The organism is Sphingomonas sp., from assembly GCF_004799495.1.
Classification (GTDB): Bacteria; Pseudomonadota; Alphaproteobacteria; order Sphingomonadales; family Sphingomonadaceae; genus Sphingomonas.
Window position 1 is genome coordinate 1 of sequence record NZ_SSMY01000009.1, and the last position, 53,028, is coordinate 53,028.

Genomic DNA, 53,028 nt, shown 5'->3' on the forward strand with positions numbered 1-53,028 from the left:
GGGGCATTTTTATGGGCTCGGGAACCGCGACGCGGTATGATGGGATATGTCCGAATTTCGCCAGTGCCCAAGCTACCCCGAGTTCCGCGTTACCCGTGAAGGCCTCGTTGAACGCGAACGCGTCTTGGCGACTACCGGTGAGATCAAAATCACCCGTTTCAAACCCGGCATGGGGTTCTTCACCTTCAAGAGCAAATCGCTTCTACTGAGCGAGTTGATGCGAGACGCGTGGGGTATGAAGCTTCCACCACCAAGGGTTCGCATGGCCGATGAGTTCTGCCCGGCGATTGGGCGCATCGTCACAATTCACGAGCGCATCGCTGAGCTTCATTCAAATAATGAAAATCCCGTTCAGCCGTGATAGAAGAATGAGGCTTGAGATCGCCGCAGCTTGGGAGTGCATGGTGCACTGGCGACGTAGGGCACTGACTGAGAGAAGGGGCAGCCGCAACGCTGCCCCTTCAACGTTTTAGATGGCGTTCGGCGTGGCGGCTTTCTTGGCCGCTCGTGCGTCCGACACGACCTTGAGCAAACGCGTGTCGGTCATGATGATGGCCATGTCATCGATCTTCGAGAAGCGCGATTGCGCCGTGATCGATGACAACGGGTTAGACCAAACCGATGTGGACTGATCGAAGCTCGCGCCCATTTTATTCTGCACCGTGCCAGCCACAGTGACGGGCTTGCCCCATTTGCCCGTGAGGGCTTCAACCACGTCTTCGAATACCGCGACGTTCGACCGCCCTTCGAACTCATAAAGGCGCATCACGCCGTCCTTGGGGTCCTTGATGAAGCTGAACGAATATTCGTTGCTCGCATAGTTGGTCGCCGCCAGTTTGAGTCCGGCTGTCAGGCCATTCATGTATTGGCTATTCGTCGTCACCCAAACGCATTTGACGACGCCAAGGCTCTTCTCAATCGAGTCGAAAATCATTACGTCCACTGGCTCTTGATCGTAGCGATCATTTCCGACCTTCTCGCCAGTGCAAACGGTCTTGGCTGAGGTGCCGTCCGGGTGCGGCATCCGTCGGAAATCTTCGAGCGATGTTTCGAGCGCGACGCCCTTGAAGTCATAGAGACGTGGCGGGGCAGATGGTGCGGGAGCGGGCTTAGGAGCGGCTGGCGCTGCCTTGGGCGCGGGGCGTGCCGGTGCACGTCGTGTCTGAGCGATAGCGGGCGTCGCCATGATGGCGAAGACAGACGCAATGGTGATGAAGCGCTTCATGGTTCCTCCCTATTCAATGGCGCGAATAAGACGGACGTTCGCGAGCACGTCAAGTTTCGGTTTCTTTTCACTCGAACGTTTGTGTTGTCGGACCGACTTCAACGCCCGCTTCGAGCCGGGAAAGCACGTCTTGTTGCGCCGGAATCCATTGAAGCTCGCCATTCGAATAAAGCTTCACGTCCGGGTTCTCGATTGCTCGGCGAAGCTCGGCACGTTGGGCCGCATTCAACATCGCATAGGCCTGAGACAACGACGTTCGTTCGTGCACCTGCCGGTCAAACCTAATGACAGCGATCTCATCAATCTCACTGCCGCCATTATGAATGTAAATTTCTCGGATCGCGTGCTTCACAGCTTCGCGCGCCCATATCTCGGTTGAGAGTAGATGTTTGAGCATAAAGTCTACCAGATGTGCCATGGGATCGGCGGTCATACCATAAATACAGGCATGGTGGATCGCAGAAAGCTCAAGTCTCGCATAGAACGCTCAAAACCGGTTGTGCCGGACGCCGACGGAACGCGCTCGCTCGCCGAGATCGCCGACGCTGCCGATGGCGTGACGAACCCAATTCAAATGGTGGCGCTCGGCAAGCAAGCCATTCGAGATATCGGCAAGCGTCTTGCCCAAATTCAGGGATTGAAGCCGGGCGGCACGTCAATTCGCACCGCTGAGATCGTTGAAGAGATCATTGAACGGCTTAAAACGGGTGAAACACTCACATCGATCACATGCGATCCGCGAATGCCTTCTCAATCGGCGTTGTGGAATTGGCGAGACGCCGATGAAGAGCTTGAAGATCGCATCGTGAGAGCGCAGGCGAAGGGGCAGCACACACTTGCTGACGCTCGTCTCGACATTGCTCTTGGCGGTCCGACCTCAACGGGTGATCGCCTTCGTGACAAGCTCGTGATCGACACCATCAACGCTAATATCGCACAGCGTAACCGCGCGGAGTTCGGCGAGAAGATCGCGGTCACGGCTCAACACACGTTGATGCCGTATTCGGTGCCGATGACGCTCATTCCGAGCGACGTTGTGAAGCCTGAAAACGACCCCGAATAAGGGCATTTGTGCCCGGCTTGTGCCCGGCAAGCCGAACGCTCCCGAATGACCGTTTGAATTACAATCACTTAGTTTGCCCGACACACGGTTTAACGATGCTCTACCCCATGCTAAGGCGCATTGCGGACAAGGGGGCGGTATGCGGACTATCGGTCTACGGTTGAGCGAGCCAACGGTGCGGTTCGTTGCTGACGCCAAAGATGCCCCCGATTGGACGGTGCGCTTCGAAGCGAAGCGGGCCGGTTTCGACTACATCGGCCTCACCAAAGGCGGTGACTTGCTCGCGCTGCCCGGCCAACTGTGGCTCAAGGCTGGCGATCCGGACAAGGATGCCGTGGGCACGATGCACTATTGGCAGCCCCCTGAGGGTGTCGAGCGCGACAGCGACTTTGACAACACCTTCAACGTCTCGTGCTTCGTTCCTGCCGAGCACTTCCGCCAAATCATCGACTCTATCGAGCGCGGACGCCCGCCGTTGAGCGTGGCGATCACGATCCCGACCCTCATCGATCTCGGCAAATGGGAGATCGGCGCGAGGGACGATTTCGGCGACACGTGGCACGCGATCTCGCGGGTGTCGTTCACCTTCGACCATCATCCCGAGCCCGAGCCCGAGCCGGATGAACCCGAGCCGCTACCGATCCCGACCGACAAACTCATCGCCTCAGCGCTCGGCTACCTGAGGCTCGACCTCGCCAAGTATGCCACGATTGGCGGGGCGTTGCTCGTGGTGCTCATCCTCGTGGTGCTGTGGCGTCGCTGAGGGCGCATAGGGGGTTGAAATGGCCGATGGGGACACGAGCGCTTGGATCGGGCTTGCGGGCGTTGCCCTTGGCGGCACGATCAGCACCATTGCGAGCTTCGCGCTGGCCTTCACGGAGCGGAAGAAGTTCGCCCGAGATCGCATCTGGGATATCCGCCGTGGGGTCTACACGAAGATCATCGCCGTGATGGGCGATATCGAGCGCCGCGCGGAAGATCACCGGTTCAACTTCACGGACGACGCCGGGGGCGAGAACTACTTCGACAGTCCGGCCTATCGGCAGATGGAAGGCGAGATCGTCAATCTCGAAGCCCGGCTCGACCGCATCATCACGCTCAATCTCGTCATCATGAGCAAGGCGATGGTGAAATGGCACCGGGACATGATCGGCGAGCTTGGTGAGTTGGTCGAGCACCCTGAGGCTTATGAGCCGTTCGATGTCGCTGACGTGCGGCACAAGATATTCAAGGCTCAGTTGGATCGCGTGACGGATATCGCGCAGCGCGAGTTGGGCGTGCCCGGTTAGGGCCTTTGGACGAGATCGGTTCAAAACGGTTGGATTCCCGCTTTTTCGCGCTTTTCGCCCTGAAATCGGCCTTTTTGACGCGAAAATGATGCCAAAACGGGCATTCGCGGTTCGGGGCGGCGGCGTCGGGTGTGCATCTGAGCTATCGGAAGCGTGGCAACCGGTTCGGGTAAGCAAGACACCGCTCGGCAGCGAAGGTGCGTTCACGCCGCCCCATAGTCGTGATGCTCACGTAGACGCGCGGCAGATGCAGCACGCGCACGATCCACGGGGCTTTGTCCGCGAGATCGGACGCCGCGTCGTGGTCGAGCACGAGCACTCCGCGCTCGTGAGGCTTAATCTGGAGCGGCAGGGGAAAATATTCGGGATCGTCATAGCCGAACGCATACTTCGCGGTCTTCCGTCGAAGAGCATCGCGGTAGCGCACGCGGGTGACATTGAGCGCCCGGTCGGTGACGTTTTGAATGTAGAGCGTGGGGTATTCGTCCGGCCCCATCTGCCCGACGTGAGTCTCCCAATCGATGTGCACTTGGTAGCGGTCGCGTCCGTTCCACCATTGCAGGAACGCCCACGCACCCGCGCCGACAATGAGCGTGCCGATGTAGCTGCCCACGCTCTTGATATTCTCTGGCGTTAAGAGGCTCGCGATCCCGGTCAACTGATCCCCCGTCGATTACTCGACCGGCACCGTAGAGGGTTAGTTTCAACTACGGAACCGACTGATCGCCCGCTTCCAGTCCGCCGCGCTCGGCATGGGCAAGCTCGTGTTCGCTTCCTTCGACCGGCTCCACGTCAGGAAGGCACCGGCACCGCACTTGGTGCACTTGAACCGATGCGTCGCGCTCTTGAGGTTGCCGTCCCAATGCTTGCGTTCGAAGAGCCACCACAGGGCGTGCGGATCGAAGATCGTCTCGCGGGCGCACCGTCGGCAGATGGCTACGACGCTGTAATGCCAAGCCGCGCATTCAAAGATCGATGACGGGATGCGCATCCCGTCCCGGTCGAAGCGAGCCACGTCACAGGGCTAAGCGAAGCTGATCTCGTTCGACCTTCAGCCGCTCAACAATCTCATGGGCGAGATCGTCGGCGGCACGTTGGCGCGCTTGTTCAGATGGGCAGGCGAGCCCGAGCCGCGTCACGGCACTGGCGTTGAGGATAGCGGCAGCGATCACCGCCGGGGCGGGCAAGGGGTTCGAATCGTGCATCCCGGCATTGTGGACAAAAGGGGAACATTCGCCAAGCCCCGCGACGAAAAATCGCGTTTTCGGGCCTTAAAGATACCGATGAGAACAACTTTGCTAAATATGAGATGGAAAACATCTCAGCACCCGGCACCAAGCACCGGACCTACACAATTCTCAAGGGTATGAAGCAACGTTGCAGCGATCCGAACCATCGATCCTACCATCGCTACGGCGGTAGAGGCATTCAGGTTTGCGACGAATGGCGAAAAGACTTTAGGGCCTTTCAATCTTGGGCGATCAACAATGGCTATGCCGACGATTTGACTATCGACCGCATTGACAACGACAAGGGATATTCACCCGAAAACTGTCAATGGGTTTCTCAGCGCGCCCAATCTCATAACCGGCACGACAACGTGCTCACGATGATCGATGCGAACGCGATCCGTGCCGCCTACGCGGCTGGCGGCGTCAGCATGAGGAAGCTCGGGGCTCGTTACGGCGTGATGGTCTCTACGATCCACGGCATCGTGCACGGCACCCGCTGGGTTGAGTGACGGGCGGCTAAATAGGTGCATGAGCCCTGAGCAGCTTCACTTGCTCATGAACATGCCGCTTGCCGACGAAGGCGAGCTTATCGACCGCGTGTCAGTGCTCGAACACGAGATAATCGAACTTCAAGGCATGTTGTTCGCCCTCATCGCCGCAATGGCGGAAGGGATGCCGAGCAAACGCTAAATAGGGAGGTAATACATGAGGACGCAAAAGACCAACTTTGCCGGGCGCGGTCTTTTGCGTTTCACCACACTATTACGACGTTCAGCGAACAATTCGAAAGAACTAAATATGCGATGGCTACTCAGATATCGCAGCACTTCACTCTCGAAGAACTCACGTCATCCGACACTGCCCGTCGCCTCGGCGATCCCAACCAGCCCGGCGCGGCTGAGATCGCGGCGCTCAAGGTGCTTTGCGAAAAGGTGCTCGAACCGATCCGTGCGCATTATGGCCGACCGATCCGTATCAACTCAGGCTATCGCTCAGCCCGCGTCAACCAAGCCGTGGGATCGTCGCCGTCATCGCAGCATCGGCTTGGTGAGGCTGCCGATATCGAAATCAGCGGAGTCGCCAACCGCGATCTCGCTATTTGGATTCGCGACAACATCCTCTTCGATCAACTCATTCTCGAAGCCTATCATCCCGGCAACCCAACGTCGGGATGGGTTCACGTCAGCTATCGCACCGGACGATTGCGCAAGAGCGTGTTGACGATGGCGCTTGGCACGCACGGGCCGGTCTACACGCCGGGCATCGCATGACCCGCTATCGCGTCCGCAGGGCTGCCCCGCGTTTGTGTGGCGAATGGTATGACGCACCGCTCATTCCCAATCTCATCGTGAGCGATCACGAGCCGATTTTCACTGGCCTCTTGGACGGCGAAGGAAACGAAATTTGGCGCGATCCCGAACCAATCGGTTTTCATAATCCGCTTGACTCATAAACGGTTCTTCAATCGATAGAGCGCACCGATTTTCGTGCACCGATTGGAGATCACAAAATGGCATTGAAAGACGTGCTCGCACTCGCGGACGACAAGCTTCGTGAGACTTTTCACCTCAAGCCGCACGACCCGGTGAAGGCACGCAAGCCGCACCTAACTTGGCTCGACAAGCGCAAAGCAGCGTGGGCAGATATCGGCAACAAGCGTGACCGCTTCATCAAGGTAAACAATGGCGTGGTCGAGTTCCACTTGCCGTTCGAACTCGGCGGCAAGAGCGTCTTCTACGTGCCGAGCGAGCGTTTCGCTGACTTCCTTGAGAAGCTTCACATCGCGGTCAACACTGGCGAAGCCGACGAAGCCATTGCGGCGCTGAATAAGGGCGCGCGCACGCCCGGTCCGGCTCGCGGCAAGCGCGGCCCGCTCAGCCCGGAAGCACTCGAAGCACGCCGTGCGAAGATGGCGGCTAAGAAGAAGTAATCCCGCAAGGGTGAATGTCCGAAAGGGCGGTTCGGGTCATCCTGAGCCGCCCTTTTTCATGCGCTGACTAAATACGCGCATGAAGACTGTTGACCTTCCCGCGCTCGACAATTCGGGCAACCTCACACCGCTTGTCGTTGAAGCTCTCTCGAAGGGCGCAACGAGCCGTCATCACCCGACCGACGCCGACCGCATTCAGCTTTGCTTTGACAAGGTGGCGGATGCTGCCGCGTTCGCAAAGCTCGTGGGCGCTCAGCCCGACGAAGAGCCCGCACCGGCTGCCGACCACTCCGACGCTGAGTAACGCCAACCCGGCTAAATAGCCGGTGACGGCACAGCAACCCGGCCTAAGGCTCGACACATTCAAGCCACGGCACATCGAACTCTTCCGACTGAGCGAAACGCCAGCGGTCAAATATCTCATGGCAGCCGGGGGCATCCGTTCCGGCAAGTCTGTCACATTGGCGACGATCATCATCGCGCGCGCAATGCAAGCGCCGGGATCGCGGCACGGCATTTTCCACGCTTACGGCAACGCCTGCTATCGTAACCTATTCAATCTCACGATCCCTGAGACGTTCGAGATCATCGCGCCGGGTTGGTATCCGGCAATGCGGTCGGACAAGACCAATAATCCGATCAACAAGAGCGACCACACCATTACGTTGCCGAACGGCAGCATGATCTTGTTCGGCGGCCTTGACGATCCCGACAAGCATCGCGGCACCAAGTTCAGCACGGTTTGGATCAACGAAGCCAACTTCGTGAATTACGACGCCGTGATGACGCTTCAAGGGCGTTTGAGCGAAGCGGTTCCGACCGTTCACGGCACCATTCTTCCGACCCTTATGCTTTTCGACCTCAACCCGACGGTCAAATCGTCATGGGAGCACAAGGTCTTCGTTGAAGGCGTCGTTCCCGGCGACGAAAAGCCGCTCGCCAACGCTCACCGCTATCGTTGGCTTCACGTGAACCCGGCTGACAACCGCGACAATCTGCCCGACGATTACTTCGAACTCTTCGACGGCATGACGGAAGAGCAACGCCGTCGCGACGAACTCGGGCTTTGGGCTGAAGACAACCCGAACGCGCTCTTCGATCTCAACAAAATTGGGCGTCGCCGCTGCCACAAGGACGATCTCGCCGAGATCATCGTCGCGGTCGATCCCGCCACATCCTCGCACGACAAATCCGACATGACCGGCATCATCGTTGTCGGTCGCAATGAAGCCGGGCACTACTTCGTGCTCGAAGACGCAACGATGAAAGCCAAACCTGAGGTTTGGGCACAAAAGGCTATCGACCTCTATCACGCATATGAAGCCGACTGCATCGTTGCGGAGAAAAATCAGGGCGGCGATATGGTCGAAACCGTGATTGCGCGAGCGACCGTTGGCGGTAGCAACGTCCCGGTTCGATTAGTCCACGCGTCGCGTGGCAAACGCATTCGCGCCGAGCCTGTGGCGGTGCTTTATGAAAAGGAACTCGTCAATCACGTGTCGGTGTTTCGCGAACTTGAGCAACAGATGATTGAGTTCGACGCGCCGGGTTTCAAGGGATCGCCCGACCGCGTTGACGCCCTCGTTTGGGGGCTGACGTATCTGTCGCAATCGAATGGTGTCACACCCGCTCGCTTCAGTTCGTTCAAACCACGGGGGTTGTGGGGCTCTGCCTAAATAGCAGATGCCCGATAACATCAACGAACCCGATCAGTGCATCGCCTCTTATTATCCGATTTGGCTTCGGAACCGCCACGTCATTGATGGCGAACGCGCCATTCGCCAGAATTGTGAAGCCTACCTTCCGCGTCATCCGCATATGACCGTGGGCGAGTATCGCTCATTCATTCATCGGGTGCCGTTCTTTCCGGCAGCGTCGCGGACCCTCGCGGGCCTCATCGGGCTCATGTTCCGCAAGGCACCAACTATTCAGGCTCCGGAAAATCTGTTGCCGATCCTGAACACGATTACGCGTCGCGGCGATCCGATTGGGAAGCTCGGCGAGATGGTCGCGCGAGAATTGCTCATCACGAATTTCATCGGTCTCTTGGTCGATTATCCCCCGTCACCGGTAGGGCTGAGCCTTAGCCAAGCACAGGCAACCGGCCATCGCCCGTCGATCAATCTTTACCGCGCGGAGTCCATCCTGAAAGCGACGCCGGGCATTGTCGGCAACCGCCAAGTGCTCGTGCGAGTATGCCTCAAGGAAGAAGACGGTTCGGTCCGCGAACTCGTGCTCATCGATGGCGTCTACACGGTCATCATGCATCGCGACGATGGCACCGGTTCACTTGTGCCGGAAGAGCCCGTCATTCCACTGGCCAACGGCAAGCCGCTTGACCGCATCCCCTTCGTCATCGGCAACACGGAAGGATCGTGGGAGCCGACCATTCCGCCCATGTCGGACATGTGCGCCCACAATATCCAGTATTTCCTTGCGCAAGCGAACCTTGCTCAGACGCACCACTTCTCTTCGACGCCGATCTATGTCGTCACCGGGGCGGACGTGAAGCCGGAAGACTTGCCCGTCTATCCGGGGGCGGCGTGGACCTTCGACAAGGAAACGGCGAAAGCCGAAATTCTTGAATACAAGGGCACCTCGGTTGAGGCGCTTCGCCAGTCGATCCAAGACATCAAGGAAGAGATGGCCGCTATCGGCTCGCGCATCCTCGCGAGCGAGAAGGCTGCAAAGGAAGCCGCCGACGCACTGGCGATCCGACGCGCATCTGAGAATGCCGTTTTGGCCTCAACTGCGCGCATCGTCAGCCGCATCGTGAATGATGCGCTCCACCTCATCGAATATTGGATGGGCCTCGGCGAAGGCACGCTTGAGTTCGAAGTCAACACCGACTTCAATCCGTCGGCTCTAAGCTCGCTCGATCTCACCGCGCGTCTCGCGCTCGTTCAAGCCAACGTCATTTCGAAGGAAGCCTTCATTGAGATGATGATTGACTCGGGCGATCTCCCCGAGACGTTCGATTACGATCTCGACCAATCCAAGATTGCTGAGGAAGACGCGTCGCTTCCGCCGACTGACACCGGGCCGGTTATTCCACCGATCCAGTGAGGCGTTAGATGAACGCCGACAAGCTCGCCTCAATCGTCATTCGGCACGCCACGGCAAGTCAGCGTCTCAGCAAGCGGGACGCTGACGAAATCGTTCGCCTGTTGAATTCGGTCGATAAGGATATCGCCGCTCAGATTGCGTCCCGCGTAGCGGCAATGAAGGTCGCGGGCTTCGATAAAGGTCCGGCGACGAGTGCCCGCCTTCGCGACCTCTTGGAAGCCGTGCGGGCACTGAACGATCAGGTCTATTCGAAGATCGGCGACAAGGTAACCGGCGATCTCACCGACCTTGTGCAGCATGAGTTCGACTTCACCGGCAAGACTGTCGCCACGGTAGGCGTGGACGTAGATACGCGTCCGCCAAGCGCCGACTTCATTCGCACGCTTGTGACGACAACGCCGATCAACGGCGTGCTACTCGCCGATTGGGTTGAAGGCCTTTCGACCGCTCGAATGAAGCGGATCGAGCAAGAGCTTCGCATGGGCATTTTCCAAGGGGAGACGACAGACCAAATCGTTCGCCGTATCATCGGCACCAAGGCAGCAAAATATACCGACGGTGTTATGAATCTGAGCCGCAAATCGGCTCAGTCGTTTGTCATCACGGCGAATGCGACCGTTCAAAACGCGGCGCGTCTCGAAGTCTATCAACGCTCGGGCGCAATCCCGTTCGTTGAGTGGTCTTCCATTCTCGATAGCCGCACGTCGCAAATCTGCCAAAGCCTGAGCGGGCGCATCTTTGCTATCGACCAACCACACCCGACACCACCCGCTCACATTCGTTGCCGGTCACTATTGCTGCCGCGCTTCAACAACACCGATCCTCCACTTCACCGCACCTACGGTGATTGGTTGAGGGGGCAAAGCGCAAAGGCTCAGGACGAGATTCTTGGGAAGGAGCGCGCACGCATCTTCCGTGACAATCCCAAGATGGATTTCGGCGACTTCTTCCGCAAAGATAACACCTACATGACGCTCAACGAGTTGAAGGCTCATGACGCGAGCCTGTTGAGCGAGAGCGCGCCCGCGAAAGCGACGATCAACACCGCCGCGCTTGATGAGCGAGATCGCGCTTACGTGCTCGAAAAGGGACTTGCGACGGGCAAAGAGCATCTTGTCGGTTACGACCGGCTAACGGGTGAGGAAGTCATTCGGAAATCGGGCGGCAAGGATTATGTCGAGTTCACCGACTCGCTCGTTAAGCGCCTTGATGATCCCGCGAGTGAGATCGTGTTGCATCACAATCACCCGCAATCTTCGAGCCTCAGTCACGTTGACGTGAAGATTGTAGAACGACCCGGATCAGCCGGTGTGTGGGCGCATGGACACAATGAATCATCGTTCTTCGTTGAACGCGGATCGACTCCCTTGAACGACTCCACGGTGAAGAGCATAGGAGATTATTTCAGGCGGAATCTGCAAACTGAAATCAACGCGGGGAGGATTACAATCGAGGAAGCCTCATTGCTACACAATCACCTCATTTGGTTGGCTGTGAACGATCTTGGCCAAGTCGCATATCGTGCCGAACTCAAGGGCACGAGCCTCGCGGCGTGGTTGAAGCATGAAGCGCTCTTCAAAAGGCTATTGGAAGGTTTGAAATGATGCTGATCGACCCGCCGTCGGACTTCGCGCCGTTGGCAGAGTGGAAGGAGTTCAAGACTCGAATGGAAGCGTTGGCGGTCAAGCACCCCGACGATGAAAGCGTTCGTGAATGTCTCGCGCTCGCTAAAGACCGTGTTGATGAACTCTCCGCCTAAATAGACGGCGAGAGACCTGTGGCCTTTCGCGGTGTCCCTGTGGGGCATCCTCTCAAGTCTGTGACGCGAAAGGACATATGGAAATTACACCTGAAATTCAGGCGGCGATTGATGCCGCTGTGGCGGAAGCCACGAAGAAGCTGAACGACAAGAACGCTCAGCTACTCAGTGAGAAGAAGAAGCTCGCTCAAGAGAAAACCGACGCCGAAGCGGCGCTCGAACAGGCCACGACGGAAGCCGCAGAAAAGAGCGGTAATATCGACACCGTGAAGGCCAATCTCAGCAAACAGCATGAAGCCGAACTCACGAAGCTACGCAACGAACTCGCGACCACGAGCGAACGCCTCAGTTCGATGACCCGCGAAACCACGCTGAATGAAGCGCTCACTGCCGCGAATGTGCTCCCGAGCGCGATGCCGTTGGTGAAAGCCTTCCTCGCCAGCAATGCCAAGTTCGAGAATGGCGAATGGTCGGTGGAGGGGGTCAGCCTTCGCGATCACGCCGACACTTGGCTCAAGAGCGCGGACGCCGCGCACTACGTCGCCGCGCCCGCAAACTCCGGTGCCGGTGCCACGGGCTCGACCGCAAAGGCCGGGGCTCAACCGATCAAGTCACTCGATGAAGTGATGAAGCTCGCAAAGGAAAACCCCTCAGCACTCGCGAGCGCCAATCTCGCGCCCGAACTTGAATATATCAGGAAAGGTCTCAATCCCTAATCCGTAATCAGACTGAGTGCTCTGAATAAATACCGGGACCGTCTCGGCGGTCCCGGCAGCAATGAAGGTTGTCGGTTCAAACCTTTGTTGTTGGAGACACGTCAGTAATGGCATCAACTAATCTTTCGAACATCATCGAACCGATGGTTTTCTCGGCCTACGTTAATCAGGCCAGCGTTGTGAACAACGCTTTCATTCAGTCGGGTGTTCTCGTTCGTTCGAACGAGTTCGACATTCGCGCCGGTCAGGCTGGCGCGGTCGGCGAGATGCCGCACTTCAACCCGTTCCCTTGGGCGGAATCGAACATCATGAGCGACGATCCGTCTGCTCTTTCGACCCCGGCCAATCTGACGACCGGCGCGCAGATTTATCGCAAGGAATACCGTGAGAAGGATTGGGGTCAGATGGACCTCACTTCGCGCGTTTCCGGCGAAGACATTGGCGCTCAGATCGCGACCTACGTTGCCAAGTATTGGCAGACGGAAGTTCAGAACCACGTTCTGAAGCGTCTCGTCTCCATCGCCGCTGACAACGCCGATATGGTCAACACCATCGGCAACGACGCGACCGGCACCGCTGGCGCTGCTCAGTGCGCGAGCCTTGGTGCGATCCTCGACACCGTTCAGACCATGGGCGATGCCCGTGACAGCCTGTCGGCAATTGTCATGCACTCGCAGGTCTACACGAACCTCATGAAGCTCGATCAGACTTCGTTCGCGGTTCCGTCGGCAGTTCAGAACTTCGTCACCTTCAACGGCAAGCGCGTCATCCTCGACGACAACGTGACCGTGACTCAGGGCACGAACCGCAAGATGTATAACACCTACATTGTCGGTCCGGCTTTCGCTTATGGCGAAGCTTCGATCCCCAACGCGACTGAGATTTGGCGCAACCCGGCTGCCGGTAACGGTGGCGGCGAAGAGCGTCTTTACAGCCGTAAGCAGTTCCTCGTTCACCCGGTTGGCTTCTCGCTCAACACCAGTGTCACCCCGGCCTCGGGTCAGAAGTCGCTGTCGCTGACGCAGTATGCCACGAGCGGCACCTACAACCGCGTCTTCGACCGCAAGAACGTGCCGATTGCGATTCTTCGTTCGAACGGCTGATCTCAACCACTCCAAGAGCTTGAACGCCCCGGCCAAACACCGGGGCGTTTTTGCGTTCGGGCTAAATATGACATGATTGTCGAAACCGGCTCGGGCGTCGCGAACGCCGACGCATACACTTCACTCGCTGACTTCCGCGCCTACCATGCGGCTCGCGGCAACGCTGCCGTAGAGGCGGCCACGGACGACGCGTGCAACGCGGCCATCGTGCTCGCCACGGACTATCTCGAAATCACCTATGAGGCTCGCGCACGGCGTAAGGTCGCCACACAGGGCCTACAGTGGCCTACCGGGGACGCTGAGGGCCTTGAGCCCCTGATTGTCCGAGCGGTGATGCTTCTCGCCGCTGAGGCGCTGAGCAACGATCTCACGCCGCGTATCGAGCGCGGCACCGCTCGCCAACTCGACAAGCTCGACGGCGTGGGCATGACCGAAACCTACTTCGACGCCGCCCCGGTGCTCGACCACTATCCACAAGTCACCGCTATGCTTTCTCCGGTGGCTCGTCACCGCTCGGCATCGGGTAAGTTTGGCCGCGTCTCGCGCGATCTTCCGCAAGACCCTCGTTGGTGCGACTACAGCAACGGCATTCCCGGCAACGGCTTGGGCGGCTTGTTCGGCTATTGGGGGCGCGAATGAGCGCGTTCGTTGACCGGATGCGCGGCGTCGCCACGGGACTATTCGACAAATTCGAAGCCGCACCCGCCACGATTTCGCGCCGGGTCACCGGCACGATGCCGAGCCCGACCGATCCCGATTATGTCGCCAAACGTGCGGCTGGCGACTACGCGGCCACCAGCACGCAAACGATCTCGACCCGGTGCTTCCTCACGACGGTGCGCCACACTGACGAAGCGGGCGTTGCTCGCTATCGGACGGGCGCGAAGTTCGTCGGGTTCGTGCCCGAGATCAACGACACGCTCACCTTTGGTGGTCGCGATTATCTCGTTGAAGAAGTGATGACAGTCGATCCCGACGGCACGGGGGCGGTCGCTTCGACCGCGATCCTCGCGTGATCGGGATCGATAATTCCGCGCTCGGCAGCTTCGTCATCGAACTCGAAGGCGCGCTTGCCGACGAAGCGCTTCGCGTCATGTCCGGCATCTTCACCGATCTCACGGCACCGCCACCTGTTGGCACGCCAGTTGACACGGGCGTTGCGCGCAACGGCTGGCAACTCGACTTGAGCCAACCGCTCGCGCCGGAAGTCTACAACGATGTCGTTTACATCAACGCGCTCAACAACGGCCATTCGCAACAAGCGCCCGCCGGGTTCATCGAAGCCGCTATTGATAAGAACGTCCGATAAATATCGTCATGACGATTGGCGCGGATCGCATAGCGATTGAAACACGGTTCTTGAGTGAGTGGGATTCATCGATTCCCGTCGTGCTCGAAAACGACCCCGTTCAGACAATGGACAAGAACGCCCCTTGGGTGCGCCTTGTCATTCGTCCGGGTGTATCCGACCCGATCACTATCGGGTCGCCGCAATACATTCAGCGCGGACGCGTTTTTATTCAAATTATGACGCCGCTCGCGCAGGGCTCCAAACAATCGTCCGACCTTACCGACGCTTTCATTGCGATCTTTCGCGGCTGGCGTTCATCCGATCATCGCCTTTGGTTCGATGGCGGCGCGGGCACGCCTATAACCGAGCCCGAAAAGGATTGGCACACGACGGTGCTGAGCATTGGCTACATGAGCCATCACACAGCCTAATCCCGGCTTCGCGCTCCGCCTTTCAATAAATATCGGCGGAGCACCGCGCTCCAAGAAACTCTATTCTTAGGAGCCCGTAGTTCATGGCGAATCCTGCCGATACAAAGTTCAACATCATTCGTGAAACCGTTGAGGGCACGACCCCAACGACGCCCGCGTTCACGTCTCTTGAGTATTCGAGCGGCAACGATCTCAAGGTAGATTCGAAGACGATTTCGAGTGAAGTGATGCGCCAGTCGCGCACCGCGACCGGTCATCGCAAGGTGGGCAAAAAGACGACTGGATCGTTCAAGTTCCCGCTTCGTCGTGACACCGCGACCGACCTTCTGCTTGAGTCCGTGTGCTCGGGCACCTTCGTCAGCGATGTGCTCAAGGGCGGTAACACCGACACTTTCCACACCATCGAAAAGCAGATGAAGGAAGGCGCGACCACGCTCTACTTTGCCTACGCTGGGCAGATCGCAACCAAGTTCGGCTTGTCGGTGACGCCCGATGGCTTCGCCGATGTGACGTTCGAAACAACCGGCCTCGCAAAGACACAGCGCACGGCGATCATCACGGGTGCTACCTACGCGGCTGCTACTCAAGGTCCGCTTCTCGCCGGTCCCGACATTACGGTTTCGATTGCTGGGCTCACCGCCGACTATGCGAGCTTCGATTTCAGCATCGATCAGTCCCGCGACGCCAAGCTGAAGCTCGGCGCGGTTAGCGCGTTCGGCACCGGCACGGTCACCAACCGCGCGGTGAAGTTCACGGCGAAGATTTTCCGCAAGGACCTCTCGCCGGAAACAACGTTCACGGCTGACACGCCGGTCAACATCGTCATCACGATGGGATCGGCTGGCAACGGCTATTCGATCACGATCCCTGCCGCCGTTTGCACCGTCGATCCCACGGACGAAGTTAGCAGTGCGAGCGCACTTGTGAGCCTTGAGTTCACCGCTGCCAACGATACGACCACGGGCACCGACGTGATTATCACCCGTCTGTAATCTCACAGTTAGGATCGGGTGAGGGGCGGCTTGGCTTAGGCTGAGCCGCCCTTTCTTGTGCGTCGGATAAATACCTCACCAACCTAACTGTGAGGTTTCCAATGACTAAGTTTAAGCGGCCTAAGCCGCGTTTTGACCGCGATCTCGCCAACGATGGACGTTGGATTTATATCGATGACGCCGTTACGGGCGAAGAGTATGGCGGCTTCCTTTGCGGCCTCTTTGACCCGAGCGTTCCCCGCATTCGTCTCGCCGCTGAACGCCAAGCCAAGATGGCTTCCTATCAGGCGCGTGGTAAGCGTCCAAACAATTACGACAAGACCCGTGAGTCCGTTGAGTGGTTCGTTGAAACGTGCTTGTTCGATTGGGATATGAAGGATGAAGACGACAAGCCAATCAAGTTCACGAAGCCGCTTGCCGTTGAGTATTTCATGACCGCTGAGACGGACGACAAGACCGGCGAGAAAATCTTCATTTACGACTACGTTTTTCAACGCCTCTTCGAAGCATCGCGCGATGTGTCGAACTTCCAATCGCTCGACCAAAACGAAGCGGGAGACCCCGCAAAAAACTGATAGCCCGGATGACGTGGCAACTCGACATGGGCGACAGCTACAATGAACTCGTCCAACTTGCCGCTCAAGACTCATCGTCCGGGTTCGCTGCACGTGCTCAATTGGCGGAAGCGCCGTCGTTGACCGGCTATGAAGCGTTCGTTTGGGATGCATTCTTCATGCTTTCCAGCGAACGCGCGAGCGGTTTCGGCACGGGTTCTGTGCCCTTCACGGCGATGCTCGAATATGCCTCTTTTGCCGAAATGTCGCGACAAGAGACTGAGCAATTCGTGAACGTCATTCGGGCTCTTGATGTGCACTTCGTCGCCGAGCGCGCGCGAAGGGATGAGAAGGCCAGTCGCGATAAATAAGCGATGACCGGCGCAACCGCTGAACACAAAGTAAGAATCACAATCGACCAAGCCGCGCTTCAGAAAGAGGCGCGGCAGGCAAACCAGACGCTCGGGTCAATCGGCTCGGGCGTCAACGGCTTCGCGGGCCTTGAAAAGTCGATCAATGAACTCGGCACGTCCATTCGCGGAATGAACGTCTCTTCGCGTGCGGCCAACGACAACATCCGCGCGATGGGCGAGTCAGCCGGGCATGCTTCCGGGGGCATCCTCGCGGCAACCGGCCACATCATCAAAATGACGCTGGCGCTCGCCGGGCTGCAAATGCTCATCGGCGGTGTCGAAGCGCTGGCGCACGCCTTCACCGAACTCGCCGACGAGTCCACGATGGTGACCGCGCGTCTCACGTCGGCGACGAACGGACAGGCTGAGCTTGCACGTGCTCAGGCACAGGTTGTCGCGATTGCTAATCAGACCCGCCAGCCGCTCGAAAACATCGCCGAACTCTATCAGAAAATCGGGCTTGCCAGCCACGCGCTCGGCATGTCGCAAAACCAAGTCGGTATCGCGACGAAGGTCTTCGCCGAAACTCTGAAGCTCAGCGGCTCGAACGTCGCTCAGCAAAAAGGCGCGATCCTGCAACTCGCGGACGCCTTCGATATCGGCAAACTTCAAGGTCGCCACTTCATGGCGATGATGATGGACAACGTGGTCTTCATGAACGCCCTTGCGCAAAGCATGGGCGTCTCGAAGGCCAAGCTCGGCGAGCTTGCGCACGAAGGAAAGATCACGGGCGAAGAGCTAAAGAAGGCTCTCACCGATCCCAAGATGATTGCCGACATTGAACAGCGATTCGGGCGCATCCCCGTGTCGTTCCAAGATGTGCGGACGGGCATCAAGAATACCCTCATTCAGCTTGCGGGTGACTTCGCCACGGGTGCCGGGCTGCCGAACACGCTTGCCCAACTCTACGCCACCGTCACCAAGTGGGGCGAAGACCTCAAGCCGACCTTCATCAAGATCGGGCAGGCCTTCCACGCCGCGCTTGCGACGTTCGGGCCTATGGCGATGGCCGCGCTCAACGCGGTGAAGCCGCTCTTCAGCTTCATTCTCAACAACGCACCGCAATTGATCCAACTCATCAAGGTCGCGGCTGAGGCGTGGATTGCCTACCGCGTTGCCACGGCTGCCGTTGCGGCTGTCAGCGTCGCCACGACCTTGCTCAATGACTTCAAGGCGCTGAGCATGTTCATGTCGCTCGCGTCGGGTAGCGGTGCGATCATGTCCGGCCTGAAAGCCGGTATCGAGATGGTGCGCGGCGGGTTCGCGGCGCTTACCGTCGTGATGGAACTCAACCCCTTCGTCGCCATCGCGACGGCCATCGTTGCCGTCGTGGCGCTCCTTTATGAGTTCCGTGACTCGATCAACATCGGCGGCGGCACGATGGCGAGCCTCGGCGATCTCATGCGCGCGGTGTGGGAGTCCGTCGGTCCGCTCGTCAACAAGGTTGTCGGTTGGATCGGCACCGGCTTCTCGTGGATCAGCGACAAGGTGAGCGGCGTCCTGAATTGGATCGCCGGGCTATTCGGTGATGTATTCTCAGGCTTCGACTTCTCTATCGCTGGGGCGATCCGTGCCGTCGCGAAGTTTGCCGACTTCCAACTCAATTCGATGCAAATCGTTTGGGAAACGATCAAGGCGATTTGGAACAACTTCCCCGGCTTCCTTCAATGGGTTTTCGCGAGCGCCGCGAACCTCGCATTGAAGAAAATCGAAGACCTCGCGAACGGCGTCATCGGTGCCATCAATTGGGTTATCAAGGGCGCTCAGGGGCTTGGCATCAATGTCTCGACCATTGCGACCGTTTCGCTTGGTCGCGTTGACGCGGGCAAGTTTGGGGATGATCTCGGCAAGACCGTCGCGGGCATCGCTGGCAAGCACCGTATCGGCGACGCGGCTGAGGGCCTTTTGTCACGTGCTGACGCCATCGGCAAAGCGCGTCGCGCTGCCGCCAACGGTAACCAGCCGGGCGCAGCCGATGGCAGCGCCACGGGCACCCCTGAGGGTGGCGCGGGCGGCGGCAAGGACAAAAAGGGCGAGGACCGCGCCAAGAAGGAAAAGGAGTTCTGGCAGACGCTTCAGAATGAGCTTGAGACGGCAAAGCTTTTCGGCATCGAAGCTCAAAAGGCGACGAAGGAACACGAGCTTCAGAAGATTCTTGGCCGCGATCTCAACGACGCCGAGAAGACCCGCGTTGATACGCTCGTTCAGGAAATCGCGACCGCGAAGGCGATCACGGGCGTTCGGCAAGCGACGTTCGATCTCGAAAACAAGAATATCCTCATGCGTCAGCGCGCGTTGGGGCTGAGTTCCGATCAATCGAAGATCGAAGACGCCATCGATGCGAAGCGCCTTGAGGCGATGAATGCCGGTGTCGATATCAACAGCGCCGCATTCGTTGCCGAGCTTAACCGGTATCGCCTTGCGCTTCAGACGAACCAAGCGCTCGAACGGCAAAACGCGCTCATGGCATCTGCCGTTGAGACGGCGAAGAAATTCAGCCCGAGCTACGCGGCGCAAGCCGAGTTGGACGATCTCAAGCGGCAGCGGGACGATTTCCTGAAGGCGTTCGCGACCGGCAAGCTTGTGGACTCGTGGGGCAAGCCGCTCACTCAGGCAACGGCGAACGCCGTTGTTGCTGGCCTCGACCAAGCCATCGCGGAAGCCGGGCAGAAAGGTAAGCTCAACGCGCTCGGCGTCATCGCTGGCAGTTCGATCACGGGCAAGGCCGAACTCGACCGTCTCACCGCGACCAACAAGCGCGATGCCGCCTTGCGGGCACTCGCCGATTCCGGCCTGTCACCGGAACTCATGAAACGGGCGACGCAAGAGATCGCCGAGACCTACAAGAAAGACATGAAAGCCGCCGATGACGAGGTGGCCGATTACTACGCGAAGAAGATGCAAGAGAAGACTGACGCGATTGCGGATATCTTCTCACAGTTCGCCGACGCCATCGGCGGCAAGCTTGGCGGGATCGTCGGTAGCATCGGCAATGCCATCAAGTCGTTCGGCTCGTTCAAGAGCACTCAGGGTGATGTCACGAAAGAGATCACGGACGCGTTCGGCTCGAACTCGTTCACGAACAAGCTCGGCAAGTCGATTGGCGGCGCGCTGGCCGGTCTTCAGATGGGCGAGCAAATCGGCGGCATCGGTGATGCTCTCGGCATTCGTGGTTTCTCGACTGGTGCCAAGATCGGCGGCACGCTTGGCGGCTTGACGGGCAACCCGCTTATCGCAGCCGGTGCGTCCGTCGTGGGCGGCATCATCGGCGCGCTCTTCTACAAGCCGCCCCATTCGAACGCGACCTTCGCGCGGAATGCGGACGGCACGATTGGCGTCGGCGGCGTCACCGGCAGCAATGGGCAAGTGAAGGCGGCAGCGGGCAGCGCGGCGGGCAACGTCGTGGCGGGGCTGAGCAACATCGCGTCTCAGCTTGGCGGCAAGCTCACGGGTGTGCCGAACCTGACCATCGGCACGTGGGATGGCAAGTGGCGCGTGCTCGATAACCAGCAAACGACGGCATCGCTTCACTCGAAGAATTTCAGCATGGGGCAGAACCTTCACGACTTCGGCACCGATGGCGAAGACGCGGCCATTGCCTATGCGATTAAGGAAGCACTGTCTCAGGGCGTCATCACTGGCCTGAGCGATATCGTGCAAAAGGCACTCAACGTGCTCGGCAGCGATGCGGCAATCGCCTTCTCACAACAGTGGAATTCGGCGATGAAGGATTACAACACCCTCATCGATCCGATTGGACAGGCGGCGCGCGACGTGATCGAACCGCTCGACGCGCTTCGCGCTACGATGGTGCAAATCGGCGCTTCGACACAAGACCTCAACAAGATTGACGATCTTCGCGTGAAGCAGCTTGACGCGGCCTACAAGCAGTCAACGCAAACTTTGAACGACTTGCTCAAGGCACTTCGCGGGGACGGTTCGGGCGTCACGAAGCTCAATCAGTTGAACGCCGACATGGCGGAGTTCCAGACCTACAAGGACAAGATCGCGAAGGGTGACTCGAACATCGATCAAAGCGCTTTCTCGTCACTCGTGTCTGAGATCATGAGCCTCGGCCAAAGTGTCTACGGCACGTCAACCGGCGAGTTCCAAGGCCTTCGCGCCGATCTCACGAGCGTCACAAACGAATTGCTCGGCAACGTGCAAACCGCGTTCAACGCTGTCGCCAACCCGGCAACCGATGCAGCCACGACGGCAGTTCAGACGCAAACCGACGTGCTCAGCGGACAGGGTGTCATTCAGATCGATCTTCTGAAGCAGATCGTGGCGAACACGACACCGGGCGGTGGCGGCGGTGGCGTCGTGAACAACACGAACGACGTGCTGACGAACTACGGCGGCTACAACGGCAAGATGATCGGCTTGGCATTCTAAATACGAGATGCCAGTCGATCCAACGCGCGCCGCGCTCGTCACGCGCGAACACCAATATTCGATCTACCAAGACACGAGCGTTCTGAGCCGGTGGCCGAACTCGCAACCTATCGTGCTCGACACGAACCTTGATGCGACGGCGGGTGACGCGCTGGCGTCGGCGACGTTCGCCGCCAGTAGCGCGGGGGCGAAGGTGTTTCAGGTCACCGTGGAGGGTGGCGCGTTCCTTGAAGATTTTGCGGACTCGCCGCCCCGGTTTACCGTCTACTTCGACAACCATCCAGCAGCGGGTAGCGGCAACACCTACACGGTGATCGGCGTCCAAATAGACCCGCTCGCGGATCGCACGATCTACACGGTGCGCGGATGAGCAACACGGTCTTCATCCGTCCGCTCAGCTTCACCGCCACGTCGTCAACGCCCGTTGCGGGCAGTGCGGCAAATCTCGCGGTCGATATGCCGTCGCTCGTTTGGCGCGGCGCGAGCGGCATTAGCAATATCATCATCGATCTTGGCGCGTCAGCCGTCAGTTACGACTATGTTGCCCTCATCGGGACCAACCTTCGTTCGACCGACAACGTGCAGGTTCAAACCGGCACGGCGGCAACCGGAACGGGTAGCTACAACAGCGGCCTCTTGACCGCTTGGACCGGCACCAAGCCAAGCGTTGCATCGGCTGTCGTCATCGTGCCTTTGCCCGCGACCCGCACCGAACGCTACGTGCGTATTGATATCACCTCAACGTCTAACCCGGACGGCTATGTTCAGATTGCCCGCGTCGTCATCGGCAAAGCAATGAAGACGGGCGGCATCGATGTTGATGCTGAAATGGGATTTGTCGATCAATCCGTTGTTACCAACGGCACCGGCTACACGACCGTTCAGGCACTTCCCGTGCTGACAAGCTGGAAGTTTTCGACCGGCTGGATTTCGGATGTTGATTGGCGACAGACTTTTGCGCCCTTCATGCAAGCCGTTGGCATCAACGGCGCTTTCCTGTTCATCGTTGACGATGGCACGCCCGCAAACTGGCAAACCGATGCGGTGTTCGGACGCTTCACGACCAAGACGGCGGGCAAGAGCGAGTTCTATAACGCGTGGCGGATTGAAGCGACCGTGACCGAACTCGCGCCATAACGGCGAAAGCGCACCTCAGCTAAATATGGGGTGCGTAATCTCCTTCTCGAAATCTCCGCGATCAACCCTTCTACGGGTCTCACAACACCGGTCCGCATGAGCGCCGCGTGGGCGTCGCCAAAGGGCGTCTACGTCAACTCGCTCGAATGGAAGCCCGCGATCATCTCGGGTCCGCAATTCAGCCTCTCTTGGTTCAAGGATCGGCAGCCTCAGCCGCTCGGCGTCAGCTACGGACAAGTCAGCTTCGCCATCGACAAGGCCTTCGCCAACGACCAGTGGTTGAGCCTCAATTTCGACGGCGCACTTGCGACCCTTTGGGTTGGTAACGACGGCGACGCTTTCGCTTCCTATCGGCAGATTTGGACCGGCTCGCTCGGGCAGATTGTGCGGGACGATGATCGCACCGCGCACGTCGTCTTGCTCGGGCCGGAAGCGATCCTTGTCCGCGATCTCTTGTCCGCGACCTATGCGGGCACGGGCGGGGCGGAAGGTCCCTCATCCCTCATCGGAACCCTCAAGCCGTTCGCGATGGGCGCGTGCACGAACGTAACGCCCGTGCTCGTGGACGCGGTGAACCGCATCTATCAGGTGCACGCCTATGGCACGTGCGCGATCAATGCAGTCTATGAAGGCGCGATCTCGCTCGGCACCGCTGCCGCGACCGCGACCGACTATGCCAGCCTTGCCGCACTGACGCTCGCGGACGGGACGTGGGCAGCCGCGCCGAACGTCGGCATGTTCCGGCTCGCGGACGATCCAACGACGACTATCACCGCCGACGTAGGCAGCGCGAGCACGGTCGGTGCAATCGTGACCGCCCTCATGACGAAGGCGGGATTGTCGAGCGCCTTCATCGATTCCAGCGTCGCGACCGCGACGGCAGGCTATTGCCTCTACGCCAGCGACCAAGCGTCTATCCTTGATCTCATTCACGCGGCGGCGCTGTCGGGACGGCGCTTTCTCATAGCCGATTCCACGGGCAAGTTTCACCTCGCGACGCACACGAGCACGAAGACGGCGGGCACGCTTCGAAGCGACCGTTCGACCACGCCGCTCGTGCTTCCGGATACGATCACGCAAGCCGCCGTCACCGCGCCCGCATGGCAAGTCAAGGTCGGTCACACTCGCAATTGGACGCTCCAAACTTCGAGCGACATTCTGGCGGCGGTTGCCGAGCTTGGCGCGGATATCGACGCCGCTCAGGCGGCAGCCGATGCGGCTCAGACGACCGCGAACACAGCATCCGCCACAGCGAACGCGGCGACGGTTCGGCTCGCCAGCATGGCGAACGACAACGTGCTCGACCGCACCGACAAGCTTCAGGTTGTCCGCGATGTGACAGCCATCAATGCGGAAGTCTCGGGCATTCAATCGAGCGCGAGCGGCCTTGGCATCACGACCGAACTCACGACCTACAACAACGCCTATAGTGCCCTCATAACCTACCTGAGTGGCCTGAGCCCGGCTTACACCGACACCACGACCGACACCGCCATCGTCGCGAGCACATTCAACACGAAGTTCGGCGACTACTACACGGCGCGCCAAGCGCTCTTGAACAAGATCGCGGCGGTGTCGGCGACGCGTGCGAATTGGACGGGTGTCACGGGCACGCCGAACCCGATTGCCAATGTCACGAACACGACGGTGATCGACAACAGCAACATCACGATCACGGGCACCGGCCAAATCAACACCGGCTCGACCACGCTCACGCCGATCATCGATAACGGCAAGATCACGGTGAACGCGGGAACGCTCACCGGCATCGGCACGGCCAATGTCGTTGTGGATAACTCGAAGCTTGTCTTGAACGCGAACGGCGTCTTGATCGGCGGCGGTCCGGCCACCGTTCCGATTGACGCTCTTCAGATTGTCAACGGACCGGCTGTGGCCGGTGCGACGAAGAACATCGTCACGACCGGCACGACGGCCCCGGCCAGCCCGACAAACGGTGACGTGTGGAATGACACAAGCACCTCCCCGGCGACGGTGAAGCTTCGCGTTGCCGGTGCTTGGGTTGTGGCGTCAAACTATGTCACCGGAACGGCGCAAATCGCCGACACCGCCAATCTCGGCAACACCGCCATTTGGACGAGCGTCGGCTCAAGACCAACCGAATTGATCGATGGCCGCATCGCGGCTGGCCTTGATGCGACCGGTCAAGTTGCCCGGCGCGTCCCCTCGACTTTTCTTGGCGACGTGTCGGCATCGAACGTCGTGCTCGATCCCTACTTCAACGACAACCCGACAAGCTGGACGCTCTACAACTACACGGCGGGCAACACCGCTATTCAGTTCAGCACGAACGCAACCGCGCTCGCCCAAATCGGCACCACGAAGGCGATCCGGCTCATCGCCGGACAGGGGGCGGCGTTTGCCCTGAGTGCTCAAACGACCGTGCCAATCAATGGCACTTACAGCGCGAGCGCTCGGTTTTACGTGAAGGCGGGCTTTTATGGCGCGGTCCAAATGTCGTGCATCTTCTATGATGCGACGGGCACGCAACTCGACCAGACGAACACCTACGCGTTCAATCTGACCTCAGCGACCGCGATCACGGCTGACACCGTGGTTGATGTCAGCACGGCGATGAAACAAGCACCGTCCGGCACGGCAAAGGTCGCGTGGAACCTCTACGGCTCGGCAACGGGCGGCGACCTTTACTTCGGCTTGCCCCTCATTCAGCGGGCGACCACGCCGGGTAATGCGGTGCTCGGCGACACGACAAATTTCGTCCCCGATCCCGACTTCCTTGATCCCGCGACCGCTTGGAAGATCACCGGCAGTTGGCAGAAGCTCGTCAACAGCACCAACGGCAAGGGCGCGGGCAAGAACAAGATCAGGGGTAGCCTTGCGCAAGCCTTCACGCTGACCTCAACACCTGTCACGTGCGTGCCGAACACGTCGGTCACCGCGTCGATCTATCGCGAGAAGGTGAGTGGCACGACGGGAGGCTTGAACGGCGCAGTCTATGCGGCGGACTCCACCGGCGCGTTCCTCGCCTACATCGGGTTCTTCATGCTCGACAGCGTGGTTGGAACGGGCCGCGTATCAGTCATCGGCAAGACCCCGGCGAACACAGCATCTGTCGCGATGTTGATCTACAACTACAGCGGCGGCGGCGACGTGAGCTTCGATCTCAGCGAACCCGTAATCCGCTTCAATACCGTTTCGGGCGGCAATCTCGTTCGGGCCGATGGCACGACCGTGCTCAACGATGCTGCCATCGTTACGGCCTCGGGAACGGCTGCCTTCGTGAACGGGCAAGGTCCGCTCGCGACGGCCACGAGCGTTGCGCCCGGCTACCTCGCAATTGGTGACACGTCGAACATGGTGCTCGACCCGGACTTGAAGGACGCGACCTCTTGGACCTTCGCGTCAGGCTCGACCAACACGGTGACTTCGACCGTGCTCGCCAACCTTGGTGCACGGTCCGCGCTCAAGGGCGCGGCCACCACGACCAGCGTCACCGACGCGAAGCTCGTGAAGCCGTTCACGGTCGAAGCCAACGTGACCTATACGGCGTCGGCCCGCGCTTACATCGCGACCGGCGACAACTACTATTCGCGTTTGCAGTTCATCCCGATGGACAAGTCGGGAGCCGACATTTCGGTGTCCGGCAACAACTTCGTTGTCGATTATCGTCCGGCTATAGTCGGCGGCAGCGGTGCCACGAGCGACCAATATCTCACCTTCACCGTGGCGCTGAAAATGCCTTCGAACGCCGTTCAGGCTCGTATTGAGTTGGATCACGGGCACTCGGGCGGCACGCCGACGGGATCGCCGACGTGGGCGGTGCCGCGCGTGCAACGCCAATACACCCCCGGCTTGCTCGATATTGGCAGCACCGTGAACATGGTTCCCGATCCCGAATTTCGCGACGTTGCGTCGTGGAGCGGGCTCGGCGGAAGCCAATATCTCGCGGTCCTGCCGAACACGACGGCAGGCGAAGGCTCGGGCCTGAACAAAATCCGCATCACCCCGGATGGCACGAACGTCTATCCGTGCTGGATCACGAGCAAAAAGGTGCCGGTCGAAGCGGGCAAGTCCTACTTCGCGAGCATCTACATGAAAGTCGTTTCGGCCGGGACGGCTGGCGTGATGCGGGCATGGGTTGAGTTCTTCAACTCGGCAGGCACGTCGCTCGGCGCTACCGACATTTGGTATAACACGGGCACCACGAACGGGCGTCAATCGGTCATCATCAAGGCACCGGCCAACGCCGCTTTCGCCAACATGGCAATCATCGGCGGCTATGGCACGACGCGCGTGTGGGAAGTCTCCGAACCGATCTTGCGCCCGATCATGTCGCTCGGCGCAACGGTCACACAGGGCGACGGCACGACTTTGCTCACCGACGCGGCGGCGATCACTTCCGTCGGCACGGCGGCTTACATCGCCAATCAGGGCACGGGTGCGACCGCGAACAACATCGCTGGGCTCAACGCGACCGAAGGGGCGAAGTTTGCCGGTATCGAAGCCGGTGCTTCCAACGATACCTCGCTTCGTAATCCCGCGATCCTGAACCGGCCCGAGAAGCAACAACTCATCGTTGATGAGGCAGCGCGGGATAGCCGGTGGAAGCAACTCCTCGGGCGTCTCAGCGATCTCGGCATTGTCGGCACCGCGCAAAACCTCGTCTTGCAGTCGGAAAATTTTGGCACGACGTGGAGCGGCGGCACCGTCACCGCAAATGACATGGCGGACCAAGACGGCGACGTGATCGCCGACAAGGTTGTGCTCGGCGCGAACGGCACCATTCAGCAATTTAACGTCGGCGCTGCCGGATCGAACTACGTGGCCGACGTGTGGGCATACTCCACGACCTCAGTCACAGTGAATTGGGGGCTCTACGATAACGTAAGTGGCGGACAGTATGTCAGTCAGACGATTCCGGCGAACACGTGGACGCTCTTGCGGAAGTCGGCAACGTTCGGGGCGGGATCGACCGACCGCCGATTGCAGTTCATTGCTCCCGCCAGTGGCGCAACCGTGTGGTTGTCAAAGGCGCAATTGCGGCTTTCAAGTTATCCGCCCCTCTATGCGGCGACCACGACCGCGACCTACACGAACGCATCGGGCAACTCGACAATCGACGCGGCGGTGCTCGCGCGCGATACTCAGCGCACTTATCGCAACGGACTGTCACCGGCTTGGAATGATGCCACTCAGGAAACGACCTTTGTCCGGGCGACGTGGCAATCGAACCTTTCCGCCTATCTGGCCTCGCTCGATAGTCTCGACCGTCTAATCAGCGTGACGGACTCGACGCTCGCGACGTGGGCGGCGATTACCGGCACGGGCAAGCCCGCAGACGGGGCGACCGTGGGCGCAGTGTGGGGCACCAACCTCAGCGGGCGACCGACGAACATCGCGGCGCTCACTGGCACGGAGGTAATCCGAAACGACGCGATCACCGTTGATGCATCTGGCTTGCTTCAGGGGATCGGCACCGCGAGCGTGCCAGTCGATAACACCAAGCAATTGTGGACTCAGGTTGTCAGCCGTCCGCTCAATCTGAGCGATCTCGACGGCACGGCGAACGCCAAGCTGAGTGGCATTCAGGCGAACGCGACTGTCGGCGCAACGTGGGGCGTGAATATCGGCAGTCAGCCGACCAGCCTCAGCGGGATCAATTCGACCGAAGGCACGAAGCTCGGCGGCATCGCGTCGGGCGCGACGAAGAACATCGTCACGACAGGTTCAACAGCCCCGTCATCGCCTGCCGATGGCGATGTGTGGAATGATACCAGCACCACGCCCGCGACCGTGAAGCTTCGTGTGTCGGGCGCTTGGGTCACGGCATCAACCAACGTCACCAACACGAACCAAATTACAGATGGTGCCGGGCTGGGCACCACGGCGGTTTGGTCGAGCGTCAGCGGCACCGGAAAACCCGCCGACAATGCGACGGTCGGTGCCGTGTGGGGAACCAACCTGAGCGGGCGTCCGGCCAATCTGGCGGCACTCGTCGGCACTGAGGGGATCAACAACGCCAATCAGCTTTGGAGCGATGTGTCCGGCACGGGCAAACCCGCCGATAACGCGACCGTGGGCGCGGTTTGGGGAACCAACCTCAGTGGACGCCCGGCCAATCTCGCTTCGCTGAGCGGTAGCGAAGGCATCCTCAACAGTGGCGTGACAATGGCGGCAAACGGCACGCTCATCGGTGCCGGTGGCGGTGCCGTGGCCTATGACAGCCTTCCGAACGGCTCGACCTACGGCAAGATTTTGCTGAGCGAATTGTCGAGCGGTGCGCACAAGCTTGGTGTCGCCGGTTCCGGCGCGATCCTTGGCGATCAACGCAATATCCCGGCCATCACGTCGCTCAACATGCGCTCACGCTTCAGCGGGCAGACTGTCAGCTATTCGGCATCGGCGGGCTCACCCGCTACGGCGACGATCTCAGTGAGCGCCTTCACCGCGCTCATGGGATCGGCGTCGATCTCCTACGGTGCGACGAGCGTCAGCGTCTCGGGCACGGGTGGTTCGACCGCGAGCTATTATCTCTACTTCGATGACGTTGGTTACACGGGGGGCACCAAGACCCTCGTTGCCACCACGAACCCCAACGATCTCTTCTCGAACAACTCGCGCGTGTTCGTCGGGTCGGTCGATATCACGTTCCCAACGTCCGGCACTGGTGGGGGCTCGGGCGGCGGTGGCGGCGGTGGCGGCTGTGTGGACGAAGAGTCGTGGATCGCGCTTCTCGATAGCCTCGTGCGGGCGCGTGAGGTGTGCGAGGGCGATCCGGTCGAATGCGCGACTGCCGATATGTCGGACGCTCGCACGGTCGTCATTCCGTGCACGCTCATGCCAACCCGGTTGCAACCGTCCTACCGTCTCACCACGGCGAGCGGTGCGACCGTGATCGCCAGCGCGAGCACGCCGATGACTCTTCGCGATCTCAGCACGACTTGGGTGCCGGACATGCTCGGGCACGAAGCGCTCGTGAAGCGTGACGGGGTTCTGACGTGGGAGGAAGTGGTCGCGGTCGAGTTCGTCGGGCTTCGCCGCGTGGTGCTCATAGGCGTCAACGACGGCATGTATTTCGCTGGCGAGCACGCGGAAGCGATGATCGCGACGCACAACATCGTGTCGAAGGACTTGCAATAAATAGCTCATGGCATTCACCGTATCCGAACAGCGTGCCGGGCTCGCTTCCAACGAAACTCTTGTGGACCTTGATGACGGACATTGCATCGCCGTCGCGGTCGAGCCGTCATGGCTCGCCAACGGCAGCGGTGTCGCGATCCGGGCAAGCGCTCGCTGGGTTGATAGCGATGGGCAGACGCACACGTGCCCGGCTGGGCAGCATGTCGAATTGACCTTCTCGCACACAGCCGATGCCGCGTCAGTCGAGCGTCACGGGCTCGCGGCGTTGTCAAAGGAGGTTCTGTTACTCGTGCTCGGCGAAGCACCGACTTTGGTCGATCACGACAACGAAGATGGCACTACTCACTCGGCACCGATCATCGCGTTTGGCGATGACGTGCGGTTGAACGCGTCGGTGCGTCGCGCAATCGCCGTGGTGGGCGCGGTCGGCACGATCAACGCCGGGTCGGTGCTCGGCTAAATATCATCATGAGAAACTTCGAAACGCTCTTCGACGCCGCTCAGGCGGTTCGCAACTTCACCATCGATAAGCCTGAGGGTTGCCCGGATGCGATCTTCGAGCGCCTTCGCACGCAATCGATGGACCTTGTGGCATGGGAACAGACCCTTCGTGCCATTTACGACGCGGATCGCGGCGCGGGCGATGCCGACTCCGTGGGGCCTGAGTTGATGCAAATTGCGGCGGCGGCGCTCTGTGTCTTTGCCGTCTCGGGCTTTCTCGTGATCGGCAAGGACGGGACGGCAGCGCGGATGCGTCTCGCGCTCTTGCGCGATGCCGGTGAGCCCGCTCCGGAAGGTATGGCATGGCCGGACCCGGAAAACGATCCGGCTAAGACCTTCATTCCGCCACCGCCCGAGCCGCCCGCGCTCTAACCGCTAAATGACGCTCCGGGAGGGCTGGGGGCTAAATATGTCATGTTCAACAAGCTTCGCGCCGGGATCGGCCACCTCGTTACCTACCTTGAAAACCGCCTTTTAGAGCGCTCGACATGGGTTGGCTTTGGCGGTGCTGTCGCGGCTGCCGCCGCACTCTCTCCGCCGCTGAGCTACATCGGCATGGCGTGCGGTATGGTTGCGATGTTGGTGCCCAATCCGGGCAAGCCCGAATGAGCATCATGCCGCCCGACGGCACTCCGTTGGACATGCGCGACCTTCTCATTCGTCTTGACCAGCGTGTCGCGGACGGCTTCGATAACATGAACAAGGGCTTCGCCGAGCAAAAGCGCGAGACGGACGCACTCAAGGTCCGCGTGACCGATATCGAGCGCGACCTTGGGGATCGCCCCATGTTGAAGGCTCAGCACTTCAACCTCGTGACCCGCGTTGACGATCTCGAAGACGCACACGCGGAAGTCTCGGGCGCGATCAAGGCAACTCGGCTTTGGGGAGCGGTGATCGTCGGCGTGATCGCCGTGCTCGGCTACCTTGGCCTCACGGTGGAATTGCGCTCGGCTCAGCCGGTTGCCACGTCCAAGACCGTCCAAACCGTGACAGTCCCAACCGGCTAAAATAATTTAATCGGCGGATTTGCCGAATTGCGAAATCGCTTCACGAGGGCGATTTTGGTGCACCAAACGAGTTATTCGTGCGCGCCGCGCTTTACCGTCATCATGGGTCAATTTGGTGCTCTTGACGCCTGAAGGCTCAGGGCTATTTCGCCCCCGTCGTCCGGCTCAGATGCGTTGCCGGGCAATCTCGCCAAACACCACGGCGCATTCGCGACACGGGTAGGCAGCGACGGTGAACCATCGGTGCACCGCCAACGCTGACAACCAACGTGGGGTGTGTCATGGGCAACCAATCCGCCGATCAATGGCGTTCGTTCATCTACAGTCTTCGGCAGTCGGTTGACGCCGGATATCCGCCCGAGCCGGGATTTCAGGGTCGGGCGGGCAAGCTACGGATAAGCTACGCACCGCGCGGTGACGACATGGGCGAATGGACCCTGAGCGGTGCCGGGTGGCGAGCAAGAGTGTTTGAGCGCTGGCAGCCGGAGGAAGGTGACGCGCTGTCTGAGGTGGAAGATGTTAGCGCGGTGATGCTCGCTGGCGACGAAGCTTCGGCTTTCGCCGAGATCGCGGCATTGGCTGAGGTGCGGGTTTCGGTCGGATTTCGCAATCGCGCCATTTCGAAGCGCTCGACCTACCACTTTGAGCGCGAAGAGCGGGTCGGCGAAATCGAGATCATCGAATGATGCGCGCGCCGCTCACCCCGGACGAACTTGACACCGCCGACGAAGCGGCGCGCGAGCGGGCGCGTCGCCAGTTCGCACAGGTCCGGGCGCACACCGAAACCTTGGCGACGGTTAAACGGCTCGTGGACGCGCTTTGGAGCGATGACGATGCCAGAGACTGAGCAAGAGCGGCATGACAAAGCTGTCGATCTAATCGAGCGATGGAAGCGCGAGCGGGAGGAAGAACGCGAGCGCGCCGATCCATGGCGGCGTTTCCTTCGTGCGCGAAAAGAGGGAGATCGGCCTAAATAGCGTGTGATCGCCGATGACTTTCGAGCCGAATGGGATGCCGCCAGCAACGAAGACCTCAAGGACCGGGTGTTTCGCACCTACAGCCGGGCCTTCGTGTGGGAGAATTCGCGCCGGGAAATGACGCCCCGACTCATATGGCGTCCGTCGCGATTGGACGAACACTTACCCGATCCCTTCCGGCCATGCTGGCACGCGATAAGCGATGACGACTTGGCCGATCTCGAAACCGCGCTCATCGCGGCGCGTCGCGCTGCCCGAAAGATTGCGGCGCGACGGGGCGCAACGCGATGACGCCCGGCCAACTCGCGATCCTTGAGCGCACGACCGACCCGGTAAAACGGGAGGTGTTACGGCGCTTGTTCGAGAAGGCCGGTGACGCGGCCAACCTCGCGGTCGAAACGAAACCTATCGCTTTGGTGCTCGACCCGGACGCCGAGCGGGCTCGCCGGAAGTGGCGGACCTAAAGCGCCTTGGTAACGATCCGCACGCGCGGGTTGAGACGAAGCTGAGACTCGTTCACGGCCTCAGTTCCGAACGATAGCGCTCCGGCAGCGTGCATCCCGCCAGACTTGATGAGATAGAACCCGTCGGCGGTGTCCATATCCATCGTGGTGCCGAGTCCGCTATTGATGAGCACTTCGACCGGCGCGTTCATGGGATCGCCCGACGTGATGTTGAGTTGGTTGCCATCGCGGCTCGTGAAATACCGCTTGTCAGTGTCGCGGCTCCGCTCGACCGTGATCTTGAGCCCGATGATCTTGTCGGTGTTTGCGGCCACGAGATCGGTGAAGCGCTCGGCGTTGGTCGCTGAGACGACGCCCGTATAGACGATGACTGTCTTGATCCCGGACGCGGCACGCTTGGGAACCGGTTTGCGGGCATCTGCCCCGGCTGAGATTACCGAAAGCGCGATAGCCGCCGCTAATCCGAACCGCCGCATTCCAACCCCCCGGTAATTTTATGCCTTGCCCACGAGCTTGTCGTGAAGGTCGCTGATCGCTTCGTTCAGCTTTTCCGACCGTTCAATCAAGCGTTGCTTCGCCTCGTCCAGTTGGGGATCGCTGAACTCGCCGGGGTAGGCCATGAGCGCGCCATTCACTTCGCGGTTCGCGATGGCCTGAATTTGCCGGTGGGCGACACCAAGCATGCCGTCGAGAATGTCCATCTGCTGAATGATGGCGTTGCGCTCTGCCGGGGTCATGGCTGCCTCTCTGAAATCGGTGCCCGCACGAGGAATCGAACCCCGGACATCCACTTTACAAGGGTGGCGCTCTACCAACTGAGCTATACGGGCAGGCCTTCGCCATTAGCCGTCAGCTTCGAACTCGCCAAGACCTCGCGTGCCCGCGTCGGCGTGCCCGCGAACGATTTGTGCCCGTATTGTGCCCTTGAACGGAAATCGGCTTTGTGCCACTCCCAAGAAACGGCGGTTTTCTGCCGTTTCAGTGGCTTGGTTTTCGGCTTGGCCGTTTGTTTACAAAACCGCTGCTCTACCAGCTGAGCTAAACCGGCATCCGCCGCCCCAATGCGTCAGGGAACGCCGAAGGTCCAGCCTTCGGTACGGGCGATTTCGTCGGTCAGCCCTGCTGGCGTCCACAAATCGGGCCGATCGGCGTTAGCGCGCAGCCAAGCCGAGGCCATAATTGCGTCGGTCGCATGGTCGTCGTAGCGGGCGAGCGGGGCATGGGGTCGCGAGCCTAGCGCGAGTAATGCATCGTCCAGTGCATCGCGCGTGCGCAACTTGCTCAGGCCCTTGCGCAAACCGGCGGCCCGCGCGGCGATGGCGGTGTAGATTTCGACGATCGTCATGCCCTTCGCCGGCACCGCGTCGAACGGCCACACGGCAATTCGTCCGTCGATGTGGTGGAGCAGCCGCATCCCCGCGAAGCTCGCCTTGGCGACCTGCGCCGCGCCGATCGCGTCGTAGACGGTCGTCGTCTTGCCGAAGCCCATCGCATTGTGGGCCGCCTCCGCGCGGCGGAAATGGAGGAAATCGGTCTTGGTCCCATCTGCAGCGCCGAGGTAGAAATGTATCCCGCGCCGGCTGTCGAGAAACGAGGCCGCGCCCAGGTCCTCGTCGGGACTGTTGGCATCGACATACGCCCAGAACGCGCGAGCATCGGTCTGCGTGCTCTCGCCGGGGAGATACGCGCCGCGTTCGACGAACGGCGCGCAGAAGCTCATGTCGAACCCGACCAGCATCGATTCGGCACGATGCGCGAGCAGCCAGTCGAGGATCGCGGTGCGCGACCACACGCCGCCGGGTGGGTAAACCAGCATTGGTGCGGCGTCGCCCGCGCCGCACACTGCCAGCGCGATGCCCTTGTGCCGGCTGCCCTTCGCGCCCGACCAGTCGATCGCGGCGAAGCGCGTGAAATGGGTCATTTCTTGCGCGGCTTGACCGGCTTCTTCGCCGCGACCCAGTCGCGCGACCGCTCGATCATCGCCTTGACGCGCTCGGGATCGGCGCTACCGTAGCGCACCAGCACGCCTTCCCAGCCGACATAATGCGGGGTCTGCCAGAAGGTGCCGGGGTCGGTTTCCTTGAGCATCTCGATCGTGTCGAGATCGAGCGCGATTCCGAACGAGGTGTCCGCCTCGTGGCTGGGGAACACGAACGATCGGCCGTTCGCGGCGATCTTGACCGACGGCTTGCCGTAGCTCGTGCCAGGTTCGGTGCCGGACAGGGTCAATGCATAGGCGACGGCTTCATCCCAGCTATTCATGGTCGCGTTTCCTCAGCCCGTCCCAATACGCCAGCCGGTCCTGAATCCGCTTCTCGAAACCCCGATCGGTCGGCGTGTAGAAGGTCTGCGGCGTCATTTCGTCGGGCCAGTAATTGTCGCCCGAAAAGCCGTGTTCGGTGTCGGGATCGTAGGTGTAACCCTTGCCATAGCCGATGTCCTTCATCAGCCTGGTCGGCGCGTTGAGGATGTTCTGCGGCGGCATCAGCGATCCGGTGTCGCGCGCCGACTTCCATGCCGCGCCCATCGCCCTGTAGCTCGACACCGATTTGGGCGCGGTCGCGAGGTAGAGGCACGCTTGGACCAATGCGAGCTCGCCCTCCGGCGAGCCGAGGAATTCATACGCGTCCTTGGCCGCGAGGCATTGCACCAGCGCGTTGGGGTCGGCGAGCCCGATGTCCTCGACCGCCATCCGCACCAGCCGGCGCAGCACGTAAAGCGGTTCCTCGCCCGCGGTCAGCATTCGCGCGAGATAATAGAGCGCCGCCTGCGGGTCGCTGCCGCGCACCGCTTTGTGGAGCGCGGAGATCAGGTTGTAATGCCCCTCCCGGTCCTTGTCGTAGACCGCGACGCGGCGCTGCAGGAAGGCCGACAGCCCGGCCGGGTCGAACGGCTCTGGCAGGTCGACCGAGAACAATGTCTCGGCCTGGTTGAGCAGGAAACGCCCGTCGCCGTCGGCGCTCGCCACCATCGCGTCGCGCGCCTCGGGGGTGAGGGGGAGGGGGCGGCCCTCCATCTCCTCGGCGCGGTCGAGCAATTTACACAGCGCGGCGTGGTCGAGCCGATGGAGGATCAGCACCTGCGCGCGGCTGAGCACCGCGGCGTTGAGTTCGAAGCTGGGGTTTTCGGTGGTCGCGCCGACCAAGGTGACGGTGCCGTCCTCGACATAGGGCAGGAAGCCGTCCTGCTGCGCTCGATTGAAACGGTGGATCTCGTCCACGAACAGGAGCGTGCGCTTGCCGACCTTGGCGAACTCGCGCGCCTCGGCGAACGCTTTCTTGAGATCGGCGACGCCCGAGAACACCGCGCTGATCGCGACGAAGCGCAACCCCACCGCGTCGGCAAGCAGGCGCGCGATCGTCGTCTTGCCGGTGCCGGGCGGTCCCCACAGGATCATCGACGACAGCCGTCCCGCCGCGACCATCCGCCCGATCGCGCCGTCGGGGCCGGTCAAATGCTCCTGGCCGACCACGTCCCCCAGCCGCCGCGGCCGCAATTTGTCGGCGAGCGGCGCATTCTCGTGGATCGTGTCGGGAGCGGCTTCGGGTTCGAAACCGGCGAAGAGGTCGGCCATGCGAGCGAAGATAGGCGCTCTCGCGCGCGAATCCCACCCGCCGCGACGGCGGCATAATTCTTTAAGATATATCTTGACTCAGTCAAGCTGCGATATATCTTAGGGCCATCGTGATCGGGAAAGGACTTCCACGAGTGTTTATGTATTTCGAAAGGGGCGGCCGCGGCTGCCACCCCGGCATGCGCCACGCGATGCGCGGCGGCTGGGGGCATCATGGGCGCCATTGGGGCGGTCGCGGCGGTCGCGGCGAGGGCCGCTCGCGCCGCATGTTCGACGGCGGCGAGCTGCGGCTCGTGCTCCTCAAGCTGATCGCCGACGAACCGCGCCACGGCTACGATTTGATCCGCCAGATCGAGGAGCTGACCGGCGGCGCCTATGCCCCGAGCCCGGGCGTGGTCTATCCGACGATCACCCTGCTCGACGACATGGGCTTCATCGCGCAGCAGCAGAGCGAGGGCGCCAAGAAGGCGTTCGCGATCACCGAAGCCGGCACCGCCGAGCTCGACGCGAACGCCGAGCAGGTCGCGGCATTGATGGCGCGGCTGACCGCGCTGGGCGAAGAACGGCAAAAGACCGATTCGACGTCGGTGCGGCGGGCGATGGGCAACCTCCGCGAGGTCCTGGTCAACCGGCTGAGCGCGGGCGACGTCGACGAAGCGACGCTCCACGAGGTCGTCGCGCTGATCGACGAAGCCGCGCAGAAGATCGAGCGGCTGTAAGCTACCGACCCTCTCCCGTTGGGAGAGGGTCGAGCCGCGCAGCGGCGAGGGGTGAGGGCAGGGTCGAACCGTTATCGAACCTCACCCTCCCGTCGCTTCGCTCCTCCTTCCCTCTCCCAACGGGAGAGGGAATTTAAGGAATCCTCATGACCATATCCGCGACCGCCAGTGTGCCGACCACGAGCGCCGGCAAATACCTCCAACAGCTGTGCAAGCACTGGCAGCACAATCTGACCGTTGAATTCACCCCCGATCACGGCACTGTCGTCTTCCCGAAGGAGGCGCGCGGCGCCGATTGGCCCGGCGATGCGCTCGTGACGTTCGATGCGGGCAATGCCGCGCTCGACGTGCGGATCGATGCGAGCGCCGACGGCCAGCTCGACGCGCTGAAGGGCGCGGTTGCGCGCCACCTCGATCGCTTCGCCTTCCGCGAGGCGCCTCTCACATTCGACTGGCGATAGTTCTATCCCAGGAACGTGCTCAACACATCCGGGTGGAAGCCCAGCTTGGCGAACCCGCATACGCCCATGAAGATGCCGAACGCGCCGAAGAACCACGATCCGAATAGCAGCATCTGACTTTCCGCCAGCGCGGCGACCGCGGCCATCGCGATCGCGGTGGAGATCGCGGCCTCGCTCGCGTCGAACTGGTCGTCGTGGACGTTGAGCGCATCGTAGTCGGCCGATTGCGCTTCGGCTTGCGCCTTCAGCTTGGGCGTCTCGGCCTGATACTTGGCGATCTCGGCATCGAGCCGCGCCAGCATCGCCGCCGCCTCGGGCTTGCCCGCCGCGAGCACCGCGATCTGGTCGCGCGAGGTTTGCGAGATATGTAGCTTGGTTCGCGTCGCCTGATATTCGTTCCAGCTGTCGACCGAATCCGCCTTGGCCTGCTGCATCGTCTGGACCAGGTTGCCGTCCTTGATGTTGCACAGCCCCGTGAAGATCGAGAGTATCACGACGGTGAGGGCGACCAGCCGGTTGAGCCGTTTGTCCTTGGCTTCGGCGCTGACTTCGATGTCCATCGGTTTACACTCCTCTACTCAGGCGGCGGCGTAACGCTCCGCGGTTGCGCGGATCAGCGCGATCATATTGGGGATGCCCTGCGTCCGGTTCGAGCTGAGCTGGTTCCGGAGATCGAACGGGGCGAGCGCGGCGTCCACGTCGGTGGCGAGGATCTCGACGGGCGATCGGTCCTGCACGGCGGTCAGTACCAGCGCGATGATCCCCTTGGTGATCGCGGCGTTGCTGTCGGCGAGGAAATGGAGCGTGCCGTCCTCACGGACGGTGGGATAGACCCAGACCGATGCCGAACAACCGCGGACCAGAGTGGCGTCGGTCTTGAGCGGGTCGGGCATGTCCTCGAGGCCGCGGCCCAGGTCGATCAACAGGCGATAGCGGTCGTCGGCGTCAAGGAATTCGTATTCGTCCTGCAGGTCGGTGAGGGATGGCATCGCCGCGCTATAGCGCGCGGCCGGGCCAAGCCAACCCGCCGCGGTAGGAATGGATCAGAGATCCACCCCCGACGCGATCGCCTCGAGCTTGCGGATGCGTTCCTTTAGATCGGCGATCTCGATCCGCGCGCTGGCGTTGGGCAAACTGGGCCCGTCGGCCTGGCTATGCTCGCCGAACGCGGACAGTTCGCGTTCCTTGAGGCTGAGCCAGCCGCGCCAGCCGGCGAGCCCGGCCAGGCAGACCATGCCGAGACCGGCCAGGCTCGCGCCCGCCATGGTGAGGTAGAGGTTGGGGTCGGTCATGACAGACGTCTCCATTCTTGTCGGGCGGCCGCGTCAGCGGTCGGTGTTGCGCAGCTTCTCGATCTCGCGGTCGAGGGTGCTGCTAGTGTTGGTGTCGGTGATCACGCGTTCGAGCACGGCGATCCGCTCCTTGAGGCCACGAATGTCCTCGCGCAGCTGGCGGTTTTCGGCGACCACGGCGCCGTCATGCGGTTCGTGATCGTCGGCTGACTTGCGGTGGCTCAGACCGAACACCGCGTTGATGATCGTGCGGACGACGGCACCGACCGTAATGATGGCGACGATCGCGATGACCATTTCGAAGGGGTTCATGGGGAGGGTTCCCTAATAGCGTCGGTGGTTATTCGGCGGGCTGGATCTGCGCCTCGCGCATCGCGCGGCGGCGGGGGCGATCGACCCGTTCGGTCAGCCAGACCGCGATGCCCGTGGGGATCGCGACGATGGCGGTGAAGATGATCAGTCCCATTGGTCTTGTCCTCAATTGAGCGGCGCGGGTTCGTCGCGCAGCTTTTCGATTTCTTCCGCGACGTCGATGCCGCGGTCGGTGACGATGCGTTCGAGCACGCGCATCCGTTGTTCGAGCCGCTCGGTCTGCGCCGCGTACTGCGCGGCTTTTTCGGCGACCTTGTCCGACTGGATCTCGAGCTGGCGCTGGCGGTACGCGAACCAGGGCTTCACGAAGACGCCGCCGACAATCGCGAGCAGGCCGCAGCTGATGCCCAGGATCGGGATGAGGAGGGGATTGATCATCGATTTACCTTTCAGTCGCGGCTGCGCAGTTCGTCGATCTCGCGGCTCACACGCTCGGCCGGGTCGGTGGCGATCCGTTCGAGCACCCGCAGGCGCTCCTCGAGCCGCCCGATCTGGCCGACCAGCTTCTCGTTTTCGTTCGAGAGCAGTTCGACCTTGCGCTGAGCTTCCAGCTCGCCGCTATCGACGAAGCCGTTGCGGCGATTGTTGCGGCGGGTCTGGCGATCCTCCAGCGGATACCCGTGCCTGGCGCGGATCGACATCTTGATGATCCCACCCACAATGCCCATCGCGATGATCGCCAGGACGAAGAGTTGACCGTCGTGCACTTTCTTTCTCCCTGATCGGCCGCGTTCAGCGCAGGCTGTCGATTTCGTGGGCCAGCCGCTTCGGCCGGTCGGTGACGATCTCCTCGAGCGCCGCCAGCCGGCGGCCCATCTCGGCCCGTTCGCGGTGCAGGAGCAGCACTTCTTCGGACGGCTGGGCCGGCGCTTGTTCGAGGGCGCGCAGCGCCTTGCGAACCTTGCGGTTGGCGAACCACTGGATGGCCAGCGTGGCGCTCACCCCGAACAGCGTGCCCATGATCAAGAAAGGTGTCGGATCCATGATTATTCCCTTTATCCCCGGTCGCGCGCTCAGCGCAGGCTGTCGATTTCGTCGGCCAGCCGGCTGTTGCGGCTGGTGTAGAGCGTCTCGATATCGGCGAGCCGGCGATCGAGGTCGCGGAACTTGGAGCGGACTTCGCTCGTGGTGCGCGACGGGTTGGTGCGCACGCCCTGCCAGAACTTCGCGTCCTCCGGGCTCTCGTACAGGCCGAACGGCTTGCACGGGGCGATCCAGGCGGTGATGAAGTAGGCGGGGATGACCCAGCCCGAGGTGATCAGCGCCAGGATGACGGTGCCGACGCGGACGACGGTGACGTCGAAGCCGGTGTAATCGGCGATCCCCGCGCAGACCCCAAGGAACTTCTTGTTCTGCTTGTCGAGGTAGAATTTGGTGCGGCTGGCGGACATCTCAGTTCCTCCGGGTGGTGGGGTTGTATTCGGCCGGGTCGGCGGCGAGCGGCATGCCCGACTTCCAGTCCGGGTGGTCGGCGGCGACGATGCGTTCGACCGTGGCGACGCGATCTTCGAGGCGGCGCGCGAGCGAGTAGAGCTCGTCGAGCAGTTTCTCGTCCTCGTTGGTGATCTTGGGCGCCTGCTTCCATTTGGTGACGTAGTGGAAGATCAGCCACGGGAGGCCGATGAACAGCATCCCGACGATCATGATGGGCAACAGAAACTCGTCCATGGCTTACGCCCCCTTCTTCATGCGGGCCTTGAGCGCGGCGAGTTCGGCATCTACCTTCTCGCTCGCTTTCAGCTCGGCCATTTCTTCCTCGAGCGTCTTGGGCTCGCTGCCCAGGCCGGCGGCTTCGGCGCGCCCCTCGGCCAGGTCGACCTGACGCTCCATCACGTCGAAGCGCGAGAAGGCGTCTGCCGTGCGACCGGCCGAATAGACCTCGCGGATGCGGAAGCGGTTGTTTGCGCTTTCGAGCCGGGTCGAGATCGACGACTGGCGGTTGCGCGCCTCGTTGAGCTTCTTCTGCAGCTTGGCGATATCCTCTTCCGACGCGCGTAGCGCATCGTCGAGCACGGTGATCTGCCCGGTCAGCTCGGCCGCCATGTCGGTCGCCTTCTGCCGTTCGATCAACGCCGCCTTGGCCAGGTCCTCGCGATCCTTCGACAGCGCCAGCTCGGCCTTCTCGGTCCAGCTTTCCTCGAGCTGGGTCAGCTTCGAGATATGGCGTCGCATCTCCTTCTGGTCGGCGATGGTCCGCGCGGCGGAGGCGCGAACCTCGACCAGCGTTTCCTCCATCTCCAGGATGATCATGCGGATCATCTTCGCCGGGTCCTCCGCCTTGTCGAGCAAGTCGGTGAAGTTGGCGGCGATGATGTCGCGGGTTCGCGAAAAAATGCCCATGTTGAAGTAACTCCTCGGAATTTACGCTTTACTGTGTTGGGACCGCCGGGCGGGCAGCAAGGGGGAAACCCGCCCGGCGGTGGGCGCCCATCAAAGTATTACTTTGATGGGGACCCGGCGGCCGTCACGCCCGGGGGGCGGCGGCAACCTGATGCGTCTGGGCCTGGGCCAGACCGGGGCCGAGCGCCGCCATCATCAGCGACGAACCGCACACCAACGTGCTGACAACCACCACGACGGTGCGGCCCAGACCATTCGAAAACTTGTCCATTGTCTTACTCCCTAGAATTGCGTTGCGCCGTTTTCCTTGGCGTTGCCGGAGTGATTGCAGCTAGCGTGCCAATTGCGAAAAACGGCGGAAATCCGCCATTTCTGGAGAAATCAAGTATAGAGGCTTGGCTTTTCGCTTGCCAACGGTTGGGAAAATACACCAAGTGTTGGGAATGGTAATGGAGCGCACCACGCAGGTCATCGGCCAGTCCGGCCCGTTTCTCGATGCGCTCGAGCGCGCGAGCCGCGCCGCCGCGCTCGATCGTCCGGTGCTCGTGATCGGCGAGCGCGGCACGGGGAAGGAATTGGTCGCGGAGCGGCTCCACCGCCTCAGCCCGCGCTGGGACAATCCGCTGATCATCATGAATTGCGCGGCCTTGCCCGAGACGCTGATCGAGGCCGAGCTGTTCGGGCACGAAGCGGGGGCGTTCACCGGTGCGACGCGCGCGCGGCCGGGGCGGTTCGAGGAAGCCGATGGCGGCACGCTGTTCCTCGACGAGCTCGGCACATTGTCGATGGCGGCGCAGGAGCGGTTGTTGCGCGCGGTCGAATATGGCGAGGTCACGCGGATCGGCGCGTCGCACCCGGTTCGCGTCGATGTGCGCATCGTCGGGGCGACCAACGAGAATTTGCCGGAGAAGGTCGAAAAGAACCAGTTTCGCGCCGATCTGCTCGACCGGTTGAGTTTCGAGGTTGTGACGCTCCCGCCGCTACGCGCGCGGCCGGGCGACGTTGGTGTCCTGGCCGATCATTTCGGTCGTCGGATGGCGGCCGAAATGGAGCGCGACTGGGAAGGCTTCGCGCCCGAAGCGATCGACGCGCTGATCGATTATCAATGGCCGGGCAACGTCCGCGAGCTACGCAACGTCGTCGAACGCGCAGTCTATCGCTGGGAGCAGCCCGGGCCGATCGCGCTGATCGAGTTCGACCCGTTCCAGTCGCCGCATCGCCCCGGCGTGGAGGAGGCGCCACGGCCCGCCGCGCCGGCGACCGCTCCCGCGCCGCCTTCGGTCGGCTCGGGCGAGGCCGAACCGGCCGATTTCAAATCGCGCGTCGCGCGGTTCGAACGCGACGTGCTCGCCAAGGCGCTCGCCGCGAACCGCTTCAACCAGCGCCACACCGCCGACGCGCTGGGCTTAAGCTACGACCAGCTCCGCCACGCGCTTCGCCGGCACGACCTGCTGCCGGGCGGATGACCGAAATGTCCAATACCGCGGCGCGCGCCTGTCGCATTGAAACGCCTGTGTTTTAGCGTTGGCAGGGGGCGACGATGATCGGTTTGGTGGCGTTGTTGGGATTGGCGATGGGCGGCATGGCCGCGGACGGCCCGGTCAAGAAATATGACGGCGGGTGGGACCTCTACAAGAATTCCGACAATTGCGCGTTGCTGCGCTCCTACGCCGGCGACACGACGTTTCGCGTGGCGTATTACCCGAAGGAGGACACCGCGCGCGTGTCGGTGATCGACGGCGCATTGCGCGGCGTCGTCGACGGCGGGGACTATCAGTTCCAGCTCTATTTCGTGAACGGCGACGCGGTCGACAAGGGATGGGGCACGATCAAGCTGAAGGGCATCAAGTTTCAGGACCTCGGCTCGGGCTACAAGTTCGCGGTCAGCGGCAAGACGTTCCTGGCCGACATGCGCAAGAACAAGCTGTTGGGCATCATGGACGGCGATAAGGTGGTCGAGAGCCTGAAGCTCGACACGCTATCGGATGCGCTCGTTGGGCTGGAGGCTTGCTCGCTCGGCGTGGGATAGTTTCGCGGGGTGAAGAAAGGGGCGTCGTCCGGTCGGCCGGGCGGCGCCTTTTTCGTGCCCAGCCGCGATGGAATCGCTTGCGCAACGAACGAGCCGGACCCATTTGACGGGCACCGCGTTTGCCTTTGCGAACCCTGACAATCCAAGGAGAAGCCCGATGGCTTTCGAACTCCCCCCGCTGCCCTATGCCTATAACGCGCTGGAACCGACCATCAACGAAGAGACGATGAAGTTCCACCACGACAAGCACCACGCGGCCTACACCGCCAAGCTCAACGAGGGCGTCGCGGCGGACCCGAAGCTGGAGGGTAAGTCGATCGAGGAGATCCTCGGCATGATCTCGTCGCTCCCGCCGCTCGTGCGCAACAATGGCGGCGGATATTGGAACCACGATTTCTTCTGGAAGATCATGGGCGACAAGGACAATCGCGGCGCACCCTCGGGGAAGCTGGCCGAAGCGATCGAGGCCTATGGCGGGCTCGACAAGCTCAAGGAGGACTTCAACACCAAGGGCGCCGGCCAGTTCGGCTCGGGCTGGGCCTGGGTGATCACGGATTCGAGCGGCGCGCTGAAGGTCGCGTCGACCCCGAACCAGGACAACCCGCTGATGGACGATGCCAAGGACAAGGGCACGCCGATCCTGGGCAACGACGTGTGGGAACATGCGTATTATTTGACCTACCGCAACGACCGGCCAGGGTATCTCAAGGCGTGGTGGGACGTCGTGAACTGGGACGAGGCCGGGCGGCGGTACGACGCGGCGGTTGGGTGATCGTCACGGTCGGATGAACGAAGGGGCCTCGGCGATTGCCGGGGCCTTTTTTTTGTTGGAATTCGCGTGACATGGTCGAAATCGAACTCGACTCAGAAACCTTGGGGTATGTCCATGTCGACAAGGACGTTGCTGCCTTTAGTTTTGTTACTGATGGGCGCAGCGCCCGCCGACCACCCTCGAGCCTATCTTTTGTCGATCGGGCAGATAGCGTTGCGCGATACGGAGAGCATCGAAGCCTTCTCCATTAAGACTTGGGGTGTCGAGTTCAACGCGGTGTGCCGAATTCCGGGTGGCTGGCGAATCAAGGCGGGGAACAGCGCGACCCCAGATGGCGAGATCGACGGAGAAGGAAGTCAGGGCGCTACGTGGTTCAATCAGAGCAGCCCGAAAGAACTCAGGGCATTCCTGCTCGTGACACTCTACGCCCCGGTGCAGGCACAGGACATCGGCTCACCCAACAACGGTATCCCTGCCACTTTCAAAGGAACTGCTACGATCAGCACCGATGACGGTGACGTAAAACGCGCGCTGACGTACAAAAACATAACGCTGACGCCTGCGCGCCGTTGTCCCTAGAATCAGTGCCCTGCGCATCGCGCTAGTGTGAAGCTAGTGTGAAGTTAGCGCCTATTCCGGCGGCAGTTCCCGGATCGCGTCTTCCGCCGCGTCGTTGCTCTCGGCCATCAGTCCATGCTTCAGCATCATCGGCACGTTGGCGAACGCGAACAGCATCGTCAGCGGGATCGCGCCCCATAGCTTGAACCCCGCCCAGAAGGTGATCGGGTCGCCCGGATTGGGTGCCGTCGTGCGCCAAACCGCTTCGTTGAGCAACGCCATGCCGAGGAAGAAGATCACCCAGTTGCGCGTTACCTTGCGCCACCCCTCGGCGCTCAGCCCGGGATAGGCGGTGCCGAGCAATTGTTCGAGCAACGGCCGCCCGGTGAACAGCCCGAACGCGAGCGTGCCGGAGAATAGCAAATACACGAAGGTCGGCTTCATCTTGATGAAGCTCGGGTCGTGGAACCAGACCGTCAGCCCGCCGAACACGACGACCAGCACGCCCGAAATCCACAACATGGGCGAAATCGACCCGAGCCGGAGCTGCGACACGACCATCGCGATCACCGTCGTCACCATGAACGCGGTCGTCGCCACCAGCACGCGGGCGATGACGATCGCCTTCATCTGCTCCATGCCGTCGAGCCCGTGCGTGATGCCCGCGACCAGCCGCATCAGCGGCGCGTCGGGCGCGAAGAAGGTGATCGCGACGAACACCAGCAGCGGGGCGTAATCGATCGCGAGGCGCAGGCCCGCGCTCTCGCGCTTGGGCGTCGTCATTTCAGCAACTCCTCGACGCCCGCGATGATGCGCGCGACTTCGCGTGGGTCGAACGGGCGCAAATCGTCGATCTTCTCGCCGACGCCGATCGCGTGGATCGGCAGGCCGAATTGCTCAGCCGCGGCGACCAGCACGCCGCCGCGCGCGGTGCCGTCGAGCTTGGTCATCACGAGCCCGGTGACGCCCGCGGTTTCCTTGAACACTTCGATCTGGTTGAGCGCGTTCTGCCCGGTGGTCGCGTCGAGCACCAGGATCACGTCGTGCGGTGAGGCCGGGTTGATCCGCCCAAGCACGCGACGGATCTTGGCGAGCTCGTCCATCAATTCGCGCTTGTTCTGGAGGCGGCCGGCGGTGTCGACGATCAGCGCGTCGATCCCCTTGTCGGTGGCGCGCTTAACCGCTTCGAACACGATCCCCGCCGCATCGCCGCCCTCGGGTCCCTTGACCAGTTCGACGGGCACGCGGTCGGCCCAAGTCTGGAGCTGGCCGATCGCCGCGGCGCGGAACGTATCGCCCGCGGCGAGCAGCACGCCATAGTCCTGCTCGGTCAGCAAATGCGCGAGCTTGGCGATGGTAGTGGTCTTGCCCGACCCGTTGACGCCGATGACGAGGATAACCTGCGGCCGTGGGAACGCCTCGATCTCGAGCGGCTTGGCGACCTTCTCCAGCGTCTTCTCGATCTCCTCGGCGACGACCAGCCGGATGCCGAGCTCCTCCATGTCGCGTTCGAAGCTGCTGTCGGCGAGTCGCTGGCGGATGCGCGCGGCGGTCGCGGGGCCGAGATCGGACGCGATCAGCGCTTCCTCGATCTCGTCGAGCGTCGCCTCGTCGAGCCGCGCGGTGCCGAGGCCCGCGAGGTTACCGACCAGCCGGTCCGACGTGCGCTTGAAACCGCCGAGCAGGCGCTGATGCCAGGAGGGGGAAGAGGTCATGCGGCGAGGCTCAAATGTTCGGGGGCGACGGTGACGGCGACGATGTCGCCGATGGGATGCGGGCGGTCCAGCCGGATATCGGCGAAATTGGCGGCATGACCTCGGTTGCCGGGTGCTTCGACGAGGACATGCTGTGTCGTACCCGCCAGGCTAGCCATCCATGCCGCCTTCCGCCGTGCCGCCGCCTCGCGCAACCGCGCGGCACGCTCGCGGCGAAGCTCCGGCGCGACCTGCGGCATCCGCGCGGCGGGGGTGCCGGCGCGGGGCGAGTAGGGGAAGATGTGCGCGTGGACGATCGCACAATCCTCGATCAGCGCGTGACTGTTGGCGGCCATCGCCTCGTCCTCGGTCGGGAAGCCCGCGATCAAATCGGCGCCGATCGCGATCTCGGGCCGCGCCGCCTTGAGCCGCTCAACCAGCCGCACCGCGTCGGCGCGCGTGTGGCGGCGCTTCATCCGCTTGAGGATCATGTCGTCGCCAGCCTGGAGGGACAGATGGAGGTGCGGCATCACGCGCGTTTCGCCCGTCAACAGCGCGAACAGACGGTCGTCGATCTCCGGCGCGTCGATCGACGACAGGCGCAGGCGGGGCAGGATGGTGCGCGCGAGGATGCGCTCGACCAGGCTGCCGAGCGTCGGTTGCCCGGGCAGGTCGGCGCCATAGCTGGTCAGGTCCACGCCGGTCAGCACGACCTCATTCTTGCCCGCCGCGACGACGCGCTCGATCGCCTCGATTACCGCGCCCGCCGGCGCCGAACGGCTCCGCCCGCGCCCGAACGGGATGGCGCAGAAGGTGCAGCGGTGGTCGCAGCCGTTCTGCACCTCGACGAACGCGCGCGACTGGTCGGCGGCGACCGCGAGATGCGGCGCGATCTCGGTGACGCGCGCCATGTCGCGGATGACGAGCGGCTCGGCGGACGCCCAGGCATCGGGCAACAACTTGTCGCTGTTGCCAATCACCCGGTCGACCTCGGGCATTGCGGCGAACCCCGCCGGGTCGATCTGCGCCGCGCACCCCGTCACCGCGAGCATCGCCCCCGGCCGCAACCGCCGTGCCCTGCGGATCGCGGCACGCGTTTGCTTGACGGCGGTGTTGGTGACGGCGCAGCTGTTGATCACGACGACGTCGCGGTCGCCGAGCAGGCTCCGGATCGTTTCGCTTTCGGCGATGTTGAGGCGGCACCCCAGGCTGATGACCTCGGGCTGCGAAAGGGATGACATGGCGCGTGATCTAGAGGCGCAAGACGGCCAAGTCCACGAGAAGGCGCGCGCGGTGCTGCGCTTCTGGCTGGAAGAGACATCGAACAAGCAGCGGTTCGCGAAGGACGCGGCATTCGATGCAGAGATCGCCGCGCGGTTCGGGGCATGGCGCGACGCGGTGCTCGCGAGCGGCGCTGAGGGCTGGACCGACGACCCAGTCGACTTGCTCGGCGCGATCGTGCTGCTCGATCAATTCTCGCGCAATATCCACCGCGACACGCCGCGCGCGTTCGAAGGGGATGGGCTGGCGCTGAAGCTCGCCAAGACGATGGTGGAGAACGGTTGGGACAGGGGCCTGTCGGCGGTGGAGCGGCAGTTCGCCTACCTGCCGTTCGAACATTCCGAAACGCTGGACGATCAGCGCGAGAGCCTGCGGCTGTTCACCGATCTGGGCGATGCAGAGGCCCTGCGCTACGCCCGCGATCATAGCGTAGTCATCGAACGCTTCGGGCGCTTCCCGTCGCGCAATGCGGCGCTCGGGCGGCAATCGACGCCAGAGGAGGAAGCGTATCTCAGCCAGCCAGGCGCTGGCTGGTAACCGGCCCGTCGACAGCCTCCGCCTGTGCCGCGGCCAGCAACCGCCGCTCCGCGAGCAACCGCCGCGCGTTCGACGCCGACAGCGGCCGCCCGAATGCATGCCCCTGGCCCCGCGCGCAGCCGAGCGAGCGCAGCCGTTCCTCGGTCGCCTTGTCCTCGATCCCCTCGGCGGTGATCGACAGGTTGAGGCTGTCGCCCAGCCGCGTGATCGCGTTGACGATCGCGGCGCTCTCGGGGTTCTGGTTGATCGACATGACGAAGCTCTTGTCGATCTTGATCCGGTCGAACGGCAGCGCGCGCAGATGCGCGAGGCTCGAATAGCCGGTCCCGAAATCGTCGAGCGCGAGCTTGATGCCCTGGTTCTTCAGGCTCCCGACCACCGATTGCGCCAGCGCCATGTTCTCGAACAGCGCGCTTTCGGTGATCTCGACCTCGAGCCGGTTGGGCGGGAAGCCGGTTTCCGTGAGCAGCTTGATGATCTTCTGCGCCAGCCACGCATCCTTGAGCTGCCACGGCGACACGTTGACCGCGAGCGTCAGCGCCGGATGCCAGTCGCGCGCCGCGGCGAAGGCGCCGCGCATGACGGTCATCGACAAATCGGCGATCATCCCTGTCTCTTCGGCGATCGGCACGAAATGCTCGGCCTCGATCAGCCCGCGCGCCGGGTGCTCCCAACGCGCCAAGACCTCGAATCCCGTCAGCCGGCCGGTGGTCATGTCGATCTGCTGATCGAAATAGGGGACAATCTCGCCGCGCGGAATGGCAGCGCGGAGCGACCCTTCCAGCTCGTTGCGCTCCTGCAGCTCGCGCTCCATCGACACGTCGAACCAGGCGTGGCGGTTCCGCCCGGCATTCTTCGCGGCGTAGAGCGCGATGTCGGCGGCGCGGAGCAAGGCGTCGATCGTCGGGCAATTGGCGTCGCTCCGCGCGATCCCGACCGATGCGGTGATGGTGAGGTGCAGCCCCTCGATATGGAAGGGCTGGCTCATCCGCGACACCAGCCGCTCGGCGACGCGCTCGACGCTGTCGGGATTGCTCGGATCGAACAGCATCGAGCAGGCGAATTCGTCGCCGCCAAACCGCGCCGCCAGCGCCATGTCGGGCAACGCATCGGCGATTTCGTCCGCCACCGCGCGGAGGAGCGAGTCGCCGACGGTGTGGCCGTGCATGTCGTTGACCGTCTTGAAATGGTCGAGGTCGAGCATCATCAGCGCGACCGCCTTGTGCCGGCGGTCGGCGCGAACGACCATCGCGGCGCCTTCCTCGGCGAGGCTGCGACGGTTGAGAAAGCCGGTGAGGGGATCCTTCGACGCCAGGATCGTCGCGCGTTCCTCCGCGGCGGCACGTTCGGTCACTTCGCGCGTCAGGTCGCGGTGGCGGCGCCAGCCGAACAGGATCAGCGCGACGTTGAGCAACAGTGCGATGACCAGTGTCTGGTCGTTCCCGCCTTTGCCGGCCAGATAGTTGGACACGATCATCGACAGCGCGGCGCTGCCCGTGCCGACGAACATGACGATCGCCGCGACGGTGATCGCGCCGCCCAACAGGTCCCGCCGGGGGCTCGCCGGTTCGCTCATGCCAAAATCCCTCACCCAAGCGACCGCGCGGGCGGTCGGGTCCGGCACGGTGATCGCACCGGCAGGGTCAAGAAGGAGTTAAGCGCCGACGGTGGCGGTTGCGTTTTTTTGCGGACATGCGTAGGGGACCGCCGACCGTTCCCTTTGCGAACGCGAGATGCGCACCCATGTGGTGACGCCGGCCGACGAGGTTTCGTCCGCCGGCGTGTTTTGCGTTTGGGGGTCGGTAGAGGAGTTTTGGGTGTATGTTCGATAGCCTGAGCGATCGCCTTGGCGGTGTGTTCGACCGGTTGCGTGGCCGTGGCGCGCTGACCGAGGCGGACGTGCGCGCGGCGATGCGCGAGGTGCGCGTGGCGCTGCTCGAGGCCGATGTCGCATTGCCCGTCGCGCGCGATTTCGTCGAGAAGGTGACCGAACAGGCGATCGGCCAGAACGTGCTGCGCTCGGTCACGCCGGGGCAGCAGGTCGTCAAGATCGTCCACGATTCGCTGGTCGAGATGCTCGGCGCGGACGAGAGCGAGCTCAATCTGGGCGTGACCCCGCCCGCGGTCGTGATGATGGTCGGCCTGCAGGGGTCGGGCAAAACGACCACCACCGCGAAGATCGCCAAGCGGCTGTCGAGCGGGCAGGCCGGGCGCGACCGCAAGAAGGTGCTGATGGCGTCGCTCGACGTCAATCGCCCGAACGCGCAGGAACAGCTCGCGGTGCTCGGCGAGCAGACCGAGGTCGCGACCTTGCCGATCGTGGCGGGGCAGCAGCCCGTCGACATTGCGCGGCGTGCGCTGCAGGCGGCGAAGCTGCAGGGCTATGACGTCGTCATGCTCGACACCGCGGGGCGGCTGCACGTCGATCAGGCGCTGATGGACGAGATGAAGGCGGTCGCGGACATCGCGCAGCCGCAGGAAATCCTGCTCGTCGTCGACAGCCTGACCGGGCAGGACGCGGTCAACGTCGCGACCAGCTTTTCCGAACAGGTACCGCTGACCGGGGTCGTGCTGACGCGGATGGATGGCGATGCGCGCGGCGGTGCGGCGCTGTCGATGCGCGCGGTGACCGGCAAGCCGATCAAGTTCGCGGGCACGGGCGAAAAGCTCGATGCGCTGGAGGGTTTCTACCCGAGCCGCGTCGCCGGCCGCATCCTCGGCATGGGCGACGTCGTGTCGCTGGTCGAGCGCGCCGCCGAGTCGATCCAGCAGGAAGACGCCGAGCGCATGGCGCGGCGGATGGAAAAGGGTCAGTTCGACATGAACGACCTGCGCGCCCAGCTCCAGCAGATGTCGAAGATGGGCGGGATCGGCGCGCTCGCGGGGATGATCCCCGGGATGAAGAAGGCGCAGGCCGCAATGGCCGCGTCCAATGTCGACGACAAGATCCTGCTGCGGATGGACGCGATCATCGGTTCGATGACCGTCAAGGAGCGCGCCAAGCCCGAACTGCTCAACGCCAAGCGCAAGATCCGCGTCGCCAAGGGCTCGGGCAGCACGGTGCAGGACGTCAACAAGCTGATGAAGATGCATCAGGAAATGGCCACCGCGATGAAGCGCATCAAGAAGATGGGGGGCTTGCGCGGCCTGATGGCGATGATGGGCAAGGGCGGCATGGGCGGCGGCGGAATGGGCGGTCTCGGCGGTGCCGGTGACCCGGACGGTGGCGGCGGCACAGGCGGGACGGGGGGCATCGACCTCAGCGACGCGATGAACCAGATGGGCGGGCTGCCCGGCCTGCCCGGCACCGGTGCCAAGATGCCGCCCGGCTTTCAGAATTTCATGAACGTGAAAAAGAAGTAATTTCAGTAATCTAACCAAGGAAGTAAAGTTACAATGGCAATCAGCATTCGTCTTTCGCGCGGCGGTTCGAAGAAGCGCCCGTATTACCGCATCGTCGTTGCCGACGCGCGCAGCCCGCGCGACGGCAAGTTCATCGAGAAGATCGGCAACTACAATCCGCTTCTCGCCAAGGACAGCGACCAGCGCGTCCAGCTCGACACCGAGCGCGCCAGGCACTGGCTGAGCGTCGGCGCGCAGCCGACCGACCGCGTTGCCCGCTTCCTCGACACCGCTGGCGTCCGTGAGCGTGCCGCCAAGAACAACCCGAACAAGGGCAAGCCGGGCGAGAAGGCGACCGAGCGCGCCGAAGAGCGTGCCGAGAAGGCAACCGCCGCCGCTGCCGCCGCCGAGGAAGCCAAGAACGCGTCGGCTCCCGAGCCGGTCGAAGAAGTGACCGCCGAGGCTCCGGCTGAGGACTCGAACGAGGAAACCGAAGCGGTCGTCGCCGCCGAAGTCGAAGCCGCGACCGAAGAACCGACCCCGGAAGCCGAAGCCGTCGCCGAAGCGACCGCTGAGGAAACCCCGGCAGCCGAACCCGCTGCCGAGGAAGCGCCGGCTGCTGAGGAAGCTCCCGCCGCCGAAACCAACACCGCGACGCCCGACAGCGATGCCGGCGACGCCGCCGCCGCTCCCGAAGGCGAGTCGGCTCAGGCTCCGGCCGAGGGCTGATGCGGAAAGACACTCCCGTCACGCTCGCCGCCGTGATCGGCGCGCATGGCGTGGCGGGGGAGGTCCGGCTCAAGGTCTTCGCCGACGACCTCACGTCGTTCAAAAGCTTCAACAACGGCGCGCTGACGCTCAAATCGTTGCGTCCGACGCCGCAAGGCGCAATCGCGCGCTTCGCCGAAGTTGGCGACCGCAACGCCGCCGAGGCGCTCCGCGGCACCGAACTCACCGTGCCGCGCGCCGCGCTGCCGCCGCTCGCCGAGGGCGAATATTATCACGCCGACCTGATCGGCCTTCCCGCCGTTTCCGACACGGGCGAGCCGCTCGGCCGCGTTGTGCTGGTCGAGAATTTCGGCGCGGGCGACGTGCTTGAGATCGAGCGGCCCGACGGAAAGCGCTTCATGATCCCGATGCGGCCCGAGGCGGTGCCCGACTGGGACGCCGAGCGGCTGGTCGTGACCGCGGCCTTCGCTACCGCCTGAGCGGCGACGCTTCGTCGAGCGCGTTGCGGATCGTCGTCGCGGCGACGCCGGCTTCGCCCATCGCGTGGCTGATCTGATCGAGCCCTTTCACGACATCGCCCGCTGCGAACAGGCCGGTGACCGAGGTGCGCTGGTGGGCATCCACCTCGAGGCACCCGTCCTCGCTCGCCTGCGCGCCCGCCGCG

70 protein-coding genes, 1 tRNA gene and 1 pseudogene (1 of these 72 only partly in view) are annotated in these 53,028 nt (G+C 62.1%); 44 read left to right on the forward strand and 28 right to left on the reverse strand.

The window, feature by feature from the left end; genetic code table 11:
• Positions 1–46 precede the first annotated feature (46 nt).
• Entirely contained in the window at positions 47–361 is a 315-nt protein-coding gene (locus E7773_RS10205; RefSeq protein ID WP_293990805.1) for a hypothetical protein, read from the forward strand.
• Positions 362–469: 108 nt separating this feature from the next.
• Here E7773_RS10205 and E7773_RS10210 read toward each other — a convergent pair whose 3' ends face one another.
• Entirely contained in the window at positions 470–1,225 is a 756-nt protein-coding gene (locus E7773_RS10210; RefSeq protein ID WP_293990807.1) for a hypothetical protein, read from the reverse strand.
• Positions 1,226–1,292: 67 nt separating this feature from the next.
• Positions 1,293–1,658 carry a hypothetical protein gene (locus E7773_RS10215; RefSeq protein WP_293990809.1) on the reverse strand — a complete coding sequence of 122 codons (366 nt, stop codon included), beginning with the start codon at positions 1,656–1,658 and terminating at the stop codon, positions 1,293–1,295.
• Between the two features lie 15 nt (positions 1,659–1,673).
• On the opposite strand from E7773_RS10215, the gene E7773_RS10220 reads away from it, so the two are divergent.
• From E7773_RS10220 to E7773_RS10230, 3 genes are all read left to right on the forward strand, one after another.
• Entirely contained in the window at positions 1,674–2,288 is a 615-nt protein-coding gene (locus E7773_RS10220; protein WP_293990811.1) for a hypothetical protein, read from the forward strand.
• Positions 2,289–2,448: 160 nt separating this feature from the next.
• Entirely contained in the window at positions 2,449–3,051 is a 603-nt protein-coding gene (locus E7773_RS10225) for a hypothetical protein (RefSeq protein ID WP_293990813.1), read from the forward strand.
• Positions 3,052–3,070: 19 nt separating this feature from the next.
• Positions 3,071–3,577 carry a hypothetical protein gene (locus tag E7773_RS10230; RefSeq protein ID WP_293990815.1) on the forward strand — a complete coding sequence of 169 codons (507 nt, stop codon included), beginning with the start codon at positions 3,071–3,073 and terminating at the stop codon, positions 3,575–3,577.
• A 142-nt stretch (positions 3,578–3,719) separates the two neighbouring features.
• Here the strand turns inward: E7773_RS10230 and E7773_RS10235 are convergent, their stop codons facing one another.
• The 3 genes from E7773_RS10235 to E7773_RS10245 are packed head-to-tail and all read right to left on the reverse strand — an operon-like array spanning position 3,720 to position 4,782.
• Positions 3,720–4,235 carry a hypothetical protein gene (locus tag E7773_RS10235; RefSeq protein WP_293990817.1) on the reverse strand — a complete coding sequence of 172 codons (516 nt, stop codon included), beginning with the start codon at positions 4,233–4,235 and terminating at the stop codon, positions 3,720–3,722.
• A 45-nt stretch (positions 4,236–4,280) separates the two neighbouring features.
• On the reverse strand, positions 4,281–4,592 hold the full coding sequence (locus tag E7773_RS10240) for a hypothetical protein (RefSeq protein ID WP_293990819.1): 312 nt from the start codon (positions 4,590–4,592) through the stop codon (positions 4,281–4,283).
• Position 4,593: 1 nt separating this feature from the next.
• Positions 4,594–4,782: a DUF6771 family protein gene (locus E7773_RS10245; RefSeq protein ID WP_293990821.1), complete on the reverse strand. Its 189-nt coding sequence runs from the start codon at positions 4,780–4,782 to the stop codon at positions 4,594–4,596.
• A 104-nt stretch (positions 4,783–4,886) separates the two neighbouring features.
• On the opposite strand from E7773_RS10245, the gene E7773_RS10250 reads away from it, so the two are divergent.
• The 30 genes from E7773_RS10250 (at position 4,887) to E7773_RS10395 (ending at position 32,664) form a co-directional block, all read left to right on the forward strand.
• The gene (locus E7773_RS10250) at positions 4,887–5,318 is read left to right on the forward strand and encodes a hypothetical protein (protein WP_293990823.1); all 432 of its coding nucleotides are present in this window, start codon (positions 4,887–4,889) and stop codon (positions 5,316–5,318) included.
• 19 nt (positions 5,319–5,337) lie between these two features.
• Positions 5,338–5,499 carry a hypothetical protein gene (locus E7773_RS10255; RefSeq protein ID WP_293990825.1) on the forward strand — a complete coding sequence of 54 codons (162 nt, stop codon included), beginning with the start codon at positions 5,338–5,340 and terminating at the stop codon, positions 5,497–5,499.
• A gap of 113 nt (positions 5,500–5,612) precedes the next feature.
• Positions 5,613–6,080 (forward strand): D-Ala-D-Ala carboxypeptidase family metallohydrolase, encoded by a 468-nt coding sequence (locus E7773_RS10260; RefSeq protein WP_293990827.1) that lies wholly within the window; start codon positions 5,613–5,615, stop codon positions 6,078–6,080.
• A 239-nt stretch (positions 6,081–6,319) separates the two neighbouring features.
• Positions 6,320–6,739 (forward strand): hypothetical protein, encoded by a 420-nt coding sequence (locus E7773_RS10265; RefSeq protein WP_293990829.1) that lies wholly within the window; start codon positions 6,320–6,322, stop codon positions 6,737–6,739.
• Positions 6,740–6,818: 79 nt separating this feature from the next.
• Positions 6,819–7,043 carry a hypothetical protein gene (locus E7773_RS10270; protein ID WP_293990831.1) on the forward strand — a complete coding sequence of 75 codons (225 nt, stop codon included), beginning with the start codon at positions 6,819–6,821 and terminating at the stop codon, positions 7,041–7,043.
• A 22-nt stretch (positions 7,044–7,065) separates the two neighbouring features.
• A complete protein-coding gene (locus E7773_RS10275; RefSeq protein ID WP_293990833.1) occupies positions 7,066–8,415 on the forward strand; it encodes a phage terminase large subunit in 1,350 nt (449 codons plus the stop codon).
• Between the two features lie 7 nt (positions 8,416–8,422).
• Positions 8,423–9,805: a DUF4055 domain-containing protein gene (locus E7773_RS10280; protein WP_293990835.1), complete on the forward strand. Its 1,383-nt coding sequence runs from the start codon at positions 8,423–8,425 to the stop codon at positions 9,803–9,805.
• 8 nt (positions 9,806–9,813) lie between these two features.
• Entirely contained in the window at positions 9,814–11,409 is a 1,596-nt protein-coding gene (locus E7773_RS10285) for a minor capsid protein (RefSeq protein ID WP_293990837.1), read from the forward strand.
• Positions 11,406–11,564: a hypothetical protein gene (locus E7773_RS10290; RefSeq protein ID WP_293990839.1), complete on the forward strand. Its 159-nt coding sequence runs from the start codon at positions 11,406–11,408 to the stop codon at positions 11,562–11,564. The genes E7773_RS10285 and E7773_RS10290 overlap by 4 nt, the downstream gene beginning before the upstream one ends.
• Positions 11,565–11,641: 77 nt before the next feature.
• The gene (locus E7773_RS10295) at positions 11,642–12,280 is read left to right on the forward strand and encodes a hypothetical protein (protein ID WP_293990841.1); all 639 of its coding nucleotides are present in this window, start codon (positions 11,642–11,644) and stop codon (positions 12,278–12,280) included.
• Between the two features lie 107 nt (positions 12,281–12,387).
• Positions 12,388–13,383 (forward strand): major capsid protein, encoded by a 996-nt coding sequence (locus E7773_RS10300; RefSeq protein ID WP_293990843.1) that lies wholly within the window; start codon positions 12,388–12,390, stop codon positions 13,381–13,383.
• Positions 13,384–13,455: 72 nt separating this feature from the next.
• Positions 13,456–14,022, forward strand: a complete 567-nt coding sequence (locus E7773_RS10305; protein WP_293990845.1) for a DnaT-like ssDNA-binding protein — start codon at positions 13,456–13,458, stop codon at positions 14,020–14,022.
• On the forward strand, positions 14,019–14,399 hold the full coding sequence (locus E7773_RS10310) for a hypothetical protein (RefSeq protein ID WP_293990847.1): 381 nt from the start codon (positions 14,019–14,021) through the stop codon (positions 14,397–14,399). Before E7773_RS10305 ends, E7773_RS10310 begins: the two co-directional genes overlap by 4 nt.
• The gene (locus E7773_RS10315; protein WP_293990849.1) at positions 14,396–14,692 is read left to right on the forward strand and encodes a hypothetical protein; all 297 of its coding nucleotides are present in this window, start codon (positions 14,396–14,398) and stop codon (positions 14,690–14,692) included. The genes E7773_RS10310 and E7773_RS10315 overlap by 4 nt, the downstream gene beginning before the upstream one ends.
• Positions 14,693–14,700: 8 nt before the next feature.
• On the forward strand, positions 14,701–15,105 hold the full coding sequence (locus E7773_RS10320; protein ID WP_293990851.1) for a phage tail terminator-like protein: 405 nt from the start codon (positions 14,701–14,703) through the stop codon (positions 15,103–15,105).
• An 83-nt stretch (positions 15,106–15,188) separates the two neighbouring features.
• Entirely contained in the window at positions 15,189–16,097 is a 909-nt protein-coding gene (locus E7773_RS10325; RefSeq protein WP_293990853.1) for a phage tail tube protein, read from the forward strand.
• Between the two features lie 101 nt (positions 16,098–16,198).
• Positions 16,199–16,672, forward strand: coding sequence for a hypothetical protein (locus E7773_RS10330; RefSeq protein ID WP_293990855.1), 474 nt, complete (start codon positions 16,199–16,201; stop codon positions 16,670–16,672).
• An 8-nt stretch (positions 16,673–16,680) separates the two neighbouring features.
• Positions 16,681–17,022, forward strand: coding sequence for a hypothetical protein (locus E7773_RS10335; RefSeq protein WP_293990857.1), 342 nt, complete (start codon positions 16,681–16,683; stop codon positions 17,020–17,022).
• Positions 17,023–17,025: 3 nt separating this feature from the next.
• Complete coding sequence (locus E7773_RS10340) at positions 17,026–21,459, forward strand: tape measure protein (protein ID WP_293990859.1); 4,434 nt, start codon at positions 17,026–17,028, stop codon at positions 21,457–21,459.
• A gap of 7 nt (positions 21,460–21,466) precedes the next feature.
• Entirely contained in the window at positions 21,467–21,829 is a 363-nt protein-coding gene (locus E7773_RS10345) for a hypothetical protein (protein WP_293990861.1), read from the forward strand.
• A complete protein-coding gene (locus E7773_RS10350) occupies positions 21,826–22,596 on the forward strand; it encodes a hypothetical protein (protein ID WP_293990863.1) in 771 nt (256 codons plus the stop codon). Before E7773_RS10345 ends, E7773_RS10350 begins: the two co-directional genes overlap by 4 nt.
• A 96-nt stretch (positions 22,597–22,692) precedes the next feature.
• A complete protein-coding gene (locus E7773_RS10355; RefSeq protein WP_293990865.1) occupies positions 22,693–29,715 on the forward strand; it encodes a hypothetical protein in 7,023 nt (2,340 codons plus the stop codon).
• Positions 29,716–29,722: 7 nt separating this feature from the next.
• Positions 29,723–30,175 carry a hypothetical protein gene (locus E7773_RS10360; protein WP_293990867.1) on the forward strand — a complete coding sequence of 151 codons (453 nt, stop codon included), beginning with the start codon at positions 29,723–29,725 and terminating at the stop codon, positions 30,173–30,175.
• Positions 30,176–30,183: 8 nt separating this feature from the next.
• Positions 30,184–30,588: a hypothetical protein gene (locus tag E7773_RS10365; RefSeq protein ID WP_293990869.1), complete on the forward strand. Its 405-nt coding sequence runs from the start codon at positions 30,184–30,186 to the stop codon at positions 30,586–30,588.
• Positions 30,589–30,630: 42 nt separating this feature from the next.
• Entirely contained in the window at positions 30,631–30,825 is a 195-nt protein-coding gene (locus E7773_RS10370) for a hypothetical protein (RefSeq protein ID WP_293990871.1), read from the forward strand.
• Positions 30,822–31,223, forward strand: coding sequence for a hypothetical protein (locus E7773_RS10375; protein WP_293990873.1), 402 nt, complete (start codon positions 30,822–30,824; stop codon positions 31,221–31,223). Before E7773_RS10370 ends, E7773_RS10375 begins: the two co-directional genes overlap by 4 nt.
• Positions 31,224–31,504: 281 nt before the next feature.
• Entirely contained in the window at positions 31,505–31,909 is a 405-nt protein-coding gene (locus tag E7773_RS10380; protein WP_293990875.1) for a hypothetical protein, read from the forward strand.
• The gene (locus E7773_RS10385) at positions 31,906–32,070 is read left to right on the forward strand and encodes a hypothetical protein (RefSeq protein ID WP_293990877.1); all 165 of its coding nucleotides are present in this window, start codon (positions 31,906–31,908) and stop codon (positions 32,068–32,070) included. Before E7773_RS10380 ends, E7773_RS10385 begins: the two co-directional genes overlap by 4 nt.
• Before the next feature lie 133 nt (positions 32,071–32,203).
• Entirely contained in the window at positions 32,204–32,491 is a 288-nt protein-coding gene (locus E7773_RS10390) for a hypothetical protein (RefSeq protein ID WP_293990879.1), read from the forward strand.
• Entirely contained in the window at positions 32,488–32,664 is a 177-nt protein-coding gene (locus E7773_RS10395; protein ID WP_293990881.1) for a hypothetical protein, read from the forward strand. Before E7773_RS10390 ends, E7773_RS10395 begins: the two co-directional genes overlap by 4 nt.
• On the opposite strand, the gene E7773_RS10400 is transcribed toward E7773_RS10395, so the two are convergent.
• The 6 genes from E7773_RS10400 to E7773_RS10425 all read right to left on the reverse strand — a co-directional run bounded on the left by E7773_RS10400 (position 32,661) and on the right by E7773_RS10425 (position 36,238).
• Positions 32,661–33,140: a hypothetical protein gene (locus E7773_RS10400; RefSeq protein WP_293990883.1), complete on the reverse strand. Its 480-nt coding sequence runs from the start codon at positions 33,138–33,140 to the stop codon at positions 32,661–32,663. The genes E7773_RS10395 and E7773_RS10400 overlap by 4 nt on opposite strands.
• A gap of 18 nt (positions 33,141–33,158) precedes the next feature.
• Positions 33,159–33,401 carry a hypothetical protein gene (locus tag E7773_RS10405; RefSeq protein ID WP_293990885.1) on the reverse strand — a complete coding sequence of 81 codons (243 nt, stop codon included), beginning with the start codon at positions 33,399–33,401 and terminating at the stop codon, positions 33,159–33,161.
• 20 nt (positions 33,402–33,421) lie between these two features.
• Positions 33,422–33,494 (reverse strand) — tRNA-Thr (locus tag E7773_RS10410).
• 236 nt (positions 33,495–33,730) lie between these two features.
• On the reverse strand, positions 33,731–34,585 hold the full coding sequence (locus E7773_RS10415; RefSeq protein WP_293990887.1) for a hypothetical protein: 855 nt from the start codon (positions 34,583–34,585) through the stop codon (positions 33,731–33,733).
• Positions 34,582–34,926, reverse strand: coding sequence for a hypothetical protein (locus tag E7773_RS10420; protein ID WP_293990889.1), 345 nt, complete (start codon positions 34,924–34,926; stop codon positions 34,582–34,584). The genes E7773_RS10415 and E7773_RS10420 overlap by 4 nt, the downstream gene beginning before the upstream one ends.
• Positions 34,919–36,238 (reverse strand): replication-associated recombination protein A, encoded by a 1,320-nt coding sequence (locus tag E7773_RS10425; RefSeq protein WP_293990891.1) that lies wholly within the window; start codon positions 36,236–36,238, stop codon positions 34,919–34,921. Before E7773_RS10425 ends, E7773_RS10420 begins: the two co-directional genes overlap by 8 nt.
• Before the next feature lie 191 nt (positions 36,239–36,429).
• Here E7773_RS10425 and E7773_RS10430 point away from each other — a divergent pair, with 191 nt between their 5' ends.
• The gene (locus tag E7773_RS10430) at positions 36,430–36,957 is read left to right on the forward strand and encodes a PadR family transcriptional regulator (RefSeq protein ID WP_293990970.1); all 528 of its coding nucleotides are present in this window, start codon (positions 36,430–36,432) and stop codon (positions 36,955–36,957) included.
• A 146-nt stretch (positions 36,958–37,103) separates the two neighbouring features.
• Positions 37,104–37,418, forward strand: coding sequence for a DUF2218 domain-containing protein (locus E7773_RS10435; protein WP_293990893.1), 315 nt, complete (start codon positions 37,104–37,106; stop codon positions 37,416–37,418).
• A 2-nt stretch (positions 37,419–37,420) separates the two neighbouring features.
• Here E7773_RS10435 and E7773_RS10440 read toward each other — a convergent pair whose 3' ends face one another.
• The 12 genes from E7773_RS10440 to E7773_RS10495 all read right to left on the reverse strand — a co-directional run bounded on the left by E7773_RS10440 (position 37,421) and on the right by E7773_RS10495 (position 41,693).
• Entirely contained in the window at positions 37,421–37,978 is a 558-nt protein-coding gene (locus E7773_RS10440; protein ID WP_293990895.1) for a DUF4337 domain-containing protein, read from the reverse strand.
• A gap of 18 nt (positions 37,979–37,996) precedes the next feature.
• Positions 37,997–38,407 (reverse strand): SufE family protein, encoded by a 411-nt coding sequence (locus E7773_RS10445; protein ID WP_293990897.1) that lies wholly within the window; start codon positions 38,405–38,407, stop codon positions 37,997–37,999.
• A gap of 54 nt (positions 38,408–38,461) precedes the next feature.
• Entirely contained in the window at positions 38,462–38,710 is a 249-nt protein-coding gene (locus tag E7773_RS10450) for a hypothetical protein (RefSeq protein WP_293990899.1), read from the reverse strand.
• Positions 38,711–38,743: 33 nt separating this feature from the next.
• Entirely contained in the window at positions 38,744–39,022 is a 279-nt protein-coding gene (locus E7773_RS10455) for a hypothetical protein (protein WP_293990901.1), read from the reverse strand.
• A 28-nt stretch (positions 39,023–39,050) separates the two neighbouring features.
• A complete protein-coding gene (locus E7773_RS10460; protein WP_293990903.1) occupies positions 39,051–39,176 on the reverse strand; it encodes a hypothetical protein in 126 nt (41 codons plus the stop codon).
• An 11-nt stretch (positions 39,177–39,187) separates the two neighbouring features.
• Positions 39,188–39,460 (reverse strand): hypothetical protein, encoded by a 273-nt coding sequence (locus tag E7773_RS10465; protein ID WP_293990905.1) that lies wholly within the window; start codon positions 39,458–39,460, stop codon positions 39,188–39,190.
• An 11-nt stretch (positions 39,461–39,471) separates the two neighbouring features.
• Entirely contained in the window at positions 39,472–39,750 is a 279-nt protein-coding gene (locus E7773_RS10470; protein WP_293990972.1) for a hypothetical protein, read from the reverse strand.
• A gap of 64 nt (positions 39,751–39,814) precedes the next feature.
• Complete coding sequence (locus tag E7773_RS10475) at positions 39,815–40,042, reverse strand: hypothetical protein (RefSeq protein ID WP_293990908.1); 228 nt, start codon at positions 40,040–40,042, stop codon at positions 39,815–39,817.
• A gap of 53 nt (positions 40,043–40,095) precedes the next feature.
• Positions 40,096–40,473: an envelope stress response membrane protein PspC gene (gene pspC, locus E7773_RS10480; RefSeq protein ID WP_293990910.1), complete on the reverse strand. Its 378-nt coding sequence runs from the start codon at positions 40,471–40,473 to the stop codon at positions 40,096–40,098.
• A 1-nt stretch (position 40,474) separates the two neighbouring features.
• On the reverse strand, positions 40,475–40,750 hold the full coding sequence (gene pspB / locus E7773_RS10485; RefSeq protein WP_293990912.1) for an envelope stress response membrane protein PspB: 276 nt from the start codon (positions 40,748–40,750) through the stop codon (positions 40,475–40,477).
• A 3-nt stretch (positions 40,751–40,753) separates the two neighbouring features.
• Positions 40,754–41,422: a phage shock protein PspA gene (pspA, locus tag E7773_RS10490; protein ID WP_293990914.1), complete on the reverse strand. Its 669-nt coding sequence runs from the start codon at positions 41,420–41,422 to the stop codon at positions 40,754–40,756.
• Between the two features lie 124 nt (positions 41,423–41,546).
• Complete coding sequence (locus tag E7773_RS10495) at positions 41,547–41,693, reverse strand: hypothetical protein (protein ID WP_293990916.1); 147 nt, start codon at positions 41,691–41,693, stop codon at positions 41,547–41,549.
• A gap of 178 nt (positions 41,694–41,871) precedes the next feature.
• Here E7773_RS10495 and pspF point away from each other — a divergent pair, with 178 nt between their 5' ends.
• From pspF to E7773_RS10515, 4 genes are all read left to right on the forward strand, one after another.
• Positions 41,872–42,888 carry a phage shock protein operon transcriptional activator gene (gene pspF / locus E7773_RS10500; RefSeq protein WP_293990918.1) on the forward strand — a complete coding sequence of 339 codons (1,017 nt, stop codon included), beginning with the start codon at positions 41,872–41,874 and terminating at the stop codon, positions 42,886–42,888.
• Between the two features lie 74 nt (positions 42,889–42,962).
• Positions 42,963–43,451 carry a hypothetical protein gene (locus E7773_RS10505; RefSeq protein ID WP_293990920.1) on the forward strand — a complete coding sequence of 163 codons (489 nt, stop codon included), beginning with the start codon at positions 42,963–42,965 and terminating at the stop codon, positions 43,449–43,451.
• A gap of 157 nt (positions 43,452–43,608) precedes the next feature.
• Complete coding sequence (locus E7773_RS10510) at positions 43,609–44,223, forward strand: superoxide dismutase (protein ID WP_293990922.1); 615 nt, start codon at positions 43,609–43,611, stop codon at positions 44,221–44,223.
• A gap of 153 nt (positions 44,224–44,376) precedes the next feature.
• The gene (locus E7773_RS10515) at positions 44,377–44,802 is read left to right on the forward strand and encodes a hypothetical protein (protein ID WP_293990924.1); all 426 of its coding nucleotides are present in this window, start codon (positions 44,377–44,379) and stop codon (positions 44,800–44,802) included.
• 51 nt (positions 44,803–44,853) lie between these two features.
• Here the strand turns inward: E7773_RS10515 and E7773_RS10520 are convergent, their stop codons facing one another.
• Genes E7773_RS10520 through mtaB form a run of 3 tightly spaced genes read right to left on the reverse strand, consistent with a single transcriptional unit; the run spans position 44,854 to position 47,716 of the window.
• Positions 44,854–45,564 carry an inner membrane-spanning protein YciB gene (locus E7773_RS10520; RefSeq protein WP_293990926.1) on the reverse strand — a complete coding sequence of 237 codons (711 nt, stop codon included), beginning with the start codon at positions 45,562–45,564 and terminating at the stop codon, positions 44,854–44,856.
• Complete coding sequence (gene ftsY, locus E7773_RS10525; RefSeq protein ID WP_293990928.1) at positions 45,561–46,496, reverse strand: signal recognition particle-docking protein FtsY; 936 nt, start codon at positions 46,494–46,496, stop codon at positions 45,561–45,563. Before ftsY ends, E7773_RS10520 begins: the two co-directional genes overlap by 4 nt.
• Positions 46,493–47,716 carry a tRNA (N(6)-L-threonylcarbamoyladenosine(37)-C(2))-methylthiotransferase MtaB gene (mtaB, locus tag E7773_RS10530; RefSeq protein WP_293990930.1) on the reverse strand — a complete coding sequence of 408 codons (1,224 nt, stop codon included), beginning with the start codon at positions 47,714–47,716 and terminating at the stop codon, positions 46,493–46,495. The genes ftsY and mtaB overlap by 4 nt, the downstream gene beginning before the upstream one ends.
• On the opposite strand from mtaB, the gene E7773_RS10535 reads away from it, so the two are divergent.
• The gene (locus E7773_RS10535) at positions 47,715–48,293 is read left to right on the forward strand and encodes a DUF924 family protein (RefSeq protein WP_293990932.1); all 579 of its coding nucleotides are present in this window, start codon (positions 47,715–47,717) and stop codon (positions 48,291–48,293) included. The two genes, mtaB and E7773_RS10535, sit on opposite strands and share 2 nt — an antisense overlap.
• On the opposite strand, the gene E7773_RS10540 is transcribed toward E7773_RS10535, so the two are convergent.
• Entirely contained in the window at positions 48,268–49,869 is a 1,602-nt protein-coding gene (locus E7773_RS10540) for an EAL domain-containing protein (RefSeq protein WP_293990934.1), read from the reverse strand. The two genes, E7773_RS10535 and E7773_RS10540, sit on opposite strands and share 26 nt — an antisense overlap.
• Before the next feature lie 245 nt (positions 49,870–50,114).
• Between E7773_RS10540 and ffh the strand changes: the two genes are divergently transcribed.
• The 3 genes and pseudogenes from ffh (at position 50,115) to rimM (ending at position 52,843) form a co-directional block, all read left to right on the forward strand.
• Entirely contained in the window at positions 50,115–51,656 is a 1,542-nt protein-coding gene (gene ffh, locus E7773_RS10545) for a signal recognition particle protein (protein ID WP_293990936.1), read from the forward strand.
• Positions 51,657–51,689: 33 nt separating this feature from the next.
• A pseudogene (rpsP, locus tag E7773_RS10550) lies at positions 51,690–52,133 on the forward strand (30S ribosomal protein S16); the annotation flags it as partial.
• A 230-nt stretch (positions 52,134–52,363) separates the two neighbouring features.
• On the forward strand, positions 52,364–52,843 hold the full coding sequence (gene rimM / locus E7773_RS10555) for a ribosome maturation factor RimM (RefSeq protein WP_293990938.1): 480 nt from the start codon (positions 52,364–52,366) through the stop codon (positions 52,841–52,843).
• Here rimM and E7773_RS10560 read toward each other — a convergent pair.
• Positions 52,833–53,028: the end of an NAD(P)/FAD-dependent oxidoreductase gene (locus tag E7773_RS10560; protein WP_293990974.1), read on the reverse strand. Its footprint extends 710 nt past the window's final position; 196 of the gene's 906 nt are visible here — the last part of the coding sequence; its start codon lies beyond the right edge, outside the window; its stop codon occupies positions 52,833–52,835. The two genes, rimM and E7773_RS10560, sit on opposite strands and share 11 nt — an antisense overlap.

What these genes read in the sequence shown, in the direction of transcription:
- E7773_RS10205 (WP_293990805.1), top strand. Translation starts at nt 47, where the DNA reads ATGTCCGAATTTCGCCAGTGCCCAAGCTACCCCGAGTTCCGCGTTACC.
- E7773_RS10210 (WP_293990807.1), bottom strand. Translation starts at nt 1,225, where the DNA reads ATGAAGCGCTTCATCACCATTGCGTCTGTCTTCGCCATCATGGCGACG.
- E7773_RS10215 (WP_293990809.1), bottom strand. Translation starts at nt 1,658, where the DNA reads ATGACCGCCGATCCCATGGCACATCTGGTAGACTTTATGCTCAAACAT.
- E7773_RS10220 (WP_293990811.1), top strand. Translation starts at nt 1,674, where the DNA reads ATGGTGGATCGCAGAAAGCTCAAGTCTCGCATAGAACGCTCAAAACCG.
- E7773_RS10230 (WP_293990815.1), top strand. Translation starts at nt 3,071, where the DNA reads ATGGCCGATGGGGACACGAGCGCTTGGATCGGGCTTGCGGGCGTTGCC.
- E7773_RS10245 (WP_293990821.1), bottom strand. Translation starts at nt 4,782, where the DNA reads ATGCACGATTCGAACCCCTTGCCCGCCCCGGCGGTGATCGCTGCCGCT.
- E7773_RS10250 (WP_293990823.1), top strand. Translation starts at nt 4,887, where the DNA reads ATGGAAAACATCTCAGCACCCGGCACCAAGCACCGGACCTACACAATT.
- E7773_RS10255 (WP_293990825.1), top strand. Translation starts at nt 5,338, where the DNA reads ATGAGCCCTGAGCAGCTTCACTTGCTCATGAACATGCCGCTTGCCGAC.
- E7773_RS10260 (WP_293990827.1), top strand. Translation starts at nt 5,613, where the DNA reads ATGGCTACTCAGATATCGCAGCACTTCACTCTCGAAGAACTCACGTCA.
- E7773_RS10265 (WP_293990829.1), top strand. Translation starts at nt 6,320, where the DNA reads ATGGCATTGAAAGACGTGCTCGCACTCGCGGACGACAAGCTTCGTGAG.
- E7773_RS10270 (WP_293990831.1), top strand. Translation starts at nt 6,819, where the DNA reads ATGAAGACTGTTGACCTTCCCGCGCTCGACAATTCGGGCAACCTCACA.
- E7773_RS10280 (WP_293990835.1), top strand. Translation starts at nt 8,423, where the DNA reads ATGCCCGATAACATCAACGAACCCGATCAGTGCATCGCCTCTTATTAT.
- E7773_RS10285 (WP_293990837.1), top strand. Translation starts at nt 9,814, where the DNA reads ATGAACGCCGACAAGCTCGCCTCAATCGTCATTCGGCACGCCACGGCA.
- E7773_RS10290 (WP_293990839.1), top strand. Translation starts at nt 11,406, where the DNA reads ATGATGCTGATCGACCCGCCGTCGGACTTCGCGCCGTTGGCAGAGTGG.
- E7773_RS10295 (WP_293990841.1), top strand. Translation starts at nt 11,642, where the DNA reads ATGGAAATTACACCTGAAATTCAGGCGGCGATTGATGCCGCTGTGGCG.
- E7773_RS10300 (WP_293990843.1), top strand. Translation starts at nt 12,388, where the DNA reads ATGGCATCAACTAATCTTTCGAACATCATCGAACCGATGGTTTTCTCG.
- E7773_RS10305 (WP_293990845.1), top strand. Translation starts at nt 13,456, where the DNA reads ATGATTGTCGAAACCGGCTCGGGCGTCGCGAACGCCGACGCATACACT.
- E7773_RS10310 (WP_293990847.1), top strand. Translation starts at nt 14,019, where the DNA reads ATGAGCGCGTTCGTTGACCGGATGCGCGGCGTCGCCACGGGACTATTC.
- E7773_RS10320 (WP_293990851.1), top strand. Translation starts at nt 14,701, where the DNA reads ATGACGATTGGCGCGGATCGCATAGCGATTGAAACACGGTTCTTGAGT.
- E7773_RS10325 (WP_293990853.1), top strand. Translation starts at nt 15,189, where the DNA reads ATGGCGAATCCTGCCGATACAAAGTTCAACATCATTCGTGAAACCGTT.
- E7773_RS10330 (WP_293990855.1), top strand. Translation starts at nt 16,199, where the DNA reads ATGACTAAGTTTAAGCGGCCTAAGCCGCGTTTTGACCGCGATCTCGCC.
- E7773_RS10335 (WP_293990857.1), top strand. Translation starts at nt 16,681, where the DNA reads ATGACGTGGCAACTCGACATGGGCGACAGCTACAATGAACTCGTCCAA.
- E7773_RS10340 (WP_293990859.1), top strand. Translation starts at nt 17,026, where the DNA reads ATGACCGGCGCAACCGCTGAACACAAAGTAAGAATCACAATCGACCAA.
- E7773_RS10345 (WP_293990861.1), top strand. Translation starts at nt 21,467, where the DNA reads ATGCCAGTCGATCCAACGCGCGCCGCGCTCGTCACGCGCGAACACCAA.
- E7773_RS10350 (WP_293990863.1), top strand. Translation starts at nt 21,826, where the DNA reads ATGAGCAACACGGTCTTCATCCGTCCGCTCAGCTTCACCGCCACGTCG.
- E7773_RS10355 (WP_293990865.1), top strand. Translation starts at nt 22,693, where the DNA reads ATGAGCGCCGCGTGGGCGTCGCCAAAGGGCGTCTACGTCAACTCGCTC.
- E7773_RS10360 (WP_293990867.1), top strand. Translation starts at nt 29,723, where the DNA reads ATGGCATTCACCGTATCCGAACAGCGTGCCGGGCTCGCTTCCAACGAA.
- E7773_RS10365 (WP_293990869.1), top strand. Translation starts at nt 30,184, where the DNA reads ATGAGAAACTTCGAAACGCTCTTCGACGCCGCTCAGGCGGTTCGCAAC.
- E7773_RS10370 (WP_293990871.1), top strand. Translation starts at nt 30,631, where the DNA reads ATGTTCAACAAGCTTCGCGCCGGGATCGGCCACCTCGTTACCTACCTT.
- E7773_RS10375 (WP_293990873.1), top strand. Translation starts at nt 30,822, where the DNA reads ATGAGCATCATGCCGCCCGACGGCACTCCGTTGGACATGCGCGACCTT.
- E7773_RS10380 (WP_293990875.1), top strand. Translation starts at nt 31,505, where the DNA reads ATGGGCAACCAATCCGCCGATCAATGGCGTTCGTTCATCTACAGTCTT.
- E7773_RS10385 (WP_293990877.1), top strand. Translation starts at nt 31,906, where the DNA reads ATGATGCGCGCGCCGCTCACCCCGGACGAACTTGACACCGCCGACGAA.
- E7773_RS10395 (WP_293990881.1), top strand. Translation starts at nt 32,488, where the DNA reads ATGACGCCCGGCCAACTCGCGATCCTTGAGCGCACGACCGACCCGGTA.
- E7773_RS10400 (WP_293990883.1), bottom strand. Translation starts at nt 33,140, where the DNA reads ATGCGGCGGTTCGGATTAGCGGCGGCTATCGCGCTTTCGGTAATCTCA.
- E7773_RS10405 (WP_293990885.1), bottom strand. Translation starts at nt 33,401, where the DNA reads ATGACCCCGGCAGAGCGCAACGCCATCATTCAGCAGATGGACATTCTC.
- E7773_RS10415 (WP_293990887.1), bottom strand. Translation starts at nt 34,585, where the DNA reads ATGACCCATTTCACGCGCTTCGCCGCGATCGACTGGTCGGGCGCGAAG.
- E7773_RS10420 (WP_293990889.1), bottom strand. Translation starts at nt 34,926, where the DNA reads ATGAATAGCTGGGATGAAGCCGTCGCCTATGCATTGACCCTGTCCGGC.
- E7773_RS10425 (WP_293990891.1), bottom strand. Translation starts at nt 36,238, where the DNA reads ATGGCCGACCTCTTCGCCGGTTTCGAACCCGAAGCCGCTCCCGACACG.
- E7773_RS10430 (WP_293990970.1), top strand. Translation starts at nt 36,430, where the DNA reads ATGCGCGGCGGCTGGGGGCATCATGGGCGCCATTGGGGCGGTCGCGGC.
- E7773_RS10435 (WP_293990893.1), top strand. Translation starts at nt 37,104, where the DNA reads ATGACCATATCCGCGACCGCCAGTGTGCCGACCACGAGCGCCGGCAAA.
- E7773_RS10440 (WP_293990895.1), bottom strand. Translation starts at nt 37,978, where the DNA reads ATGGACATCGAAGTCAGCGCCGAAGCCAAGGACAAACGGCTCAACCGG.
- E7773_RS10445 (WP_293990897.1), bottom strand. Translation starts at nt 38,407, where the DNA reads ATGCCATCCCTCACCGACCTGCAGGACGAATACGAATTCCTTGACGCC.
- E7773_RS10450 (WP_293990899.1), bottom strand. Translation starts at nt 38,710, where the DNA reads ATGACCGACCCCAACCTCTACCTCACCATGGCGGGCGCGAGCCTGGCC.
- E7773_RS10455 (WP_293990901.1), bottom strand. Translation starts at nt 39,022, where the DNA reads ATGAACCCCTTCGAAATGGTCATCGCGATCGTCGCCATCATTACGGTC.
- E7773_RS10460 (WP_293990903.1), bottom strand. Translation starts at nt 39,176, where the DNA reads ATGGGACTGATCATCTTCACCGCCATCGTCGCGATCCCCACGGGCATC.
- E7773_RS10465 (WP_293990905.1), bottom strand. Translation starts at nt 39,460, where the DNA reads ATGATCAATCCCCTCCTCATCCCGATCCTGGGCATCAGCTGCGGCCTG.
- E7773_RS10470 (WP_293990972.1), bottom strand. Translation starts at nt 39,750, where the DNA reads ATGGGCATTGTGGGTGGGATCATCAAGATGTCGATCCGCGCCAGGCAC.
- E7773_RS10475 (WP_293990908.1), bottom strand. Translation starts at nt 40,042, where the DNA reads ATGGGCACGCTGTTCGGGGTGAGCGCCACGCTGGCCATCCAGTGGTTC.
- pspC (WP_293990910.1), bottom strand. Translation starts at nt 40,473, where the DNA reads ATGTCCGCCAGCCGCACCAAATTCTACCTCGACAAGCAGAACAAGAAG.
- pspB (WP_293990912.1), bottom strand. Translation starts at nt 40,750, where the DNA reads ATGGACGAGTTTCTGTTGCCCATCATGATCGTCGGGATGCTGTTCATC.
- pspA (WP_293990914.1), bottom strand. Translation starts at nt 41,422, where the DNA reads ATGGGCATTTTTTCGCGAACCCGCGACATCATCGCCGCCAACTTCACC.
- E7773_RS10495 (WP_293990916.1), bottom strand. Translation starts at nt 41,693, where the DNA reads ATGGACAAGTTTTCGAATGGTCTGGGCCGCACCGTCGTGGTGGTTGTC.
- pspF (WP_293990918.1), top strand. Translation starts at nt 41,872, where the DNA reads ATGGAGCGCACCACGCAGGTCATCGGCCAGTCCGGCCCGTTTCTCGAT.
- E7773_RS10505 (WP_293990920.1), top strand. Translation starts at nt 42,963, where the DNA reads ATGATCGGTTTGGTGGCGTTGTTGGGATTGGCGATGGGCGGCATGGCC.
- E7773_RS10510 (WP_293990922.1), top strand. Translation starts at nt 43,609, where the DNA reads ATGGCTTTCGAACTCCCCCCGCTGCCCTATGCCTATAACGCGCTGGAA.
- E7773_RS10515 (WP_293990924.1), top strand. Translation starts at nt 44,377, where the DNA reads ATGGGCGCAGCGCCCGCCGACCACCCTCGAGCCTATCTTTTGTCGATC.
- E7773_RS10520 (WP_293990926.1), bottom strand. Translation starts at nt 45,564, where the DNA reads ATGACGACGCCCAAGCGCGAGAGCGCGGGCCTGCGCCTCGCGATCGAT.
- ftsY (WP_293990928.1), bottom strand. Translation starts at nt 46,496, where the DNA reads ATGACCTCTTCCCCCTCCTGGCATCAGCGCCTGCTCGGCGGTTTCAAG.
- E7773_RS10535 (WP_293990932.1), top strand. Translation starts at nt 47,715, where the DNA reads ATGGCGCGTGATCTAGAGGCGCAAGACGGCCAAGTCCACGAGAAGGCG.
- mtaB (WP_293990930.1), bottom strand. Translation starts at nt 47,716, where the DNA reads ATGTCATCCCTTTCGCAGCCCGAGGTCATCAGCCTGGGGTGCCGCCTC.
- E7773_RS10540 (WP_293990934.1), bottom strand. Translation starts at nt 49,869, where the DNA reads ATGAGCGAACCGGCGAGCCCCCGGCGGGACCTGTTGGGCGGCGCGATC.
- ffh (WP_293990936.1), top strand. Translation starts at nt 50,115, where the DNA reads ATGTTCGATAGCCTGAGCGATCGCCTTGGCGGTGTGTTCGACCGGTTG.
- rimM (WP_293990938.1), top strand. Translation starts at nt 52,364, where the DNA reads ATGCGGAAAGACACTCCCGTCACGCTCGCCGCCGTGATCGGCGCGCAT.